This is a genomic window from Bacillus sp. ISL-34, from assembly GCF_018613325.1.
Classification (GTDB): domain Bacteria; phylum Bacillota; class Bacilli; order Bacillales; family DSM-1321; genus Peribacillus.
The window spans coordinates 57,672-115,342 of the sequence record NZ_JAGGQJ010000023.1; the positions used below are offsets into that span (position 1 = coordinate 57,672).

Sequence of the window (57,671 nt, forward strand, 5' to 3'; positions counted from 1 at the left end):
TTCTTTGAAAGCATGGCGTCCTGAATGCTTTCCTAAAACGAGTGAATTGGACGAAACCCCGACGAGTTCAGGTGATATGATTTCGTATGTCGTTTTTTCTTTTAACATGCCATCCTGGTGAATGCCAGATTCATGTGCGTATGCATTGGCACCAATAATGGCTTTATTTGCAGGAACTTGCATTCCCGTAAGGCGGCTGACCAAATCACTGGTCCTTTTAATTTCATTCAATACAAGATCCGTTCCCGCTTGATAGAAATCTTTACGGATATAGAGTGCCATGGCCACTTCTTCAAGCGCCACATTTCCGGCACGTTCACCAATACCGTTGATTGTGCCTTCGACTTGCGTAGCCCCGCCTTCGATGGCAGCCAATGAATTGGCCGTCGCCATACCAAGATCGTCATGGCAGTGTGCAGATAAACTAACTTTATCAATAGAAGGAACATGTTCACGAAGGTATCTGAAAATGTTTCCGTATTCGATCGGAGCTGCATATCCTACAGTATCCGGAATATTAATGACCTTGGCACCAGCTTGAATGACCGCTTCAACGATTTCAGCCAAGTAGTCAAGTTCTGTACGGCTTGCATCTTCTGCAGACCATTGTACGATCGGAAAACGCGCTGCTCCGTACTTGACCATTTCCACCGACTTTTCAATCACTTGCTGCTTCGACATTTTCAACTTGTATTCACGATGAATGGGCGAAGTGGCGATGAACGTATGCAATCTTGGTTCTGCGCCGCCCCTTAATGAATCCCAAGCTGCATCAATATCTCCTTTTACAGCACGCGCCAGCCCTGTGACAGAGCTGTTTTTGATTTTGCGCGCGATTTCCTGTACGGAGTTGAAATCCCCTTTGGATGCTGCCGGAAAACCGGCTTCGATAATATCAACACCCAATCTTTCAAGCTGATAAGCAATTTCAAGTTTTTCGGTAAAATTTAAATTTACACCGGCTGATTGCTCTCCATCTCGAAGTGTAGTTTCAAATATATTAATTTTTCGCAACGGCTACCACTTCTTTCTCTTTTTGTTGAGGTTTTACGAATGGCATCATTTTTCTTAATTCACGGCCAACCACTTCGATTTGATGTTGGTTTTCACGATTATTGATAGCATTGAAGACTGGACGATTCGCTTGGTTCTCCAAGATCCATCCTTTAGCGAACTCACCGTCCTGGATGTCTTTCAAGATCGCTTTCATGGCCTCTTTCGTAGTTTCCGTCACAACGCGTGGTCCAGAAACGAAATCTCCCCATTGAGCTGTGTCAGAAATTGAATAGCGCATGTTTTCCATACCGCCTTCATACATAAGGTCGATGATTAATTTAAGTTCATGTAAACACTCGAAATATGCTACTTCCGGTTGGTATCCAGCTTCTGTCAAAGTTTCGAATCCTGCTTTCACAAGGGCAGTCAATCCGCCGCAAAGTACGGCCTGCTCTCCAAATAGATCCGTTTCCGTTTCTTCCTGGAAAGTAGTTTCCAAACCGCCAGCTCTTAAAGAACCGATTCCCCGAGCGTATGCAAGGGCCAATTCTTTTGCTTCACCCGTAACATTTTGATAGATGGCGAACAATGCCGGCACCCCTGCACCTTGTTCATATGTACGGCGAACAAGATGTCCCGGACCTTTTGGAGCGACTAATAATACATCTACGTCTGCCGGAGGAACGATTTGATTGAAATGGACGTTGAATCCGTGTGCGAACATTAACGCTTGACCTGCACGCAATACCGGTTTGATTTCTTCTTGGTATACTTTCGGCTGAGTTTCATCCGGTAATAGGTTCATGATTACGTCTGCCTGTTCAGCAGCTTCTTTCACTGTGTAAACATTAAAGCCGTCTTCAACCGCTTTATCGAAGGATTTACCTTTCCTGATTCCGATGATTACATCTACACCGCTGTCACGTAGGTTTTGTGCGTGTGCGTGTCCTTGTGAACCATATCCGATTACCGCTACCTTTTTATTGTTGAAAAAATTCTCGTTTGCTTCTGCGTTATAATATACTTTTGCCATAATAATTACATCTCCCTTTTCATCATTGTTTTTTGTTTTTGTTTTTGTTTTTTGTTTTGGTTTTATACGATTGTCGCACTCTTGGCGTGTGCAATTTGCATTCCACGCGGGATGGCGGCTGTCCCTGTCCTTGCCAATTCCTTGATGCCATATGGCTTGATCAGTTCAATGAAGGCTTCGATTTTATCCGATTCCCCAGTGATTTGAACTGTCAGGCTATCTTTACTGACATCGATGACTGACGCTCGGAAGGGTTCGATGACTGAATAAATCTCGGCTCGGGTCTGTGTGGTCACCAATATTTTAATGAGTGCAAGTTCCCTGGCCACAATCGATTGATTCGTAATATCATATACTTTCAAAACATCGATCTGCTTATTCAATTGCTTGGTGATCTGTTCAACGACAGCCTCGTCATCAACATCGACCACGAAGGTCATCCTTGAAATGCCATCCTGTTCGGAGGGCCCGACAGTCATGCTTTCAATGTTATAATTTCTTTTCGTGAACAGGTTCGTAATCCGATTCAGGACGCCTGGCCTGTTGTTCACGGTAAGGCTAAGAATTCCCTTCATTGATTAAACTCCTTCCATTTCATCAAGCCCTTTTCCTTGTGCTACCATCGGAAAGACATTTTCTTTTTGTTTTACGCGGAAATCAATCAAAACTGGACCATCAGTCTTTAACGCTATATCCAGGCAGTGGCTTGCTTCTTCCTCCGTCGTCACTTTGTATCCCGGAATACCATAAGCATCGGCCAATTTCACGAAATCCGGATGCGATTGAAAAATACTGTGTGAGAAACGGTTATCATGAAAGAGTTCCTGCCACTGTCTTACCATCCCGAGTGCCCCGTTGTTGACGATGATGATTTTGATTGGCAGATTCAATTCGGCAATGACTGAAAGTTCCTGCAGGCACATCTGGAATCCACCATCCCCCGATATGGAAAGCACCGTCGCTTTCGGATTCGCCAGTTGCGCTCCGAGAGCCGAAGGTAAGCCAAAGCCCATCGTCCCCAATCCACCGGAAGTGACCCATGAATTCGGTTTGTTAAACGGATAGTATTGTGCTGCCCACATTTGATGCTGTCCAACATCCGTCGTAACAATGGCCTCCCCATTCGTTTTTTCATGAAGCATCTGGATGACACGCTGAGGTTTCAGGACGCCTTCTTCATGGGTATAACGCAATGGGAACTCTTCATTCCATGCAGTCAGCTGTGTTGTCCATTCATCAATTCCCGGTTTCTTGCCATTTTGCGCAATCAACTCTGCCAGGGCTTCATTGGCACTTCCGACGACCGGAATTTTTGTCGGCACGTTTTTACCGATTTCCGCTGGATCAATATCGATATGGGCCACCGTTGCATGCTGTGCGAATTTCGCTAGATTCCCAGTCAATCGATCATCGAACCTGGCACCGATATTGATTAATAAATCACATTTCGATAACGCCATGTTTGCTGCATAGCAGCCATGCATACCACCCATTCCGATAAAGAGAGGATGTTCCGCCGGAAAGCCCCCAAGACCCAATAAAGTGTGGACGACGGGAATGCCTTGCTGCTCGACATATTCCTTTAATAGATGGGAGGCCTTTGCATGCAGGACTCCTGCCCCTGCTAGAATGACCGGTCTTTTCGCTCCGCTTACGGCTTCAACAAGCTTTCTGATCTGTAAGTAATTCGGCTTGGTCGTCGGCTGATAGCCAGGGAGATCCATTTCTGGCTCCTTATCCGTCGATACACCTTCTATAATGGCCATATCCTTAGGGATATCGATTAATACTGGACCGGGCCGTCCGCTGGAAGCGATATAAAAAGCTTCTTTTATAATGCGCGGAAGGTCTTCCGGCTTCCTTACCTGATAGTTATGTTTTGTAATCGGGGTAGTGATCCCCAGTACATCAGCTTCCTGGAAAGCGTCCGTACCAATTACACTGGTAGCTACCTGACCCGAAATTACCACGAGCGGTAAAGAGTCGATCATTGCATCGGCCAAACCGGTGACGATGTTCGTTGCCCCTGGACCGGATGTGACTATGACCACCCCCGGCTTGCCGGTAATCCTGGCATATCCTTCCGCTGCATGGATCGCACCTTGTTCGTGCCTTGTCAAAATATGAAAAAGTTCTGAACTGTAAAGCTTGTCATAAATCGGCAATACGGAACCTCCCGGATAACCAAAGATGACTTCAACATTTTCCTTTTTCAATGCATTCAGCAGAAATTCGGCACCACTATAATGTGTCTTTCCACTTTTCCGATCAGCAACAACTGACTTTTGAGTCATTTCGTAAAAACCTCCTTCGCTTTTTCATCATTTTTTCTAAGATTCAGAATTTTCAGCTTTTTAAGCATACAAAAAAGCCTTTTCACCCCAAATGTACTTGCACTCGGCAAGTTAAAGGGGTGAAAAGGCTTTATGAGCCACTCCACGGTACCACCCTTTTTCGCATGAAACTCCATGCGCACTTTGAATAGCCTACACTATTCTCTGTTTTGGTAACGGGTACTGGTACGCACCCGTTCAGCCCTACTAGTCTGACGTTCAAGCTGAAACTCCAAGGTGAGTTCATCTTTCGGGACAATACCGGCTCTCAGCTACCCGGCTCTCTGTGACTGCCTTTTTAAAAGACTACTTATCCTCTTCAATGCTTTTCGCATTATTCATATTTTTTGAAACGCTTATGTTTGATGTCTTGTATTTGTGATTATCTTACGTGTATTTCAGGTAGTAGTCAACAGGTTTTTAGAAATTTTTTGATAATTCTAAATTGCAAGATTTGTTGTATACGCTTACATACCTATCATGACCACATTCTATAAAAAAAAGTTTTTTCAATTTTTAATTTTTAAAACCGTCAGATATCCCATAAAAATTATTAAAATGATGAACTTCTCCACTGAAATATCCTCGCACTACTCACATGATGCCAGTCACTAGTTATGGTTTTCTCAAATAGCGGATCATCCACTTTCCCTTTCAGCTTCATTTTCACTGTTCGCTGACGCCACTCTTGAAACAAGATTCGGCCTCAATCCCTTTTGAAGATCTCTCGTGGATAAACCGCCTGACATTCCAAGATGCGGATAATCCCGGAACAATTCAAAATCCCCTCCCCATACAAATCCCAGGGATTTTGCTATGGCCGCCACCCTTGTCCACTTTTCGCCCTCTGTCCACAATGTCCGCTTGCCGTCATCACTAACAATGACAAAATCTACAGCAAGTCCATAGTTATGCAAGGATTGGCCCGCTCTGGCATAAGTCACGATTGGCTTTGATTTATTCGTTCTGCCTCGTTCATACAATTCATTTTGTTCTTGGAAACTTCGATAACCTGCCGTTATTTGAACAAATATCCCCGCTTCATAAGCTAATTTAACCACTTCGAGTATCGTCTCGTTCACGACCGGGTTCATACCGCCTCCCATATTTTCCTTTGCAGAATTCAATAGGGTTTGTAATTTGATGGCCATCCGAGCACCTCCCCTATATTAAATGCGAACAACACTGTAGGCGGAAAGGCGTTTTATCTTATTTCACTTGAAGAATTTAAAAGGGGGTGATGAATAGACAAAGGGCTGAACACAGGGAGAAATATATCATCCCCTGGTCCAGCCCTCTGGTTCATTTAGCCAATACATCCTCGTATTCTTCACTTTTTTCAAATTGTTTTTGAACGAACGAACATACCGGAACGATTTTCAGTTTTTCCTCCCTTGCGAATCCTATTACCTTTTCAACAAGGGCATTTCCTACCTTTTTCCCGCGAAGCTTGTCAGAAACAACGGTATGATCGACCGTGATTTCATCATCACCTGATTTAAAGAATGTGATCTCCGCTAGTTTCTCACCAGATTCTTCGACAAAAAAAGAACTATCACCTTTTTTGATATCAACCATGTTAATGACCTCCTTTTAGTTCCTCTTTATCATATCTCACAAAATGGAAATTTAAACAAATATTAAAAACGGACCGAAATTGATTGGAATAACGCACTTGCAAGAGTTTTACAACTAGCATAGCCCATGTGAAGTTTACTTACAAACTGAAGATGGCTGATGAATAATTTTTCAAGGAAGGCAAAAGGCAAAACTTGATCGATCTCTTCCTAGCCCCGGATATAACCTTTCGGTAAAACCTAAGCTTTATCATGGCTGACGTGTACAATACTGAATGAAATATTTTTAAAAGGCTTAATTACTCTTTCATAACCTAAATGAAATACACTGTTTTTCGAGCTTTCACTTTTTGATTGAATTTATTTAATGGAAGAAAACTTTCCGTAATGATGTAAGATTGAGTATATAATAGTAGAAACTGAAAAAAACTGCCCTTTATATGCTAGGACAGTTTTAAACCTTTATGAAAACAAATTATAAAATGATAATTGATAACAATATAACCATAAAAACAGCGATTAGAATTACGTGCGCACCCGAGGGCTGGAACGTCCCTTCATTGATCTGCCGCTTCTTCTGAAGATATCCGGACGTCGCCAGCACTGTAATCACAAGGCCCAATGCACATGCAAACATCCCCACTACGATACTGATCAAGTCAATCCGGGCATCCCGATGCACACCAATCGTAAAATGCAGGCTTGTCGCAAGAAAACCAACCCCCACTATCGCAATCACCGTTCTTAGCCACGCTAAAAAGGTGCGTTCATTAGCCAGGTGCTGCTGGGCATATTTCAATTGGTTTTTCTCCATGTCATCACCTTAATCGATTAAAATCGGTCATCTTTTCAGGAGCGAAAAGGCCCTGAACATAGACCCGACAAACATTAGCCCTGCACCGCCAAGCAATAAATATAAACATAGTGTTTTATCAATAACATTCAAAGGATAAAGCAAGGCCCCCAGTGCAATGATTGCTCCTATCCCCGTTATGGTCCATCCTATTTTTTTCATTGGCAACTCCTAAAATTAATTATTTAGTGAAGGTCCTTGACGGGTTTCCCCCTATTTTACAAACAGGTCCCTCATTACTAGCTTAAACGATTTAAAAATTAACAACAAGCGAGATCCCCTAATTATCTTCTCACAAAAAAAGAGCCATAAATGACTCCCTGTTTTGGACACGTCCAAATTCAGCGGTTCTTTTTATCCTTTTCCATGTACTCTTTTATTTTTCTTTCTTCCCACTCAGACCCGAAGTTTCCTTGTGCAAGGGTAGTGATTCCGTGTATCAGAACACCAATCCCCCACCCTCCAAGGGGATAAAGAAACCACCAATAACCAGGATCCGTTAATAGGTTAATGGCAAACAGCATCACATTCACCAATACATACACCGTTATATGAATGTAGAATGCCTTAAGGTTTTCGACCCTTTTTTTCGCCCGTAGATATCGATCTCCATTTTCCATCCCAGCACCTCCTATCCGTAAACACTTATATATATTACCATTCCCTTCCACAATACCTTATTTATCATTAAGAATTAAGAATGAATTGCATGAAAGGTAAATCGAGAGCTGGGAATCACGGAGAAGCTCTAAAGGCTACGTACAAGTCAGTCGGATTTCATTTTATTGTATCCCCGTTCTTCATATGGCTGTATCTTTTCCATCCACTCTTCTTCAAGCTTTTTCAATTCCCGTTTAGCATCAAAAAATCCTGTTTCTTTCGGCTTCAATACCTCCAGTACCTCAAAAGAAAAGGCATCTTTCCCATATTCGTTCCATTCATCTTGCAGTACTTTATTGGTGTTCGTTCCCACTTCCAATTCAAATTGTTTCCCCTTTAACGTCTTTAAATTCCTGGTGCTTCCGATAAAGACTTTATTATTTACCGTATTTCTGATTTGGTAAACACCCGCTTCAACTTTCGTTTCTTTATATAATTGCTTCAATTCTTTTTTACGATCCATCTTTCCTGCCTCCAGTCATCATTTCTTAAGCCAATATTGACTCCCATCAGGTTTTCTATCCAAGAATCCATATTCTATTAAATATCTTCTTAAAAGAACATGATCTTGATAAACAGCACCCAATATTTGATTGATTTCTTTTTCTTCGTATTTCCGCTCATTTTCAAAACGGTTCATAATTTCTTGGAGAATGATCAGCCTTTGTTTTTCCTTTGGCGGGAAAGACTTTAATGCCCCCTGACTGCCTTTAGGAAAGTATTTTTTCAGTACATTCACTTTTTCATCCTCGGTAACGTTATAACGATCATCGACCATCGTTGCCTTTTGATGAAGCGGGATAAATGCCGGCGCATGTTCATCTTTATCTTTCAAAAGTTCCATCATGGCTAAAAACAACTTAGCCTGACGCTCTTTCTCCTTCAACACAAAGCGATGGTTCCGGATGGTGGAAGGACTGCCAATCCCCATTTCCTCCTGAACCTCAGCATCATTCTTCCCTTGGTAAAAAAGGCGAAGAAGGCGATTTTGATGGTCCGTGAGACCTGTAAGTTTTTTATCAAGATCAATCAAGTATTCAAAAACGGAGCTGTGTGCATATTCAATATGAATTCGCATATACCTCTTTGCTTCATAAAGAACCCCATCTTTCGGGTATACTATCCCCTTTTCAATTGCATTTCCGCACAGCAAACAAACATATTGATTCTCGCCTTCGATATATCCTTGTTTAAGCTCATCCGGAGATGCGCCCCAAAACATTTCAGCGTCCTTCATAAAACAAACACTTCCCTATAAAGTTTATAATATACTAAACATAATATTAATTTGTTTGTTCTATGTCAACATTTTTTCTGGTTTATTCATAATTCCAGCATTCAACCGATGACCTTGATAGCTAAAGGGGCTTCATATCATACAGCTATGCCGATATAGTTATTGAATAATAAGCTTTAATTTTTCCATGTCGAAATAGCGCCCTCTTTGTATAATTATCATCTCTCAATAATATGCTAAATAAGCGTGAATAGGCTTTAGAGGAGGATATAGAATTGAAAGATGAAAACGATGAGATTGTTCCATCAATCCATAACACCGATTTACACACGGCATTACATCATTTATCTGAACAATCAAAGTATCACTGCCAGAATTACGCGATACGATTGAATTACTTATACAAAATGCGATGCAGCTTAGTGAGAAGATGATAAAAGTTCACCCGTCGAAGATTTGAAGACGGCAATAATCAAAAACCGTGAAATCATTAAAAAAAATCTCCAAACATTAAATAGAATTTGATATAGAAAAAAGGCATCCGATCACGGATGCCTTTTTTCTATGGAGCATTAGTATTTGTCCTTCGTCAGAGCTCATTAAGTATTAGCTAGGCACAAACTTAAGTATTCCCTCCAGATAAACACCCTGCTCTTTTCGGGTGCATTCCCTCAATTTGATTCTTCCTTCTTTTTCCAACTCTTTGGCTAATTGGACCACTTCAGTTCCATCTTCGGATATTTCGACTGAGAAGAAATTGCCCCGAGTGGAAGTTTGAATGAACTTGAATAATTTATCTTTATTCATTTAAACATCTCCTTATTTATAACAAGTTCGACAAAAAAGATCATCCACCTGCGATAAATATGAAATAAACTTCTAATCGTTAAACAAATATTAACGGTTAGAAGGAGCGCAAATCGAAATTCACCTCGTTGACTTAAGCTCAAAAAGTAAAAAAGCCAAAACCTTAGAAGGTTTTGGCTTTTTTTAGTTAGTGTCCCAGGAGAGATTCGAACTCCCGACCGACGCCTTAGAAGGGCGTTGCTCTATCCAGCTGAGCTACTGAGACGTTTATGATATAAGTTGCGGTAAAACTTATGTATTACCTTAACTGTTCCCTTAGGACACTTCTTATTATAGTAGGATATCAAAAGAAAGTCAACGGTTTTTCAAAAAAAGTTTTTTTCTTTTTTATGACCCAGGAAGCGGGGAAAACGCTTCCTGTTCATTATACATGAAGTCATTCCATTTGATAAGCATTTCTTAGTTCCTCAATGATTTTTCCTTCAAGGTCATAATAGATGATTTCAAGTCGGTCATTTCCGATTTCCAAAATGGCATAGGTTTTCTCTTTTCGTCCGCGCGGCTGACGTATGCTTCCCGGATTGATGAAGAGTTTTCCGTCAATCAATTCCGAACCTGCAGCGTGGGAGTGACCAAAGCAAATAATCTCCGCCCCTGTCTCTTCACTTTTATAGGATAGGTTCATCAAGGTCATATTTATGTTATAGAGATGTCCATGTGTAACGAAGAAACGCTTGCCTGCGATGTTCTCCACAATGTCATTCGGATATGCCGAATCATAGTCACAATTCCCGCGTACGGCTAAGAACCCCGACATGTAAGGGTCATTTCTTTCCAACTCTGAATCACCGCAATGGATCATGGCAGCCACCTCTTGTTTATGACGATCGGTTATCATGCTGACTTCATGAGTTAAGCCATGACTGTCACTCATTATTAGCACTTTCATCGTCACATTCCTTCTTCCCTTTTTAGAAATTGATCAAGTTTTTCATCTAGAGCCATCAATGCGTTGGCACGGTGGCTGATTTTGTTTTTTTCCTCTTTTGTCAATTCGGCGTTTGTTTTGCCCTGTTCTTTAACAAAAAAGATGGGATCATAACCAAATCCATTCGTTCCTGAAGGCTGTTCTGTAATCAAGCCTTCCATCGTTCCCGATACCGTAATCGTTTCCTGGTTAGGTGACGCTAGTGCCAAGGCACAATAAAATCTCGCAGTTCTATCCTCTTTTGGCACGCCTTTCAGTTCCCGGAGGACTTTTTCCGTGTTCGCTTCATCACTCTTGGACTCTCCAGCATAGCGTGCAGAATATACGCCCGGACGGCCCTCCAATGCATCTACAATCAAGCCGGAATCATCAGCAATGACAAAGCGGCCTAGCTGATGGGCGATTGCCTCTGCCTTCAGGATCGCATTTTCTTCAAAAGTCGTGCCTGTTTCCTCAACATCCGGAGCATCCGGAACATCGAGAAGTGTTTTGACTTCATATCCTTTAGCAGAGAACAAGCTTTCGAACTCCTTGGCTTTCCCTTTATTTTTCGTCGCTATGATTACTGTCTTCATTTTTCATTTCACCCTTTTTTATTTTATCGGCATGAGAGCTCTTTTTGGGCTAAGATAAATTTTGCTGTAACTCGTTATATGTAAAGCCGCTTCTTCTCCAGTGCCAAATCGGGACGAATTCACTGCTGCCTATCATGATCAACAGCAGCCGTTGAATTTTCCAGATAAGTTAAGTCTAACACAACTAACTCATCTGCAATATCCCGAAACTTGTAATCTAACGTTTGTAATTTTCACTATGTTCAATATGGATATTAACTTTTATGTTATCTATTGAAGTCTCATCAAAGGAATTAATAATTTTATTATCCCACTTATTAACATGGTATCTGTATGCCTTTTCACTGATGTTAAAAAGGTCTGTATTGATTTTTTCCCCTGTCTCCAATGTCTTCAAAATATCTTGCTTAACTTTTATTTCTACCTTTTTTTCGATTTCTTCCATATCCAGGTTATCCAAATTTTGCTTCAATATTCCATTCGCTTTAACTTCTAGATCATACAAAGGTTTCTTTTGCTGTTCCAACACTATGATGTTTGTTTTGGGGTCCATGATTTCAACACTTACATTTTGTTCGTTCAGGGAAAAAAACATCACTGTCGCCTTGTTTTCAACCCATTTTAAACCTATCAAATCTTGTTTATTAACGAATCCTTTGTATTGTCGTTTTGATAAAACATAGACGCCATTCAGCGTTGGTATCTTCTTTTCCTTCCCGCCCTCTAAGTAATGATGCTCATTTATGACCAATGAGGGAATTAAAATGGAACCAACCGGTTGATAAAATTTCGAAACCAGTTCACTGAAATTTAATGGGGAAATGAAATAGTTCTCATTAATAACGGTCTCTGGCCTTTGAATGATTGTGAATAAGTTAGGAAGATTAAAGAAACTATCACTGTCAAACACCTTTTCAATATCCTCGTTCGTAACGAACAGCCATGAATTGTATCGCAATAAGGGCTCTTTCCCTACATATTCGATGAAATCCTTCATTTTATTCTTGATTACACTCTCACTTAAAATGAAGGAGTTAATATGCCCGATATAAAGCGGTAATGCTGCATTTTGTTCTAATTCACTATATGCTTCTTCGATACTTTCCCCTTTGCCTTTCCCAATGACTACAGTAGATTTTCCTTGTAATGCAGCGGCCCCTTCTTGTTTAGCAATATCAGCAAAATTCAACGCTTGAAAGTATAAGATGAATTTACCCTCTTTATAATCGATCCCTAGAGCGGATCCATATGTTTGAGCTTGAATTTCCTTTATTCCCCAGCATCCTGTCGTCAGTAAAAGTTGACAGCCAATAACCAAGACTGCAATTAGCTTTCTCATTTGTTTGACTCCTTTTGCGATTCATTATCACTGGACTGTAAGGCTTGATTTCGCTGTCTTAACAACCCATACGGAAGCCTAAATAAGACTTTAAGAATATCCGATTTATTTGGTTTGGAAACTGGATTCACGAAAGGCTGTCCGAAACTTTCCAAGGAAACCAGAATAACCAAAATGAGAAATATTCCCATGAAGAATCCAAATAACCCCAAAAACGCTGAACACACAAATATGAATAGCCTTATAAGGACGATATTCCCGGCAATATTCTGATTGATTAAGGTATAGCTTGAGAGAACCGTAACAGCTATTATTACAAGCATGGAGGGTGAAGTCAGCCCTGCCCGAATCGCTGCATCTCCTATGATCAACCCACCCAATACAGAAACCGTCGGACCTACAGCTTTCGGCAGGCGAAGACCAGCTTCTTTAAATAGTTCAAACAATATGATCATCATGAAAGCCTCCAACGAAGCGGGTATCGGTAATCCCTGTCTCGTGATTGAAATCGTCGCAAGAAGCGAAAAGGGAATTTGGTCGAATTGATAGGAAACTAACGCTATAAAAAAACCAGGTAACGTAACCGTTACAAATAAGGCCACTATACGAATGATGCGCATAAAACTAATGTAAAAAAAGCTTGCATGTGCGTCATCGGCAGAATAAAGTAACTGATTAATGCTGGTTGGTCCGATCAAGCAAGTGGGATTCCCGTCCACCAAGACGGCAAAGCGGCCTTGATTCAAGGATTCAACAACATAGTCCGGTCGACCGATATAATCCATTAATGGGAAGATGGAAAATTGATTATCATATAGGAGTTCTTCAACTTGGTAACTGCTGACTATGATATCGGCCTTTAATGAATCCAATCGTTTTTTAATATCCAAAAGAATCGAGGGATTAATGATGTCATCTATATAAAGCAGCAATATTTTGGTTTTACTTCTTTTCCCGACTGTATATTCAATGCATTTAAGTGATGCCGTTTTTAATCTTTGGCGAATTAAAGACATGTTATCCGATATATTCTCGACAAATCCATCTCTAGGTCCGCGAATGGAAGATTCTATATTGGATTCTTCCGGACTGCGCTTAGGGGAATTAGCTAATGGGGTATAGTAAATTTCATTAGAAGATTCATTAATAATGATTAGGTCTCCTGAAAAAAGAATGCTTTCTACTCCCTCTTTTAAATCGGAGTCTTTTTTTAGCGTACTCACCTCCATGATATTGCTTAATTGATCAATTGTTAATTCCCCATTTTCTTGAACCGCTTTTGATATTGTAGGCAGTATCACTTCATTGATAAATTGCATATCCACTAAGTTTGGCGCATATAAAAACCCCAACAAATACTGACCTTCAGCATCAAAAGTTTTTGTTCTTAAAACAACATCAGAGGAATGTTCGAACCATTTTTGAATTTGGTTAATGCAAGAAGGAGTCCCATTCAATTTTCCCTTCTTCATAATGTTTCACCTTTTCCTTTTCCCTTTTTTATAATGAGGAATAACAGAATAATTGCAGCACTTAAAAGAAACAGACCACTGATTGGGAAGAAATATTTGTATATAAAGTAGAAAAACGAAGTAGCGTCCCAATGGATTAGCGTTCCAATAACAACTAATAAATACAGGGAAAGCAGTATCCACTTCTGATGTTTTGAATTTGAGATCAATTTATATCCTATAAATAAACATAGACTCGTTCGAATCATGGCACCTGAAAGCCATTGGAAAATGGAAAGGAAATCGAGTCGGGTAATATAATAGCCAAACCTTAACAACTTCCACTGTTCATAAGCTGGATTCCTCATTTTCACTGCTTCCACAGAACCAAATTCTGCAATCGCTCCCATGAGGGGACCTAACGTCAGCATGATCAAAATTATACCAACTAGTAAAAGCCACTTGGCTTTCAGCTTATTTTTCAGGTAAGGAGTTAAAAATAAAAAAACGATGATTTCTAAATATCCTGTACTCGTATACAAAATCCCATTTAGCGTATTGCGATACCCGCTTTCAAATACCGGGAATAATAGTTCGTAATTCTTATTAGTTGTATTCCCCAGCCCCACAAATATCCCGAAAAAAGTGACGAACGGAAGAAACAGGAGAGCCAAAGTGCTTATGGTGCGTATTCCTTTATAACTTGCGAAGATACAAATAAAAGTGAATAGGCTGACGACCATGATGTTTGGTATGTCATGAGTATAATTAGCTTTTGCCCAAATCACTGTAAATTTGACGGTAATGAAGGCGTTAATTATAAAGTACACTCCAAATGCAATAGTGAAAATATTTGTAACAAAAGGTGTAGACCATTTTTTTAGAAAAGCGATTATATCTTCTTTATCTAGTTTTTTATAAATATAAAAAATAAATAGGGTCCAAACGATACAAGGAACGACACTTATTATGACACTTATCCAGGCGTCACGTTGAGCTGCGGTCAAGATATTGGGAAGGAGAAGAACATGTACCATGAATCCTGTATTCATAATGATTAAAACATAGATATGTAAAGCCTGAATTACCTTTTGATCCATAAAACCCCCCCAAGAATTACATGATTAAAAGTAATTTCCCCTATTAAAAATTTATTTATGTAAAAACTTTCTCTTGATACGAGAAATGCTTGGCGGGGGTATTAGTTTTCAACTAAAACAATAATTAAGATGGATACGACAGAGGATCTAGCGGCGTGGTAATTCAATGGTGGAGTAAAAAAATAAGAGGCAGCTGCAGGCTGCCTCATTGTGCTATATCCAGATATATACTGCTCTTTAGAAACTACCTGTGTTGACTTTCTCTGGACGGACCACTGGTTCGGATAATTTCTTACCTTCTTCATTAAGAACATCGGCGCTGCCCTGCACTTGTACTTCGACGCTTTCAATTCCTTTCTGTTCCGTTAAAGAAAGGACCAGGGCATCAAGGACTTCCTGTGATACCTTTTTCTCCTTAAAGCTTCCGAGGATATTCTCGTTAAAATTGAGGCTGACCTTACCTTCTGCCACTTTAGGCTCGTCAAGTAAAGCTACATCACTCATGAACCCTGTTTGCAGACTTGAACCCGAAGGACTCTTCGTTAATTCCTGAATGACCGCTGTTACATTATCAGACACCGTTTCGCTGATCCTGCGTGTCACCGGAACATAATAGGTGTACTCCTCGTCACCGCCTACATAATAAACGGTCAGTGCTTTGGTATTGGAAATGTCGACTACGTCACTCGTATCGATATTGATTCCTGACGACCTTGAAATATTCTCATCTATCGGTGTGCCATTGACCGGCATTTCGGATATATCTTCCCCATTAATTCTCATTTGGATTTTATCGACCGAGTCGAATTGTGTCAGGGTCCATGTAATGGCTTGAAGGATTTTAAGTTCATCCTCTTTCTGATAATTTTTGAACTCCGGAGAAAAGTCCGCCACAGCCACTCCGTCTTTAATGTTCACGCTTATTTGGGTATCGGCAGGAATGACGGCCCTGAACCCATTCGGAAGTTTATCCGTGACTGGTCCGTTAGTGACAAGGTAATCAAGGGCCTGTTTGGCGACAGCTTCCGATTTAGGAAGTTCCAATGTCTGTGGAACGACATACCCGCTTTTATCAATTAAATATAACTCCGTCTTCACCGTTTTTGATTCAACAGCACCTTCTTCTCCATCAGTCGCTGGCTTTTCCTCACCATTCGTTTCTGTTTCTTTTAATGAAGATTCATCCTCGACTAATGAAACATCCTTTGGCGGATCTATTTCCTTTTTCTCTTCACCGCCAAATAATCCGCAGCCTGAAAGCCAAATAGAAGATGCCAGAATGGTCACAGCCATTGTTACTTTTGATTTATTGGACATAAAATCACTCCTAGGACAGTTTGTACTCCTATTTATACGAGCCCTAGGGGAAAATAGACCAATTATTTTTCTCTTTGATAATGGAGCTTGGCAATTTGCCCGTACTGCTGCATCTTTGTCAGCTTCATTCGGATTTCGGGACTTCCTGATTGGAACAATCGAATCCCGTCTTCATCAACCTGCGTTTCCCTCTTGAAATCACCCACATCTTCGTTCACAAACTCCACGAATTCTTCTTTCCCTTTCGTACTTCTTGAAAGAACATAGCAGGCTTTATCATGATAGGGAAATTCTTCTGCCAAAGTATGAATCTGTTAATATGTCTTAACTCCCATAATTACCGTATCGATACTATTATAAAAAACGCCGTTTCCATTGTCCCTTCCCCTTCTGTCTCTTCAAGCCAAACTATGCTTCCATCTTCCCTAGCATATATCCATCAAGGCTCGTAGCTATATGCATAACAATATGCTTTTTCATTTTTTCCTCCCGAAAAAAAAGACTTCCAAATGGAAGCCTTATAAGTGATCAATTTTAATTGTTTCAATGGTATTGACATGAATACCGAGCCAGCTCGACGCGATGGAACCAAACATATCTCTTGAACCGGTTGTATAAAAGCGATGAACTGGACGGAGCTTGCTTTTATTGATTAATTTATAGTAATCCAAAATGACACTTGCCTCACGGGCCGTTTCTTCCCCAGAGGAAATGACTTGCACTTCATCCCCCATATAGGAAGAGATTACAGGCCCCAGCAGTGGATAATGGGTACAGCCAAGGATCAATGTATCGATCTTCGTTTTCTTCAACGGGTTCAAGGTTTGTGCCACGACCCTATTGACGATACCCCCTTCAAACTCCCCGCTTTCCACGATAGGGACAAATTTCGGGCATGCTAAACTATCTACTTTCACATCGGAATTGATGGAGGCAAGCGCGTCGTCATAAGCTTTGCTTTTCACCGTGCCTACCGTACCAATAACGCCAATATGCAAGGAATCAGAAACTTTCAATGCCGCCCTTGCCCCTGGATGGATGACACCCAACACCGGAATCGGAAGTGTTGCCCTTATTTCATCCAGTACAGCTGCAGTCGCCGTATTGCAGGCGATGATCAGCATTTTTATATCCTTTTTCATCAAAAACCTCGTCATTTGCCATGTGAAGGTTTGGACATCTTTTTTGGTCCTCGGCCCATAAGGGCACCTTGCTGTATCACCTAGGTAAATTATATTTTCATTTGGAAGCTGACGCATGACTTCTTTAGCTACTGTCAAGCCGCCTACCCCTGAATCAATGATGCCTATCGGTTGTTTCAAAAAACTCGCCTCATTTTTCTTTCATTTCTTGATGTAGTTTTGCTAGAATCCCTCTGAGGGACATGATGTCAGATTCATTGAAATTGACTAACACGCCACTCAAGTACTGCTGCCGTTTATTAATCACTTCTTCGATTATCCGTTCACCTTCTTCAAGAAGGTGAATACGAACCACACGCCGGTCCTTTTCATCCCTGACACGCTGGACAAGCTGATGTTTCTCCATGCGGTCAATCAGATCCGTCGTTGTACTGAAGGCGAGAAACATCTTCGTGGACAATTCGCCAATCGTCATGTCACCTGATTCAAAAAGCCATTGCAATGCCACGAATTGAGGAATGGTAATTTTATAATCATGGAGAATTTCTCTTCCCCTTTGCTTAAGCCATGTCGATACATAGCGCAATTCCCTCTCGATATCGGCTACATATGCCGCCTGCTTCTCTTCCTCCATACACACAGCTCCCCACTTCATGAAACTTATCATACTACCATTTTGGATGAAAGTGAAATGATTTTCAAGATTGATTGTCTGGAATCATAATGAAACCCCATTCATAAAAATAAGCAGCATCCAAAGAAGTCAAAACAACCAGATTGTTTTGCCCTTCCTTATATGCTGCCAATGAACGGGAGAGAAAATATTTATAAGGCTTACGTATTAAACGTTAACTCATTAAAGCTTAAGTTCTCCCATACGAAGGAGTTCTATGACTGCCTGCGAACGTCCTTTAACTCCAAGCTTCTGCATCGCATTCGAAATATGGTTTCGAACTGTTTTTTCGCTAATAAACAATTCACCTGCGATTTCTTTTGTTGTTTTGTCTTGTACTAGTAACTCAAATACTTCTTTTTCTCTTTTGGTGAGTAGTGGCTTATGAGTGAATTCGTTCTCCTTCAAGTAATGTTACCCTCCTTGCCTTCACCAGCATAAAACCCGGAGTGGGTGTCTATTTAGTCAAGATATAGTATGTCGGCTGGGGCAATGGAGTGACTCTTTTACTTGTCTAAATGGAAATATTTTCAGGAATGCTCCAGCTCGGTATCCCACATCGATTGCTTCATCTCTTCCGTCCAAGGTATCGGCTTTCCGGTGGCCTTGGAGACTTGTACAATCGTCCCCCTGCCCGTTAAACAAATTGAACCATCTTGCTTGGTCCCCATATAATGTATGTCCACTGAAGAATTTCCGATATGGTCAGCTTTCACATGGATCGTCAATCGATCATTGAAAAACACCTGCTTCAGGTAATCACACTGTAAGTTGGCAACAACCGGCATCTCACCGCATTCAGCAGATGTCCAATCCTTCATAAATCCCATGCTATTGAAATACTCAATCCGAGCTTCCTCAAAATAAGTAAAAGGAATCGTGTTATTCAAGTGCCCAAACATATCAGTTTCTGAAAAGCGGACCTTAATCTCATGTTTAAAAGAAAAATCATTGATCCACTCCGTTATATTATCGATATATGATATTCTGCCCAACTTGTGCACACCCTTTCTGTAATGAATGACTATTCACTCATTTTATAAGAAAACAGCGATAATGAAAAGTATTTTCTACTGAAAGCTATTTAATTTGATTTATAATCACTACTCTGCATTTACTGGGTGCTGCAAATCATTTTAGACTTCAATCCCAGTTATCAATCGAGAAAAAAGAACCCATATCATAAGATACAGGTTCTTTCATGTTCATTATTAAACTTCATCGCTGCCGAAGAAGTTACGGAATTGTTGGATCGTAGTATCACGGTTCAACGCTGCAATCGAAGTCGTTAATGGAATGCCTTTAGGGCAAGACTGCACACAGTTTTGTGAGTTACCGCAGTTTGCAAGTCCTCCATCACCCATGATTGTATTTAAACGTTCAGCTTTGTTCATTGCACCTGTTGGATGTGCGTTGAACAAACGAACTTGTGATAATGGTTGTGGCCCCATGAAGTCTGAATTGCTGTTTACGTTCGGACAAGCTTCCAAACAAACACCGCAAGTCATACATTTAGATAACTCGTAAGCCCATTGACGTTTCTTTTCTGGCATACGCGGTCCTGGTCCAAGATTGTACGTTCCATCGATTGGAATCCATGCTTTTACCTTTTTCAATGAGTCGAACATACGGCTGCGATCGACTTGCAGGTCACGAACAACAGGGAATGTACGCATTGGAGCTAGACGAACGGGCTGCTCCAATTGATCGATAAGAGCTGTACATGATTGTCTTGGTTTACCATTGATAACCATGGAACAAGCACCACATACCTCTTCAAGACAGTTCATGTCCCATGCGATTGCCGTAGTGTGCTTGCCTTGTACAGTTACCGGATTACGACGAATTTCCATTAGAGCGGAAATTACGTTCATATTCGGGCGGTACGCTAATTCGAATTCCTCATCATAAGGAGCTGAATCCGGTGTATCTTGACGAGTGATTATAAAACGGACTGTTTTAGTCTCAGATTTAGTTTCAACCATTTTTTTGCTCCCCCTCTTTAGTGTTTCGTAGTGTAGTCACGTTTACGCGGTGCGATCAGTGATACATCAATATCTTCATAATGGAATTCAGGTGCTTGATCCAAGCCTTTGAATGTTGCCATAGTAGTTTTCATGAATTCCTCATCATTACGTTCTGGGAAATCAGGTTTGTAATGCGCTCCGCGGCTTTCGTCACGGTTTAACGCACCAATTGTGATGACACGAGCCAATTGCATCATGTTTTGAAGCTGTCTAGTGAATGCAGCTCCTTGGTTACTCCATTTTGCCGTGTCATTGATGTTAATTTTCTTGTAACGTTCCATCAGCTCAAGAATCTTGTTATCCGTTTCTTTCAGCTTGTCATTGTAACGAACTACAGTAACATGCTGTGTCATCCACTCACCAAGTTCTTTGTGAAGGACGTACGCATTTTCGTTACCATCAAGAGACATGACATCATTCCATTTCTCCTGTTCTTGTTTTTCGTAGCCTTCATACAATGAAGAAGGAATGGATTCTGAAGTTTTATCAAGACCTTCAATATATTTAACGGCATTCGGTCCAGCGACTGAACCACCATAGATTGCAGAAAGAAGTGAGTTCGCACCAAGACGGTTACCGCCATGTTGAGAGTAGTCACACTCACCAGCAGCGAATAAACCTTTGATGTTAGTCATTTGGTCATAATCCACCCAAAGTCCGCCCATGGAATAGTGAACGGCAGGGAAAATTTTCATTGGAACTTTACGAGGATCTTCACCCATGAATTTCTCGTAGATTTCAATGATTCCGCCAAGTTTTATATCAAGTAATTTCGGATCTTTATGTGATAGATCCAGGTAAACCATGTTTTCTCCGTTAATGCCAAGCTTCATGTTCATGCATACGTCGAAGATTTCACGAGTCGCGATATCACGAGGTACTAGATTACCATAAGCAGGGTATTTTTCTTCAAGGAAATACCAAGGTTTTCCGTCTTTATATGTCCAGATGCGTCCACCTTCACCACGAGCGGATTCACTCATAAGACGAAGTTTGTCATCGCCAGGGATTGCTGTCGGGTGAATTTGAATGAACTCACCATTTGCATAATTTACACCTTGTTGATAAACGATGGAAGCTGCTGAACCTGTATTGATCATTGAGTTAGTTGATTTACCGAAAATGATTCCAGGGCCGCCGCTCGCCATGATGACTGCGTCTCCAGGGAAAGATTTGATTTCCATCGAAGTCAGGTTTTGAGCTACGATACCGCGTGCTGTTTGCTCATCATCGATAACAGCTCCAAGGAATTCCCAGCCTTCATATTTCGTTACAAGGCCTTCAACTTCATAACGGCGAACCTGCTCGTCCAATGCGTAAAGTAATTGCTGACCAGTTGTTGCACCAGCGAATGCTGTACGGCTATGTTGAGTACCACCGAAACGACGGAAATCAAGAAGACCTTCCGGAGTACGGTTGAACATAACACCCATACGGTCAAACATATGAATGATCGATGGTGCTGCTTCGCACATCGCTTTAACCGGCGGTTGGTTAGCCAAGAAATCTCCGCCATAAACTGTATCGTCGAAGTGGATATATGGAGAATCCCCTTCACCTTTTGTATTTACTGCCCCGTTGATTCCGCCTTGGGCACAAACTGAGTGAGAGCGTTTAACAGGCACTAAAGAAAATAAATCAACCTGTTGTCCCAGCTCTGCTGCTTTGATCGTAGCCATTAATCCAGCTAGACCTCCACCAACGATAACTATTTTACCTTTACCCAATTCTGTCACTCCCTTATTTCCATTAGCCAAGCTATGTTTTTCCTAATTCTTATAAATGAACTCTATCTTCTTATACGAAAGCGAAAATTGCGCTAATTCCGATATAAGAAAGAAGAACGAAAACGATCAATGTAAAGTATGTCATGATTCTTTGCGATCTTGGTGAAACTGTTAGCCCCCAGCTCACTGCAAATGACCATAATCCATTAGCAAAGTGGAAGATTGCCGAGATAATACCAACAATATAGAACACAATCATAAATGGACTAGAGAAAATATCTGCCATCATGTCAAAGTTAACTTCAGCACCCATAGCAGCTTGAATTCTAGTTGCCCATATATGCCAAACAAGGAAAATCAACGTTATGATTCCAGTTAGGCGTTGCAGCATGAACATCCAGTTACGGAAGAAACTAAATCTGCCTAAATTGTTTTTTGCTGTAAAGGCAATATAAATTCCGTACACAGCATGGAAAATGAGCGGTAGATAGATGACGACCCATTCTACCAAAATCTTCACGGGCGTATACTCAATTAAATGAACTGCCCCATTAAAAGTTTCTTCTCCTTTTGTTGCCATAAAGTTTACCGATAAATGAAAAATTAGGAATAGACCAATTGGAATTACTCCTAGAAGTGAATGAAGCCTGCGATTCCCAAACTCACGATTTTTTGCCACTAAGTGCCCCCCCTTAATTTGTGAAAAATCATGCAAAGATAAACTGGTGGCTACCTTTTATCCCCGCGTGAAAATAAAGTATAGAGTTAGAAAAACTTCCCTATACCTTCTTTACAATTATGTGACATGTCCATTTTACTCCTGACTTCTATATGCGTCAAGAAAACGGATACAAGAAATCTCTTTTTCAGAATAGATTTTATTGGATTAAATTGGCTATTTTTTGTTTGTCAAGATGAGATTTTGGAGAAATTACTCATTTACCTATTAATATCTCGGTATAATTTCTCATTTTTTTCCAATTGTTATTTAAATAAATAAAAAACAGTATAATTTGCAAAAGAAATACGTTTATAATAGATTTACAGAAAGAGGCGATAAATTATGAAAAAAAATATTGCTGCTGCGATAGAAGAAGAGATTCAAACTGAAGAAATTCAAACTGAAGAATTCCAAGTTCCAGCTTTCGGATACGAATTAATCAGAGAAGTTCTATTGAACGATATTCTCGGAAATGACTCTAACCAAATCCTCTATTGGGCAGGTAAACAACTAGCAAGAAAATTCCCATTGAATGGCGATCAGGAAGTCATTGAATTTTTCCAGAGCGCTGGATGGGGCAATCTTGAAATCTTGAAGTATACGAAACACGAGATGGAATTATCCCTGACGGGTGAAATAATCAGCCGCCGCCTGGATTTACACCCTGATTGTCACTTCCAACTTGAAGCCGGTTTCCTTGCCGAGCAGTTCACACTGCAAAAAAAATTCCTCAGCGAATCAACGGAAGAAATCAAACGCCGCGCAAAAAAAGTGATATTCACCATTCAATGGGATCCCAGAGATCCAATCTAATGAGCCCTTAAAACAGACTTACCCTTTTTACCGGAAGTCTGTTTTTTATTGGACTCATGACACTCAAGCTAGCACATTTGCATGCTGACCAAGTTTAAATGCTTCATGAAGCGATTCGACCGCCTTCACCATTTCCTTTTCATTGACGACAGTCGAAACTTTAATTTCCGATGTGCTGACCATTTTCACTTGGATGCCAGTATTGGCCATTACTTCAAACATCTCGGCAGCCACTCCTGGATTGGATACCATACCGGAACCGACAATGGACACCTTGGCCAAGCCGCTCTCCGTTTCGACTCGGTCGAAGCCCAATTGTTCTTTATTATTTTCAAGCACGATCAAGGCCGCTTCCGTATCTTCACTTTTTGTGGAAAAAGATAGATTGGTCGTATCCTCGGCAGTCATGCTTTGAATGATGATGTCCACATTAATCCGGTTTTTCGCAAGTGTCGTGAAAATTGTGGATAATGCACCAAGTGATTGGGGCAAACCATATATTGTAACCCTCGTAATACTATCTTCAAAAGCAATGCCGCGTACAATTAAGTTTTCTTCCATAGTAGCTTCCTCCTCAATGATCGTTCCTGATTCTCTCTCCATGCTTGAACGGACTTCAAGCGGAATTTGATAATTTTTTGCATATTCGACAGCCCTTGGGTGAAGGACGCCCGCCCCCAGGTTAGCAAGTTCCAGCATTTCATCATAAGAAATGGATTGGAGTTTTCGTGCGCCTTTTATGTAGCGTGGGTCCGTTGTGAAAACGCCCGTTACATCCGTATAAATATCGCATCTATCCGCATTCAGCGCTGCAGCGATGGCAACCGCCGTCGTATCGGAACCGCCTCGCCCTAAGGTAGTGATTTCCCCATTTGCATCGTTCCCCTGGAAACCGGCCACGACCACTATTTTCTTCTCCTGAAGCTGGGCTTGGATCCTTGAAGCATCGATGTTTAAAATCCGGGCATTCCCATGAACGGATTCCGTTTGCATGCCAGCCTGCCAGCCAGTATACGAAATGGCTTCATGTCCTTTTTCAATCAATGCCATCGTTAACAGGGATATCGTTACCTGTTCCCCCGTAGTCAATAGCATATCCATTTCCCTCTTGCTCGGGGTTCCGGAAATATCCCGGGCCATGGAAACCAATTGGTCCGTCGTTTTCCCCATAGCCGAAACAACGACGACTACCTCATTTCCATTCTCCGATTCCTCGATTACCCGATTGGCAACATTTTTAATTTTTTCTACGCTTCCGACGGATGTTCCGCCGAATTTTTGAACGATTAATGCCATCCTAATACACCCTCTCTACCTTTTTAGGCAATAAAAAAAGCAATGAGAAATATCTCATTGCTGTGATCACATATCTAATACTGTAAACACAGTGAGATAGCTCTCCAGGGTATAAACCCTGACAATCCGCCATTTATTAAATGTCAGACCAGGAAAACAAGGTATGAGTCTTGTCTTCCTTCGGCGTCATCCCCTTTCAAAACCTTTCATGGAAGCTCATACTTCTCCAGGTTTTTACTCTTGAATTCCGCACCTCTATCAGCACTTTTAAGTTGTCTAGTTAAAAATTCCTTTTAATCATAGCATAGAGATTTATCGGTAGCAAGATTATTCTTGTAATTTTCTAACGATACCCTCGGCTACCCCTTTTGGCATGCCAGCTTCCATTATTTCCTCGGCCGTTGCCTCTTTGATTTTCTTCAATGATCCAAAATGCCTTAATAATTGCTTCCTTCGCTTTTCCCCAACTCCTGGAATATCATCAAGCTGGGAGTGAACCGCATTTTTCCCGCGTAGCTGGCGATGGAACGTAATAGCAAACCGATGCACTTCATCCTGAATTCTTTGCAATAGGTAAAATTCCTGGCTCCGAGAATCAAGAGGTACGAGTTCAAGTGGGTTTCCGATCATCAATTGCGAGGTCCTATGCTTTTCATCCTTAATGAGGCCTGAAAGTGGAATATCAAGGCCCAATTCATTTTCCAAAATATCCCGAACGGCTTCCACATGTCCCTTTCCGCCATCAATGATGATTAAGTCCGGAAGCGGCAGCCCTTCTTTCAATACTCTTGAATACCTTCTTCTGACCACTTCACGCATCGATTCATAATCATCAGGACCTTGGACCGTCTTGATCTTATATTTACGGTACTCCCTTTTTTCCGGTTTTCCATCAATGAACACGACTAAAGCGGAAACAGGGTCACTTCCCTGGATATTGGAGTTATCGAAAGCTTCAATTCGATGCGGGGTGTAGATACCCAGTTGCTTCCCGAGGTTTTCGACCGCATTGATCGTTCTTTCTTCATCCCTTTCAATCAAAGAGAATTTTTCCTGAAGCGCGATGGAGGCATTTTTATTCGCCAATTTAAGCATGTCTTTTTTGGCTCCCCGTTTCGGGTGAATCGTTTTGACACCAAGCAGCCCTTCGGCCATTTCGGCATCCACTGATTCAGGCAGCAAGATTTCCTTTGGTTTAAAGTGGTTCGTAATCTCGTAAAACTGACCGAGGAATGTAAGAAGTTCCTGTTCGGGTTCATCGTAGACCGGAAAAAGTGAAACATCCCTTTCTATTAATTTACCCTGCCGGACAAAAAATACCTGAACGCACATCCAGCCTTTATCATAGGCAAAACCAAATACATCCCTATCGATGAAATCGGTCGTCATCATTTTCTGCTTCTCCATCGTAATATCGATGTGGGCAATTTTGTCACGGAACTCCTTGGCCCTCTCGAAATCGAGATTTTCTGATGCCTCAAGCATTTTTTCAGTCAGTTCTTTTTTTATTTCAGTATGTCCGCCGTTCAAGAACCGGTTGATATCATCCACCATTATTTTATATTCCTGTTCCTCTACATCATATACACATGGGGCCAGGCACTGGCCAAGGTGATAATAGAGACAAACGCGATCCGGTAAAGTATTGCATTTTCTTAGGGGATAGATGCGGTCGAGCAATTTTTTCGTTTCGTTAGCTGCAAATGCATTCGGATAAGGGCCGAAATATTTCCCTTTGTCTTTTTTGACTTTTCGCGTAATGATTAGGCGTGGGTGGCGTTCCGCAGTCAGCTTGATGAAAGGATACGTCTTATCATCCTTTAGCATGACATTATATTTTGGGTCATGTTTTTTGATTAGATTCAACTCTAAAATAAGAGCCTCGATATTGGAAGAGGTGACGATGTATTCGAAATCCTCAATCTCATTCACGAGGCGAAATGTTTTTCCATCATGAGATCCCGTGAAATAAGAACGGACACGATTTTTTAACACTTTCGCTTTGCCTACATATATGATGGTTCCCTGACGATCTTTCATTAAATAACAACCAGGTTGATCGGGAAGAAGGGCAAGTTTATTCTTTATTTGTTGATTCATGCATTCAGCCTCCTGTTCTCCCTTTTTTACAATCATTATATATCAAGATAGCGAAAAAAGCTTCAAGTCCGCAGACTTGAAGCTTTTTTTAGCTAACCTACTATTACGCGTGTTTTGCAATAAGTTCAGCAAGTGCTTCTTTCGGTTGGAAACCAACAACCTTATCGACCACTTCACCGTCTTTAAGGACGATTAATGTCGGGATGCTCATCACACCGAATTTTCCAGCTGTTTCTTGGTTTTCATCTACATCCACTTTTACGATTTTTGCTGTATCGCCAATTTCAGTATCAAGCTCTTGAAGGACAGGAGCGATCATTTTACAAGGTCCACACCATGGAGCCCAAAAATCTACAAGAACGACACCTTCGCTAGTATCTGTTGTGAAAGTTTGGTCAGTTGCATTTACAATAGCCATATATATTTCCTCCTCAAATTTACTCAATTAACTAAAGACAGTATACCATTGTTGCTCGAATCGATGCTAATATTTTGCTTCAGTGGTAGGATGTCCAAAAAAAGAGTAAATATGCAGGCCAAAATCCATGCCTATCAGCCCAAATAAAGGGGCAAGACATGTATCGGCTTATGCCAAATGTCTTGCCCCTCATCTTTATTATTTCACTTAAGCGTTAACTTTAAGTTTTTTGAATTCTTCCGTAAGTAATGGAACGACTTCGAAAAGATCTCCGACAATTCCATAATCAGCCACATTGAATATGTTAGCTTCCGGATCTTTATTGATGGCAACGATAACCTTGGAGTTGGACATCCCCGCCAAATGCTGGATCGCACCGGAAATTCCGCAGGCGATATAAAGGTCAGGTGTTACGACTTTACCCGTTTGCCCGATTTGCAAAGAGTAATCGCAATACTCCGCATCACATGCTCCGCGGGAAGCCCCTACCGCTCCGCCAAGAACTTGTGCCAGTTCCTTTAATGGTTCAAAGCCATCTTCACTTTTCACGCCGCGGCCACCTGCGATGATTACTTTCGCCTCCGAAAGGTCGACCCCTTCACTTGCTTTTCTGACTACATCTTTAATGATTGTGCGTAAATCCTTGATATCCACACTTAATGTAGAAACATCACCAGAGCGGGACTCATCTTTCGCTAATGGTTCGATATTGTTCGGACGGATTGTCGCGAATATCACGCCATCTGTAACAATTTTCTTTTCAAATGCCTTACCGGAATAGATCGGGCGGGTGAAAACGATATTTCCGCCTTCTTCTTCAATGGAAGTAACGTCTGAGATCAATCCTGATTCAAGCTTTCCAGCCAATTTAGGTGCAAGGTCTTTTCCCAGGGCCGTATGTCCAAAGAAAATCCCTTCTGGCTTTTCCTGATCGATGACGGCAAGCAAGCTTTGAGCATACCCATCTGAAGTATATTGTTTCAATTGATCATTTTCGACTGCAACAACCCGGTCTGCCCCATACTGGATCAATTCATTTCCAAAATTTTGAACACTGTCACCAACTAAGACACCTACGATTTCCCCGCCATCTGCAGCAAGTTTAGCCGCACCGATAGCTTCAAATGATACATTTCTCAGTGAACCGTCACGAACTTCGCCCAATACAAGAAACTTTCTAGCCATTTATAAAAACCTCCTGTGCTCTATTTTATCTTTTTGTCGTGTGTCGTTATTTTGAAAAAGTATCGTTTCGATTAAATCACTTTTGCTTCGCTGCGTAATAATTGAACAAGTTCGCTAACTTGATCACCGATTTCGCCGTCCAATACTTTTCCAGCTTCTTTTTTAGCAGGAAGGTAAATTTCAATCGTTTTTGTTTTTGCCTCAACATCTTCCTCTTCCAAACCCAGGTCATCCAATTCCAATTCTTCAAGCGGTTTTTTCTTCGCTTTCATGATTCCCGGCAATGATGGATAACGTGGCTCATTTAGCCCTTGTTGAGCTGTCACCAACAATGGAAGGGATGCTTCGATCGTTTCAGAGTCCCCTTCGACATCACGGATAACGCTTACATTTCCATTTGCGATGTCCAGCTTAGTAATGGTAGTAATATAAGGAATTTCTAAAATTTCGGCAACGCGTGGTCCCACTTGACCAGAACCGCCATCGATTGCAACGTTCCCTGCAATGATTAAATCGGCTTTTTTATCTTTTAAGTATTCGCCTATAATTTTGGCAGTCGTGAATTGGTCGCCATTTTCTATGTCGTCTTCTATATTTATCAATACGGCTTTGTCAGCACCCATTGCCAGCGCCGTGCGTAATTGCTTTTCAGCCTCTTCGGTTCCGACGGAAATAACCGTTACTTCGCCGCCTTGTGCATCACGCACCTGGATTGCTTCTTCAACTGCATACTCATCGTATGGATTAATGATGAATTCTGCTCCATCCTCGTTAATTTTCCCGTTGGATAGTGTAATTTTTTCTTCTGTATCAAATGTTCTTTTCAGCAGTACATAAATGTTCACAATAATACCTCCCGAATGATTTGAGTTTTGAAGATTATGAATTTTATTGATATATAGTAATGTATTCTACAGATTTCATCAAAACCCTGCATGATATATAAAAATAGTTATTTATACCGAATCATCATTTCCCTTTGAATACAGCTTCCCTTTTTTCAATGAAAGCGCCGATTCCTTCTTGTGCATCAGCAGTATCGAAAGCTTGGCCAAAGAGGGCGGCTTCCCTTTCCACACCTTTATGGTAGGAATCATGCTTAGAATAATTTAATAACTCTATCGCCGACTTTAAAGCCAGCGGGCTTTTCTTGGCAATTTTATTGGCCAGTTCCTTAGCTTTCGGAATCAGTTCTTCATCCGTGAAGGCATGATTCGCCAATCCGCATTGCACAGCTTGGGTACCTGAAATCGGTTCACTTGTAAACAGCATTTCAGCTGCCTTTGCCATGCCCACATAACGAGGAAGACGTTGGGTCCCAGCAAATCCAGGGATTAAGCCCAATTGCAGCTCAGGCAGACCCAGTTTTGCCCTTTCGGTTACCAAACGGATGTGACAGGCCATGGCCAGCTCCAACCCTCCGCCAAGCGCCGCTCCATGGATGGCTGCAATGACCGGTTTTGGAAAAGATTCGATTTTTTCAAATACAGATTGACCATTCTTGGTCAGCTTCTCGAAAGCTTTACCGTTTTCCACTTCTGTAAACTCTTTAATGTCTGCTCCAGCAGAGAAGAATCTTCCTTCACCATGAAGAAGGACAACCCGTACAGTTTCGTCTTTCTCAATTTGATCGAAGGCCTGCGACAGCTCTCCGATGATAGCCGAAGAAAGTGCATTTGCAGGTGCATGATCAATCGTTATAAAAGCCACATGATTTTCGACAGAAAGCTTAAGGTATTTCATATCAATCCCTCCAGGCATGCTAGTCAAACTTTTTAGAAAATTCAATATGTATCACTTCCCGATAAAGCTGGAAGCAGAATTAACCGATTCTTTCGAGGATGGCTAGCCATCCTCTATTTAAATCGTTAACTTTTAAGGCCACAGCCGCCAATTAGAAGGCGGTGAACGTCTGATGCAAGGTCAGGGAGCGAATACTTTTGCTCATTCATGACCCAAGTCGTCACTGTTTCGTCAATCGTTCCAAAAATCATCTGCCTGGCAAGTAAATTATTTAAATCAGGCAGGAATTCGCCGTTCTCTTTTCCTTCTATAATGATCTGATCGATTAAATTTAAATACCCTCTTAACACATCATTAATTCTTAGGCGCAATTCTTTATTCGACTGTCTTAATTCCAACTGAGTGACAATTGCTAAATTCACGTCTTCTGAAAGGTTATGAAAATGTTTTCGGATGAGCACATGCAGTTTATCCGAAGCAGTGGTCTTTCCTTTTATCTCTTCTTTGATCTGTTCCACAAAAGAGCCCATCTTTTCATGGAATAATGATATTAAGATATCTTCTTTATTTTTAAAATATAGATATATGGTTCCATCGGCTACGCCTGCCTGCTTGGCGATTTTGGATACTTGGGCTTGATAGTAACCGTTTTGGGCAATGACGATAACGGCCGCTTCAATAATTTGATTATACTTTGGTCTGTTGCTTTTCACTGGATGTCCCCTTTCAGAAAATGAATGAATCATCATTCATATTTCTATCATAAAATGACGACCCTTTACTGTCAAGCAAAAACTTCAAGAGTCCTGACATTCCACTTATGTTCATTGTACAGCCCCCATCCATAGGTTGTCCAGCCGTTCTGCAAAACACGGAGCACTCTTCCGCTGCTCCGTTAAAAGGGGTGCTTGTTTAAGCTTCTTTTCTTTCCTCGGATATTTTTTTCTTTTCTTCCTCGATAAGGACTCTCCTCAGGATCTTTCCAATCGTCGTTTTAGGAAGTTCATCCCTGAATTCATAGCTGCGCGGCACCTTATAGGAAGCCAGGTTCTTTCTGGCAAATTCATTCAATTCCTCTTCAGTGGCCCTGGCATTTTTTTTCAGTACGACATAGGCCTTGACGGTCTCACCGCGATATGGGTCAGGGATGCCTGCCACAACCACTTCCTGTATGGCCTCATGCTCATATAGCACCTCTTCCACCTCACGTGGATATATATTGAAACCGCCTGCAATGATTGTATCCTTTTTCCTCTCGACGACATAAAAGAACCCCTGCTCATCCATGTAACCCAGATCGCCTGTAAGCAGCCATCCATTTTTAAAGGTTTTTTCCGTTTCATCCGGACGGTTCCAATATCCTTTCATTACCTGTGGTCCTTTTATGGCAATCTCGCCTATTTCATTCGGAGGAAGCTCTTCAAAGGTTTCCAGGGACAGAATTACCGAGTCGGTATCTGGCCATGGCAGTCCAATGCTTCCTTTTACTCGCGGCTGATCCCAAATGAAATTAGCATGTGTGACCGGTGAGGTTTCAGAGAGACCATAGCCTTCAACAAGCTTCCCGCCGGTAATTTTCTCAAATTGCTCCTGGACCTCCAATGGCAATGATGCAGAACCGCTTATACAGGCATTGATGGAAGAAAGGTCATATTTAGCGATATCCGGATGGTTCAAGAGACCGATATACATCGTTGGCGCTCCTGGAAACATGGTCGGTTTCTGTTTTTGGATGGTTTTAAGCGTCGCTTCGACATCAAATTTCGGCATGATGATCATGGTGTTTCCTTCCATGACGGATAGAACCAAAACTGTAGTCATACCGTACACATGGAAGAAAGGCAGAATCGCAAGGATCCTTTCCTCACCTCGCTTATTTTTATAAAGCCATGCATTGCACATCTTCGTATTTGCCAGCAAATTCTTATGGGTAAGCATGACCCCTTTTGGAAAGCCTGTTGTCCCACCTGTATATTGCAAAAGAGCAAGGTCATTATCCACATCGATCGGCATAGTGACTTCTTCAGTGATCTTTTGTTTCATGATTTCGGAAAATAAATGATGATTCCCTTCATGCTCCACATTGATGACAATGCCGTATTGCTTTTTTTGTATAAAAGGATAGATAAGATTTTTCGGGAAAGGCAAATATTCCTTGATAGCGGTTACAATTATATGTTCTATATCCGTTCTTGATGCGACAGCTGTGACACGGGGGAATAAAATATCCATCACTAAGATTATTTTCGCTCCGGAATCTTTCATTTGATATTCTAATTCACGTTCAGTATAGGTTGGGTTCGTTTGAACGACGACGCCGCCGGCCATCAATATCCCAAAAAAGCTTATGACACCCTGAGGGCAGTTAGGAAGCATGACGGCAACGCGTTCACCTTTTTGAAGACCGATACTTTTTAAATAGGCTGCAAACTTTAAAGCAGATTCATGCACTTCCCGGAAAGTCAGTTCTTTTCCCTGGAAATGAATCGATACTTTATCAGGGAATTCTTCGGCAGATTCCTTCAAAAAAGAATAAAGAGGTTTATCTTCGTACGACAAAACAGCTGGTATCTGTTCAGGATAAAATGCTTGCCAAGGCTTATTGCTCATTTTCCCCCTCCTTCTGAATATTCTCAATACTCTTTATCATTATAATACAATCGGGATTTTCTTACAATTGCCGAATTCAAGAGTATGATGAATGAAGAATGTCCTATATCAACCACAGGGAATATAGGATGAAACACTTAAAAAGGGAAACAAACCAGTTCACCTTCAATTTTTTCTTTAAAAAAAGTTCCAACTGATTTCAGAAATCCGATCCTTTTCCGCCGACTGTCTGCCAAGCTCCTCACCGCAAGCGTAAGCTAGCCAGATATTCGGCAGGAGTATCGCAAATTTCTTCACATCCCGTGAAGGTTTCATTTGTATGATCTAGTAAAAAACATAAAGGATAATCAAGTTTTCCTTTAATTTCGTCATATAAAGGAGTGGTCCTACTCCTTAGTTTTAATTCTATACCAATACTTATATTTTTCTTCAAACCCCATTATCCTGTACAAGTTTAGAGCAGGCGCGTTCGTTTCTATCACCTGAAGATAAGCATTTTTTGCTCCATTTTCTTTACCCCAATGCAATAGATTACTAATGAGTATTGCTCCATTACCTTGGTTCCGAAAGTTTTCATGGGTAATGATATTGTACAGGCCTATGTATTTGTCTTCCAAAACACCCAGTCCAATTGCTGTCACGTCTCCACCCTCATCAGTCAGCAACATAAAGCATGTTTTTGGAATGATGTTCCTTAACATCTTTTTCAGGATGGTTTGATCATGGAGGCAGAAATCGTGAAACCAGCCATCCTGTAAATGATCATATTTTATGACATTGGTTTCTTTCGGTGATTTGTTTCAGCCAAATTCAATACTTGGACACTTGTTGTTCCTTCTAGGACATACCCCGACTCTTCCAGTACACTATCCAAGTTGTTAGGCTTTGCCTGTGGAGTCATTTTGTACACTGCCTTATACTTCCTTGAAAAATATAATTGTTCACAATTCCATATTTTCTTTTTCACATTTTCATTCGATGTATAGATGGGGGTGATAGAATTCGCCAGTTTCGTATATCCACCCGCAAATCGGATAACCCATCCGTCATAGATTTGGATTTATATGGCCGGTAAAGCATTCAGCGATAATTCTTCAATCTTTTGTATCATTCTTCAATCTTTTGTATCAATGTGGAGTTATCCATATTCCGCCTCCTCTTCAGTCTATTTGACCATTATTATTATAATATCTTTTAATAGAGTTCAAATAAAAGAAGCGGCACAATGGCCGCTTCAGTTGAAGAATGTCATATAAATGATTCCAAACAGAAAAAAGATTCCGCAACAAACAATTAAGACTTTTGCAAGTTTCTCCACAGCTTACTCCCTCTCATGAAGGGCTTTAAGAAATTCCGGCCCCGATGACAAAAGATAATGCGATTGATATGATCATCGATAGGAATCCAACTGCCCGATTATCTTTTTGTATCTCTTCATCTATTTTAAATCCAGGAGTCATAAATTCAAAAATGAAATAACCGATCAACAGCAGGACAAATCCGTATACGCCCCAGCCAATCATGGTAAGAAGCGAATTCTGATGGAGAATGGACTGTTGGAATACATAGGCGATCCCAAATATTTTACCACCTGTTGCCAACGCGACAGAAAGGTTGCCCTGTTTGATTTCCTCCCAGTTCTTGTACTTTGTGACAAGTTCAAAAATGGCTAAAAAAACAATCATGCACAGAATGACGACACTGTAGCGAGCAGCTATATATACATATTCATTTTCCCACATGTTCTCCATGGTCCAACTCCCGATTGGTAACTAGCCACCCGGCTAGGCTAATAGCCGGAGTGACAGCTTGCCTTTTATTTAAATTCCACCACCGTAACACCTGTTCCGCCTTCACCGGCTTCACCGAAGCGAATCCTTTTGACAGAGCGGTGATTTTTCAAGTATTCCTGGACCCCGGACCGAAGAGCGCCCGTTCCTTTACCATGAATGATGGAAACACTCGAATAACCGGCCAAAAGAGCATCATCAATGTACTTTTCCACTCTTGATATTGCATTTTCAAAGCGTTCTCCACGGAGGTCAAGTTCCACGCTAACATGATAATCGCGGCCTTTGATCGTGGTAAGCGGCTTTGTTTCTTTTACTTTTGTGCTCTTGATGAATTCCAGGTCAGACTCCTTCACCTTCATCTTCATGATGCCGATCTGTACCTGCCATTCATTATTTGAGACCTTCTCAATCAAGTGACCTTTTTGGCCAAAGCTTACTACCTTTACTTCATCTCCAGGTTTCAAGCTTTTATCCAGCGGCCTAGCAGCTTTATTTGACGTTTTTTTCACTTTGGGCGCTGCTTCTTCAAGCCGCTTTTTGGCATCGATCAGTTCATGCTCTTTAACATCGGCATGCTTTTCCAGTCGCAGTTTACGTAAGTCGGCAATGATTGCTTCCGCTTCCTTTTGTGCTTTTTCAACGATTGAGGCTGCCTCTTTTGCTGCCTTTTCGACCATCGCATCCCGTTCTTCATGGTATTCATCAATTTGCCTTTGAAGGTCTTTATGAAGAATTTCCGCCTGTTTCAGGTGATTCTTGGCTTCCAGTTCTTCTTCTTCTGCCTTCTTGCGGCTGTCTTCTAATGACGCTATCATATTCTCAACTTTATTCGTATCCTCACCAATATGACTGCGGGCGCTGCTTATCACGCTTTCTTCCAAACCAAGGCGCTTGGAAATTTCAAACGCATTACTCCGCCCTGGTACACCGATCAAAAGTTTATAGGTGGGACTCAAGGTTTCCACATTAAATTCGACGCTTGCATTAATGACGCCTTCCCGATCATATCCATACGCTTTTAATTCCGGGTAATGTGTCGTTGCAATAACACGTGCTCCGCGCTTATACACTTCATCCAAAATGGAAATGGCCAAGGCGGCACCTTCCTGTGGGTCAGTTCCCGCTCCAAGCTCATCGAATAAAACAAGGCTGTCATAATCGACATGCTTAAGGATATCGACAATATTGACCATATGCGAAGAGAATGTACTTAAGCTTTGTTCAATTGACTGTTCATCGCCAATATCGGCATAAACAGAGGAAAACACAGCCGTTTCGGAACCATCCAGCGCAGGGATTTGCAGACCGGACTGGGCCATTAACGTACAGAGGCCAATCGTTTTCAGGGTAACCGTCTTCCCTCCTGTATTCGGACCGGTGATGACGATTGTCGTAAATTCATCACCAAGAAAAATATCATTTGCCACGACAACATCACTCGGAATGAGGGGGTGTTTCGCTTTGAATAATTTAACGCGTCCCTCATTATTCAGAATCGGCTTGGATCCTTTTATCGCTTTTGCATACTTTGCCTTGGCGACAAGGAAATCGATTTGTGCGAGCACTTTGACATTATGAAGCAATTCAGGGGTGAACGCACCGACTTTTTCCGATAGCTCAACCAATATCCGTTCTATTTCCTGTGTTTCCTTCACTCGGGTTTCCTGCAAGACATTATTCAGTTGAACGATTGCTTGCGGTTCAATGAACAACGTCTGCCCTGATGAGGATTGATCATGAATGATCCCGCCATACACACTGCGGTATTCCTGTTTTACCGGGATGACGAATCTGTCATTCCGGATGGTGATGATGGCATCGGATAACATTGTTGATGCATTGGAAGAACGAATCATGCTTTCTAGTTTTTCCCTGACACGACTTTCGTTCGTTCGAATTTGGTTCCTTAGGGTACGAAGCTTGTCGCTGGCAGAATCCATCACTTCGCCATGTTCGCTCACTGCATACGTAATTTCTTGTTGCAAATCAATCAATGGATGAAGGGAATCGATATATTCGGCTAAAAGCGGAACATCAATTTCCTGCTCTGCGAGTTCTTCGAAGAAACGGCTGAGGATCCTGCCGGCACGAATCGTACTCGCAAGTTCCATCAGTTCCATCGGTGATAGCATTCCGCCAATCTGTGCCCTTTTTGCATGTGGACGGATATCGAAAATTCCGCCCAATGGCAAGTTACCTTTCAACCGGACGATTTTGGCTGACTCATCAGTTTCTTCCTGCCATCTCGACACTTCTTCAAAATCCGTGGAAGGCATCAATTGCTCTGCCTTCTCTTTTCCTATGGATGAGGATGCGTGTGAGATTAATTGTTCTTTTATTTTATGAAATTCCAATGTCTTTAAAGCTTTATTATGCATGGAGTTAAAGCTCCTCCTTATTTATGGGCAAATAGTTAATCATTTCTCTTTAAAAACGCCAATAATCCATCCGTATCCCTTGCATTAAGGACCGTTGATTCTTTAATCCAGCCCTTTTTGGCTGACGAGACCCCAACAGGCATATGTTCAAGCATGTCGATGCTGTGGGCATCCGTATTGATTACGATCGGAACGCCTGCTTCCTGCGCCTTGCGCAAATGGGGAGGTGCCAAATCCAATCGGTTCGGATTCGCATTCAATTCCAAGGCAGTATTCGTTTCACGGGCCAGTTCAATCAGCATCTCTATATCCACATCATATCCGGCGCGTCTGCCGATGATCCTTCCCGTTGGATGGGCGATGATATCGACATGCGGATTATTCAGAGCCGTCTTTAAGCGCTCCATGATCGTTTCCCGAGGCTGTGAAAAGCTTGAGTGAATCGATGCGATCACCAAATCCATCTCTGCAAGCAGCTCATCCTCATAATCAAGTGTCCCATCAGGAAGTATATCCATTTCAATTCCTGAAAGAACGGTAAAGTCAGCGTATTTTTCATTTAGTTCATGGATGATCCGTTTTTGTTCACGTAAACGTTCCGCGGTCAAGCCGTTCGCCACTTTCAGATATTGTGAATGATCGGTGATGGCCATATATCGATACCCTTTTGCACGGCATGCTTCAATCATTTCTTCAATCGTATGAGCCCCATCACTCCATGTGGTATGCATATGCAGATCACCTTTAATGGCCTCTAAAGAGATGAGAGGTTCACTAGCATCATAATGCTCCACTTCCGTTCCGTCTTCACGTATTTCTGGCGGAATGAAAGGAAGGCCAAAATGATCATAAAATTGTTCTTCCGTTTCAAACGTCAATACATCACCGGTTTCAGTCACTTCCACCCCATATTCGCTGATCTTCTCTCCGCGATCTTTAGCAAGCTGGCGCATCCGCACATTGTGATCCTTCGAACCTGTAAAATGATGGAGTGTCGTGATGAATTCCTTATCCTTCACGATTCGGAAATCAACAGAAATATCATATTCATAATCAAGCACGACCGATACTTTTGTATCACCGGCCGCAATCACCTGCTTTATCCCCTTTAATGCAAGCAGTTGATTCTTAACCTCTTCGGGATGATCTGTCGAAATGATGAAATCGAGGTCCTTGATGGTTTCCCTCATACGCCGGATGCTGCCTGCCCTGGAAGAACGGATGATGTATTCCATGTTAGCAAGGGCCGTTTCGATATCAGCCGCAATCGGCCTCATGAAGGCAAGGGGCAGCCGATCGGGCCTTGAACCAGCCTCGGCAATTGCAGACAGGATCTTCTCTTCCGTTTTTTTGCCGAAACCGGCAAGCGCCGCGACCCTGCCTTCTTCACAGGCGATTTTAAGATCATTCACATCATTGACATGCAGCTCTTTATGAAGCTTGGCAATTTTCTTCCCGCCCAATCCTTGAAGCTGCAGGAGCGGAATCAATCCTTTTGGCACCTGCTCCTGAAGCTCTTCAAGTACAGTCGATTTCCCCTCATTTATATACTCTTCGATGACGGATGCCGTTCCTTTCCCGATTCCATTTAAAGCCGTAAAATCTTCGATCTCCGACAGGCTCCGGTCATCCGTTTCCAAGGCGCCTGCTGCCTTTCGGAAAGCTGAAACCTTGAATGGGTTCTCTCCTTTTAATTCCATATATATTGCAATTTTTTCTAATAATTTAATGATATCTTTTTTATTAATTGTCATCTAATTCACCGCCGAAAAAATTAGTAGGGTGTCCCATGTTCACTTTCTTAAAGATACCTTTCTTGGAGGTAAAGTACAAGCAGTCCGATTCTTGACTCAGGAGGAAGTTACATATTGCTGCATAAAAAGGGGCCTCCCCCGTTCAAAGTATAGGAATCCAGGACTTTGAGAAAGGGAGGCAGGCCCTATTATAGTGACATTAAGATTGTTTTAGGTCATGAAACCAAAGTTCCTTCACTTGCTCGGAAAGGAACGGCGTATGCTTCACGATCGATTCTGCCATAAATGAGCCCGTTAATGGTTTCTGGATGGAATCCATTGGCAGCATGGCAGCTATATATAATATAATAAACATGATAAGATAGACTTCGAGAAAACCCAATATCCCTCCACCCCAGCGATTCAGCTGCTTTAATATCGGAAGATGGGTAATGAAGTTGAGCATGGATCCTATCATTTGCCAAAGAATCTTGGCAGCAAAGAAAATGATTGCAAAGGCAATTGCATTGTAATACGCCGTATCAAGCCCGACTGTATCGAAAAACATATTAAGGGTCGAGGAATCACCCATCGTCGGAAACGGAATCCACAATTTCAAATTGGGAGCAAGATCACCGTAAAATACATAGGCGACGATGAAGGCTACTATGAACCCTGTCATATGAACCGTTTGTAAAATGAAGCCACGCTTTAAACCGATTAATAAACCGATTAAAAGAATGGCCAGAATTGCTAAATCAAGCATGTACTCAGTCCTTCTCTCTCTTTAATTCCAGTTGAAGCTGGTCTAGTTCATCTTTTAATTTAATATATTCGTGGATGGTATTCACGGCCGTTAGCACCGCTAGCTTACTTGTATCCAAGTATGGATTTTTCATCCTGATCTCTCTCATTTTTTCGTCAACCATCGAAGCGACCAGGCGCATATGGCTTGCGCTTTCTGTGCCGACGATTGTATATGGTTGACCGTATATATCAACTGTTGTTTTATTTCGTTTATCGTCTGACAAAATGATGCCCCCAATCTAAACAATCCTAATTCTATCATATCACGAAGTTTTTCGTCATGAAAGAGAGTACATCGTCATTTCTCGCATAAAAATTTGAATAATTTGTCAAACGAAAACGAATTTAGGAAGATTACCTAATAAACAAAATGAAGTTAGGAGCTTACCCATTATGTCCCATGTTGTTTTACTTATCAGTCCCGAACAAATAAAGGCAATGAAGTCCCACTATTCTTCATCCCTGGCCGCCAAGCTGCCGCCTGGGAGCATCTTTTCCGCCAAACCGCCGCTATGTACGGTGACCGCCTATAAATCTGGAAAGGTGCTTTTCCAGGGTAAAAATGCCGAACTTGAAGCGGCAAAATGGCAAAATGGTACCACTGCTGCAGCTCCAAAGAAAAAAACGGCATCCTCTGCGTCAGTGAATGTCCATCGTTATTCGCCGCCTGCAAATATCGGGACCATGTCAGTGATTGGTTCCGATGAGGTCGGAACAGGAGACTATTTCGGCCCGATCACCGTCGTAGCCGTATATGCAAAAAAGGAGCAACTTGCCCTATTGAAAGAACTTGGTGTCCAGGATTCCAAAAATCTGAAAGATCCACAGATCATCGAAATTGCCAAACAGATTAAGGATGTAGTGCCATTCAGCCTGCTCACATGCGACAACCCGAAATATAATGCGCTCCAGGCAAAGGGAATGTCACAAGGAAAAATGAAGGCACTCCTCCATAACCAAGCAATCAAGAATCTCATGCAAAAAATCGACCCGGAACAAGCGGAAGCGGTCCTTATTGATCAATTCGCTCAACCAGAGGTATTTTTCAATTACCTAAAAGGCCAAGAACTATTTCAAGCTAATGCCACCTATCTATGCACAAAAGCGGAAGGCATACACCTTGGAGTAGCAGCCGCATCCATCCTGGCCCGGTATGCATTCGTCAAACGCTTTGACTTGCTGAGTGAAAAAGCTCGATTCAAAATCCCTAAAGGAGCCGGATTTGCAGTCGATGAAGCGGCCGCAAGATTGATTCATGAAAAAGGAATCGATTCATTAAACGAATTCACGAAAACCCACTTCGCCAATACAGAAAAAGCGAAGCGACTATATCAACAGAAATATCATAAATGAAAGAAAGCGGCTGATCTTTTGGAACAGCCGCCTTTTTCTCGTGAGTTTGCACTATTTACTCGTGAGTTTGCGCGGTTTACTCGCGAGTTCGTGCGGTTTACTCGTAAGTTTGTTCCATTTACTCGTAAACTCCAAAAAGACAGCTCCCAAGATTCAGGGAGCTGTCTTTTGGGTTTTATCCTCTTAGTTCCGCGCCAGCTTTTTCTTTAACGGCTTCAAGCACTTTATCATGTGCTTTTGTAATGTCCTCGTCCGTCAGTGTACGTTCCGGGTCAAAGTATTTTAGTGAGTAGGCAATGGATTTCTTGCCTTCCTCCATTCTTTCACCTTCGTATAAGTCGAAGATGCTTACTTCTTTCAGAAGTTTGCCACCGGCTTCTTCAATAATATCCTGAATGTCCCCGGCTTTCGTAGCTTGATCCACAACGAGCGCGATATCGCGTGTGGTTGATGGATAGCGCGGAATGGTTTGGTAGGCAATCGGCGCGACTTCGGCTTCGGCCAATGCTTTTAGGGAAAGTTCAAAAATGTATGTTTCTTTAATATCCAAGTCTTTTTGGACAGTTGGGTGCACTTGGCCGATAAAGCCAATCACATCACCATTCAACAGTACTTCGGCTGTCCGTCCTGGATGCATGTCGTTAATTTCCGCTTGGCGATAACTGATTTGATCAGCTAATCCAAGTGTATCGAATAATGCTTCGATTACACCTTTGGCTACAAAGAAATCCACTGGTTTTTTTTCACCTTGCCATGGATGTGACTCCCATAGGCCGGTTATTGCTCCAGCAATATGTTCTTTTTCTTCTGGCAGTTCTTGTTCGTCACGCTTAAAGAATACCGAACCGATTTCATACAGTGCCAGTGAATCAATTTGGCGGGCATTGTTATATTTCACGACTTCCAGCAATTGTGGCACGATGCTTAAACGCAGCTGGCTCCGTTCTTCACTCATTGGCATTGCTAATCGTATGGATTCTCTTGCTTCCAATGCGAATTGGGACGCTTTTTCCTGGCTTGTCAGTGAATAGGTCACCGCTTGATAAAGCCCTGCGCCTTCAAGTGTACGGCGTGCCTTCCGCCGTTTAATTTGATAGTCAGTCAAATGGCCTGGGGTAGCAGAACCGATCGGCAGTGTAGCGGGAATGTTATCATATCCATATAAACGTGCAGCCTCTTCGACTAAATCAGCTTCAATCGTAATATCACCACGGCGCGTCGGGACTGTGATTGTGAATGTTTCATTGTCAAGTTCAACGCCGAATTGCAGACGTTTGAAGATCGATTCCACAACTGATACGGTCATGCTTGTTCCAAGAAGTGTGTTGATTTTTTCAAGAGTGATGCTAATGACTGCAGGTTCCATTGTCAATTCGTCAACTTCTGCTGCTCCTTGTAAGACTGTTCCGCCTGCATATTGTGCAATCAATTGTGCAGCACGTTCTCCAGCTTCACGTACACGGGCCGGGTCGACGCCTTTTTCAAAGCGGGCACTGGCTTCACTGCGTAATCCATGGTCCTTTGAAGCTTTACGAACTACTGTACCAGCAAAATATGCACTCTCAATAATGATGTTCGTCGTATCATTTTTCACTTCGGAATCCGCTCCGCCCATCACACCAGCTATCGCTACAGGCTCGCTGCCATTTGTGATCACTAAATGGTCAGGTGTCAAAGTGCGTTCAGCTTCATCCAATGTTACGATTTTTTCAGCATCCTTCGCTCTGCGGATGACGATTTCCTTTGAACCAAAGCGGTCATAGTCAAAGGCATGGAGCGGTTGGCCGTATTCAAGTAAAATGTAGTTCGTGATATCCACCACATTATTATGAGGCCTGATACCTGCAGACATCAGCCTAGTCTGCATCCAAAGCGGTGAGGGTCCGACCTTAACATCCTTGATGATTTTAGCAATGTATATCGGGTTATCCTCTTTCGCTTCCACTTTGACACTGATATAATCAGTTGCTTTTTCCTCTGCCTCTTCTTTCTCGACAACCGGCCATTTCACTTCCCGGCCTAGAATGGCTCCCACTTCGTATGCAACACCAAGCATGCTCAATGCGTCGGAACGGTTAGGAGTAAGCCCAAGTTCCAGCACTTCATCACTTAAACCAAGTTCCTCCAATGCATCTTTCCCCACTTCCACATCATTAGGGAAGACGAAGATACCTGTAGCATAATCCTTGGAAACGAGCTTGGATTCGAAGCCCAATTCCTGAAGCGAGCAAATCATCCCGTGCGATTCCTCTCCGCGAAGTTTCGCTTTCTTGATTTTGAAATTACCTGGAAGGACTGCGCCAACAGTAGCGACTGCGACTTTTTGGCCTTTATCGACATTCGGTGCGCCACAGATAATCTGAACGGGATTTTCGGCCCCGATATCAACTTGGCATTTATTCAATTTATCAGCATTTGGATGCTGTTCACGTTCAAGGACATGCCCGATGACGACTCCTTTTAGCCCTTCACTTTTCTTTTCCACCCCTTCAACCTCAATGCCGCTTTTCGTGATTTTGTCAGCTAGCTCCGTCGCATTGATGCCTGAAAGGTCAACATAATCTTGTAACCATTTATATGACACAAACATGGTAGGTCCTCCTTTTTAAAATAAAAATTTATGCTTCGTGATGGTTGAATTGTTTTAAGAATCGAACATCATTCGTATAGAAATGACGGATATCGTCCACACCGTACTTCAACATGGCAATCCGTTCCACGCCGATTCCAAATGCGAATCCAGAGTATTTCTTGGAATCGAAGCCAGCCATTTCAAGGACGTTCGGATGAACGATCCCGCCGCCAAGCACTTCGATCCAGCCTGTTTGTTTACATACACTGCAGCCTTTACCACCGCAGATTTTACAAGAAATATCCACTTCGACGGAAGGCTCCGTAAATGGGAAGAAACTTGGACGAAGACGGATTTCACGATCTTGCCCGAATACTTTTTTCGCAAATACGTCAAGCGTTCCTTTCAGATCGCTCATGCTGATGTTCTCATCGATGACCAAGCCCTCAATTTGCTGGAATTGATGGGAGTGTGTCGCATCATCGTTATCACGGCGATATACTTTTCCCGGGCAAATGATTTTAACAGGACCTTGACCTTTATGTTTTTCCATCGTTCTGGCTTGAACAGGTGACGTGTGCGTACGCATCAGGATTTCATCCGTGATGTAGAAGGAATCCTGCATATCACGTGCCGGATGGCTTTTTGGCAAGTTAAGTGCCTCGAAGTTGTAGTAGTCGCTTTCAACTTCAGGGCCTTCCGCAACGGTATAACCCATACCGATGAATAAGTCTTCGATTTCTTCCACGACACGTGTTAATGGGTGAAGGTTCCCCTTGTTTACCGGACGTCCTGGAAGTGTGACGTCAATCGTTTCAGTTGCTAGCTTTGCATTGACTGCCGCAGTTTCAAGTGCTTTTTGTTTCTCCTCGATCTTTGTTGCGATCGCTTCCCGTACATCATTGGCTAGTGCCCCGATTTTCGGGCGTTCTTCGGCAGATAATTTACCCATGCCGCGCAATACCTCAGTGATTGGCCCTTTTTTCCCTAAATAAGCAACACGGACTTCATTCAGTTCTTTTAATTCGGAAGCGGCGGCAACTTTTTGCAACGCTTCTTCCTGCAGTTCTAGTAATCGTTCCTGCATCATGTCTTCCTCCTTTATTTTCCTTTTGTAAAAATGAACACAAAAAAACCCCAATCCCTAAAGGGACGAGGTTTATGTATCGCGGTACCACCCTTATTAGTGCACAAACAAATAAACTTCTGCACTCACTTCATTAAAAATAACGGCTCTTCACCGGAACATTTTTCGGACATCCTGTCTTCCCAATGCCAACTCGAAAGGTGAATTCCCTTAAGCGGTGCCATAAAAATGCTTTCAGTCAAGGCATTTTTTCCCTGGATATGGTTAACTTAAGCTACTACTCTTTGTCATCGTCGTTTTCATTATAAAATTCTGTTTTATTATATTATAATTCTTCGGCCGTTTCAAATCGATTTTCGTAAATGGTACATTAAAATCCCGGCAGCGATCCCCACATTCAGTGATTCGCTTTTTCCGTAGATGGGAATATAAAGGTTTTTTGTCGTTTTCTCCAGTAATTCCTTCGATACTCCCTGGCCTTCATTACCGACCAGCAGGGCAAATCGGGAAGACTTTTCCACTTCTTCAAATGGCGATGCGCCTTCTAATGCCGTGCCATAAACCGGTGTGCCGCTTTGCTTCAGCTCATCGATGATTTCGGAAAGGTTCCCTTTAATGACAGGCATATGGAAGAGGCTCCCTTGCGTCGAACGGACCACTTTAGGATTATACAAGTCAGCACACCCTTCGCCAAGTATGACCGCATCGATTCCAGCTGCATCTGCTGTCCTGATCATCGTTCCTATATTCCCTGGATCTTGGACGGCATCAATCAACAATAGTTTATCCGGATTGATGGACGCCATGCTTGTCAATTTCTGTTCACAAACCGCGGCAATTCCCTGCGGGGCTTCGGTATCACAAATCGCCTTCATTATATCATTTTTCACATAAATGAGTTCTGTGTCTTCCACCTTAAAATGGGCAGGCATTTCAGTTTCTTCATTGATGATCACTTCCAAGACGATTTCTTCTTTTAAGGCTTCTTCAACAAGGTGAAAACCCTCGACTAAATATTTACCTGTTTTATCGCGTTCTTTTTTCGTCAAAAGTTTTTTCCATTGCTTAACTTGCGGGTTTTTTACGGATTCTATATATTTCAAGGGTAAACGCTCCTTTAACTTCACACTGATTTTCCTATTATAACGCAATTCACATACATATTGCATGCGAGTTTGTGAAATGCTATTAATGTCAGTCATTATGTGTTAGAGGAGGAATAATTATGAATTTGAACTTACGTAATGCGATTATCCAAAATGTATCTGGAAATTCGCAAGAACAACTGGAAGACACGATTGTCGATGCCATACAAAATGGTGAGGAAAAAATGCTTCCTGGTTTGGGAGTATTATTCGAGGTCATCTGGCAAAATTCATCTGAGCAGGAAAAACAGGAAATGATCACTGCCCTCGAAGAAGGATTAAAAAAATAACAGCCTTCAAAGGCTGTTATTTTTTTGATTTCGCTTCGCCAGCCTTCAGTTCTTCGATGGAGACTTCTTCATCAAGCAGCAAGATGAACTTTTTTGCTTTCACTTCTTCAAGCATCGCTTTTGTTTCAGCAAAAGAGTAGCCGTATTTCGTGAAAAAGCTGCGTAAATCTCCAGATCCTTCATCTGTAAAGTAGTGGAAGATTTTTAAAAAAAGAGAGTCCTCCTTATCCTGATTGGCGATGATCAGTATATCCGTATTTTCATTTCCAAGCTGCACATAATTTTTTATATCAGCTGCCACTGTCATTTGGGTGCCAGATACGCCTTTAGCTTTTAAGTCTTGAATTGCAGCAAGTAGTTCCGGGTTAGAGTCAAAAACACCATACACGTTTTTTTCCATGTTTCTCCCTCTCCTTGTTACTCTACTAAAAATAAAATTCCTTTGTCATTATACCTTGCGGCTTTAACAATAAACAAGCAAATAGTATAGCGGAGATCCCTAACTAACGAACGGGGGAACGCTTTGCCTAAAGGGTTTTTTCATTCCTAAAAAATAACAGCCTTGTGAAGGCTGTTATCTCAGTTTGTAGACAAAAGGGGTTCCATCTAAATTTTAAAACAAAGTTGATTAGTGCGGGTGTTCGAGACTCCTGCAGGAAAAGCGCGTCCAGGGGAGACATTGCAGGCGCATAGGCGCCGAGGGCGGACCGCCCGCGAAAAAGCGAGTGCCTGGAGGCATCGTTCAAGTTATACAAACCCGGTTTGTCTACTGTCTGAACAGCATTGTTCAGGCTGTTATTTTTGCGTATTACAGATTGTCGGTATTGATTCGATTTTTGATGTATTCATCCTGCAAGCCTTCCTCTTGCTGCCCGTCAGCATTCGGGCTCACGGTCCGATCCAGGGATCCTTGTGCATCAAGGACTTTATCAGTATCAGCAGAAAACGGGTCTGCATGAGGGTCGCTTGCTAATGTTCCTTCATAATTCCCTGGTTTTTGCTTCTTAAATTTTTCTGTGGAGTTCCCCCAGATTTCCCTTTCTTGAGCTCGCTTCGTATCCAGCTCTTCATTTTCAAAGATGTTGGCAGAATTCCCATGAAGTTCTTCGCTTCTTCCTGGCTGTGCTTCCACTTCCCCTGTTTGATAGGCATTTGCTGTTGTTTCAGGAAAAAGGTTCGGGTCCGGATTGTTCACCACCCCTGTTTTAAGCGGATTCTCTGTAGATTCGTCCGTATTCTCCATGCGATTGGAAGTTATGCTCTCTTGTGCTGATACGGTTTCCGATTCATCTAAAAGAATTAGGAATTTCCCAGCCTCCACTTCATTTATATAAGCGGTGGCTTCATTATCGGCAAGCCCTAACCCACCTAATCGGTTCCTTATATCTTCAGAACCCTCGTTTAGGAAAAAGTGTTTCATCTTATCAATGTAGGAATCCTCGTTAGAGTTAGTAACGACGTCGACATCCGGATCACGCTTTTGATTGACGAAATCCAAATCTTCTTTCTTATCAGCTATTACCGTTATTCCTCCTTCATGGACCCCCTTTTCCTTGAGGGATTGAATAGCCTGGATTATTTCTCTTTCCGTATTAAAAACACCATATAATGTTTTTCCCATGCATCTTCCTCCTCCTATCATTCCGATATTTCTTCTTATGTGTATTTATACCCTGATGGGTGCTAATTAAACACTCCCCTAGGTTCGAACCTTTGACCAAGCTTTGAAATCAAAAAAAACCTGCAGTTTTAAAAACTGCAGGTCATTTCCTTCACTCTTAGAAGCGGTCGGTTCTACGTTCAGTTGCATTTTTCTCATTCACGATCGATTCATCTGTACTATCAAGCTGGATATCTTCCTTTTTAAGAGTATCCCGAACTTGTTCCGTTTCTTGTACAGCATGTTTCTTGATGACAATTTCATCTGTGACGACCGGTTTTTTCGAAACTTCCAATTTTTCTTCAACAACGGGGATCCGTATTGTTTCCCCATCTTCAATGCTTCCAGTTTCCAGATCCGATTCACGTCCTGAAACTGATCTATGCTCGACTGTCACTTCTTCGTGTTCAACAGGGACATTAATCGTTTTATGTTGTTCATTGACTTCTTTGTTAATGACGACTTCACCTGTCTGTACTCTTTCTTTATCAATTTTCAGCTGTTCTTCCCGAAGTTTAAGCGTCCTTTCATCCTCTGGCAATTCACGGCCTTGTCCGTTGACTCCATAAACATCTTCTTTATTTAATGTATCGGTTTTTTCAGTGCCATTATACAGTTGGTTAGTGGAATTTGTATCAAGCCTTGTACCTGCAGTGTCCATTGTACCAGTTGTGAATTTATCTCTTGCCGTTCCAAGATGGCCTTCACCTTCTTCAACCAAAACCAGGACTTTTCCATTTTCTACATCAAAGACATGTTCAGCCGCTTCACTATTCGAAAGGCCTGCATTCGCCAGTCTTGTTGAAAGGTCTGCCGTATCTTCCGGCATGAAGAAACGTGCCACCTTGTCCATAAATGATTCGTCGTTAGGAACATTCGTCATTGTATGAACATCCGTTTCGCGTTGAGTGTTCGTGAAATCCAATGTTTCTTCCTTGTCTGCAACGACCGTTATATCGTCCCCTTCAAAGCCCTTTGCTTTAAGTGCATTAATTGCTTGGATCACTTCTGCATTTGATTCATATACTCCATATACTGTTTTATTCATTTTACATTCCTCCTTAGGTTTTGTTGTTTCGTTTAGTGGGTGCTATGTATAAACTCTACCCGCTATGAACCTAAATAAACGAGGAATCAATATTTCATTTTTGTTATATCATTTACAAATCGTTCTCAGCACAGAACATTTTTTCAATTGATATCGAGGGTTTACAAGGGTTTCCCTATTTATAAAAATGTAATGTTTAACCAATTAATCCCATTTTATGATTTCATATTTTTGCTGGCATTCTTTTTCCTTCTATTATAAAGCCACAGCATTTATTAGCAGGTCTGCAATATGCACCGCTTTCGTACATTCCCCCAAGTTTTCCCTCTCGATCCCCAATTGCATTTGCAGAAGACAGCCAGGGTTCGCCGTGACAACAATATCGGCCTGTGTCGATTTCGTGTGCTCCATTTTGGAGTCGAGAATATTCATGGACATCTCAGATTCTACAATATTATAAATACCAGCGGAGCCGCAGCATCGATCGGCATCCTTCATTTCCCTGAAGTCGATTCCTTCTATTGATTGAAGGAGAATTCGCGGTGCCAAGGAGGTGTTCATCACATTCCGTAAATGACAGGAATCCTGAAAAGTTACTGATTGAGCTGGCAGTTTCAAGCGAACTCTTTCCTGAAAACGCAAATCAACAAGAATCTCGCTGATATCTTTCAACTTATTTTTAAATGCGATTGCACGTTCGTGCCATTCCGGTTCAGCTTGGAGCAGATGGTCATAATCTATGAGAAAACCTCCACAGCCGCCGGCATTCGTAATAATATAATCAACTTCTTCCGCTTCAAAAGCTTCTATATTCCGCTTGGCCAGTTGCTTTGCACCTGCTTTTTCGCCACTGTGCCCATGCAGCGCCCCGCAACATGCCTGGGATTTCGGAATGCCGATTTCACATCCGGCAAGCTGAAGAAGCTTTAGTGTTGCCTTGTTCGTTTCCAAAAACATCGTATCCATCAAGCAGCCGGAAAAAAAAGCCACCTTTTTGAGCGGCGTTCCGATTGCAGGCAGCTCGGTTGGCCTATTTTTCATTTCTGATTTTTTCGGGACTTTCGGCAGCACTTTTTCCATGGTTGCCAAATGATCCGGAAGCATGTTGAGGACTCCCGTTTTACGGGTCATGTATTGCAGGCCTGATCTCTGATAAAAGCCAAGCAAACTCGTCATGGCCTGCATTCGCTCCTGGTGCGGGAATAATCCACTAAAAGCGGCCTTGCGGATCGTTTTTACAGGGTAACTGTGCTTTTTATTCTGATGGATGATATCCCTTGCGTCTTCAAGTAGATGTCCATATTTCACACCTGAAGGACACACAGGTTCACAAGCCCTGCAGCCGAGGCAAAGACTCAACGAACGTTCTACATCCTCATCGGGCTCAATCACACCATCGGCCACCGCTTTCATAAGTGCAATCCGGCCCCTTGGTGAATAAGATTCCTTCAGCCCCGATTCTATGTATGTCGGGCAATGGGGCAAGCAAAAGCCGCAGCGCATGCAATTCAACAATTCATCTTCATTCATTTTTTCCGCGAATTGAATGGAAATGGTTTCCCTTTCCTGAACTGTCGTCATGAAGAAACCACCACCCTTTTCCTTGTTTCCTTGGCAAATACTTTGCCGGGATTCATAATGTTATTGGGATCGAATGCTTGCTTTATCGCTCTCATGGCATCAATCCCTTCTTTCTTCAGCTTCCATTCAAGATAAGGAGCTTTCATCGCTCCTACACCATGTTCACCGGTAATCGTCCCGCCAAGGTCGATAGCCGCGGCAAAAATGTCGGCAAAAGCGAGCTCCACCCTCTCCATTTCCTCCTGATCACGAGCGTCGGTAATGCACGTTGGATGCAGGTTCCCATCCCCAGCATGACCGAAAGTGCAAATGTCCACATTATGCTTGCCAGCGATTTCATTAATCGCTCTAACCATTTTGGCAATTTCCGAGCGGGGAACGGTTGCATCTTCCAAAATGGTCGTCGGCTTGAGGCGTGCCAGTGCGGAAAGGGCTGTCCGTCTTGCTGTTTTCAAGGCGACAGCATCAGATTCCGTTTCAGCAATTTCCACGGAAACCGCCTTTTCCTCAAGACAGATATCGGCCATCCTTTTCATATCACGTTCCACCACTTCAGGCGGACCATCCTGTTCAATCAGCAGGACGGCTTCCACATTGGTGGGCAAACCGATTTTCGCGAAATCCTCAACAACGATCAACGTAGGCCGATCCAGAAATTCCAATGTAACAGGAATGATTTTATGTGAAATGATCTTGGCCACTGACTGGGCTGCAGCATCCAGATCTTGATATAAGGCAAGCATCGTCTTTGTAGTTTCCGGCATTGGGATCAGCTTTAAGATTGCTTCCGTAACGATGCCTAAGGTTCCTTCCGAGCCGACAAAAAGTTTCGTTAAATCGTATCCGGCTACATCTTTGGCAAGCTTGCCCCCTGTTCGAATGATGTCCCCATTCGGAAGGACCACTTCAAGCCCGATGACATAATCACGGGTGACTCCGTACTTTAATCCTCGCAGTCCACCAGAGTTCTCATTAATGTTGCCGCCAATCGTTGAGATTTTCATCGAACTTGGATCAGGCGGATAAAACAAGCCCTTCTCTTCAACCGATGAAATCAAGTCCAACGTGATGAGCCCAGGCTGTACGGTCGCCGTTAAGTTTTCCTCATCTATTTCAAGCAATGAATTCATTCGATTGAATAAAAGGACAAGCCCCCCCTCTGTCGGGCAGGTGCCTCCGCTCAAATTCGTCCCAGAACCGCGTGGAACGATCGAAACATTGTATTCGTTGCAAACTTTGACGATGGCTGCGACTTCTGCTGTGCAGCCCGGTTTAATAACAGCATCCGGCATCGCTTGAAACCCTGGCGTTGCATCATATGAATAGACTAGACATTCCACTTTCGAGTCATCATAATTCTCTTGACCGACGATGGTAATAAGTAGCTGCTTGACCTGCTTTGTTAACATGTACATCCTCCTCATATAAACATAGGAAATTCAAGATTTTTTATATGATGTAAGTATAAGAAAAAAAACACTCAACCTTCTATGTATGAACATATAGAATTTTGAGCTTTCCAGAGAATTAATTTGTATGTTTATCCAATACACTTAATGCTAGATACATAGTGACTAAATCGGCCAGCTTCCTAGGATTCAGTCGGGTCAAATCTTCTATGCGCTTGAGTCTGTAATGGAGGGTATTGATATGGATATGCAGGGCTGCGGCGGTCTCTTTCAGAGATAGATCACATGCAAAATACATGGTAAGGGTTTTAAGCAGCTCCTCATTAGGAAGCAGCTCCTGAATTGTCCGGGATAAATATTCCTGTCTTGTTTCAGCGGTAACTTCATCAAGCAGGACTTCAAGCTTCAAGTCTTCGTCAAATATGATCCCCGATGAAGGAAACGCGATTTTCAAGGAACGTTCCGATTTAAAAAACGCTGACCTGAAAGCGGATCCTGTTGCCCGCGAACTAACTCCTGCACACACTTTATAACCCGAACTCTCTTCCAGCTTATTTTTCAGTTTACTTAATTTCTTTAATTGCTGGTTTTTTGAACCGATGAAATCGGCTATTGAAAGAATGACGAATTGGTTCCTCCCCCAACGGACTGCGATGTCATTGGGATGCTGCTGTCTTATGTATATCTGAAGCGTTCTCCACACATGAGGTTCGATGATTTCCTCAGTCTTAAATTCACCAAGGGTGATGATCCGGTCTGCATGAACATCAATCCCAAGCAACTTGGCCTTCTGCAGGAAGAGCTCATTGAACGTCTGCAGCTGATGCCATTCAAATACGAAGAATTCCATCAGACGTGATTGGGATTCTGCTTGTTCGATATAATAGCTTTCCTGAATGAACATCTCCGTCATCTTTTTTAAAAGTTCCGCATAGGGGGAAACATGTTTGGGGTCGCCTGTAATTCCAATGACACAAACGGCTTCCTGGTTGAAGAAAATAGGTAGGTTTATACCCGCCTTCACTCCTTTCCAACTTCGTTCATCCTGTTTATTGATGATCAATTTCTCACGATTGTTGAAAGCGTGGATGGCTCCTTCATGATAAGATCCAATACGGCTGCTATCGGTGCTCGCGATAATTGTGCCAGCATGATCAATAATGATGATTTCCTCTTCAACCAGTTTTCGAACCTCATGAACCAATTTTCCTGCCACAGCTGCCAATTGCATTATATGACCTCCTTTTTTGACTGGACTTGAAAATATTTCGAGGCTCCCTATGAAAAGGGAGCCTCATTCTACTTATGGAATCATCCAGGAAAGGACGCCATTTTGCAAGAAGGTAATCACACAAACAAGCAGCAATAAGAAAAGACTATGTTTGAGCGTGAATCTCAATAATTCCGATTCCCTGCCCGCCAATCCAACGGCGGCACAGGCAATCGCTATCGATTGCGGTGAAATCATCTTTCCGGTGACCCCTCCGGAAGAGTTGGCCCCAAGTGCCAGGACCGGTTCCATCCCCACTTTAAGAGCGGTCACTTTCTGCAGACTGCCAAATAAGAGGTTGGCCGATGTATCCGATCCGGTAATGAATACACCCAGCCAGCCGAGAACCGGTGCGAAGAACGGAAATAAATCACCCGATTTTGCAAGGGTCATCCCTAATGTTGTCGACATGCCTGAAGCATTCGTTACATAGGCAAAAGCCACCACGGCAGAAATCATCAAGATTGGTTTCGCCAACTCTTTCATCGCTTCAACATAGGTGCCAAAAAAGTCTTTTGCAGACATGTGTGCGATGAACTTCGTTACGATGGCAGCCAGTAAAATGGCAGTCCCGGCTGCTCCAAGCAGTTCTATTTTATAGAAAGCCGCTATCGGCAATCCATTGCTTCCGATTATCTCATTATGCAGACCTGGGACTTCTATTTGGAAGGTTAATAATTTCCCGAGTTCATTGATTACGCCAAGCAGCGCATTGTTGCCTTCATAATGTCCTGAGAGTGCCGGCTTTATTGGGTTCATTCCCCATATGGTTATGAAAAGCGTTAACAGAAGGAATGGTGACCAAGCATGGAATACTTGCCATTTCGTGTACTTTGTTTCCGCTTCTGCTGTATATGAAGGTTCGATTGCTGCTGCCGTTTCCTCGGATGCAAAGCGAAAGATCGTCTTAGGTTTCCAGAATTTAAGGAAGATCGCCAATGCAAATAGTGACACTAACGCAGAAAGGATGTCCGGTAATTCGGGCCCAAGAAAATTTGAACTTAAGTACTGTGTGATGGCAAAGGAAAATCCAGAAACCAAAATTGCCGGCAAGACTTCAAGCGACCTTTTCCACCCAGTCATTATCAAAATGAGATAAAGCGGAATGAAAGCCGAAAGGAATGGCAATTGGCGGCCGACCATTTTTGAAATCTCCATGGCGGCTATGCCAGTAGGTCCTTCCATGGCGATGATCGGTATTCCAACCGCCCCGAATGCTACCGGAGCGGTATTCGCGATCAAACAAATCCCGGCTGCATATAGCGGGTTAAATCCGAGACCAACCAAAAGCGCGGCTGAAATGGCGACAGGTGCTCCAAATCCCGCGGCACCTTCTAAAAATGCCCCAAAAGAAAATGCCACCAATAATGCCTGAAGGCGGCGGTCTTCCGTAAGCGATAGCACCGAAGAACGAATGATATTGAATTGTCCGCTTTTAACAGTCATTTTGTACAAAAATACGGAAGTGATGATTATCCATCCGATTGGGAGCAGCCCATATACCGCTCCTTGTGAAGCAGACATCACCGCTTTTCCTGCCGGCATTCCATATATCAATACAGCCACTGCAAGAGCTACAAGCAACGTGGTTATACCTGCAATATAACCTTTCATACGTTTGATGGTAAGAGCCCAGAAAAAGTAAAGAATTGGAATGAGTGCGGCAAGAGATGATAAAACTAAATTATCGGTGATCGGCGTAAAGTTTTGTGTCCATGTCATTCATTTCGACTCCATTTCCTATATTTTTTTTAAAAAATTCAGAAATCAACAACGAATTGAAACCCCTTACATATCCAAATATTCAAAGTCATCAGATGACTTGATGATTATTCATTAAAATTAAAGTATTAAAAATATAAAATCAAGATATTTTTTATTTTTTGTCGATTTTTTACCCTTCAGGAAGTGTCAAAGATCATTTGTGTTATATAATATTAACCAGAGAAACTCATAGAAAATAGAGGTGCTACTACTTGGTATATAAAAAAATAAAGCCGAAAAAAATTTATGAAGAAGTCAGCGATGAACTTTATGAAATGATTCGGTCAGGCAGCCTGAAACCAGGTGAACAATTGGATTCGATTCAGCAGCTTGCGGAAAATTTCCAAGTCGGACGCCCGGCCATCCGCGAAGCATTAAGTGCATTAAGTTCAATGGGTCTCATTGAAATAAAACAAGGTGAAGGAACATTCGTTAAAACCTTCGACCCCACCATCATGAACCATCCATTGTCTGCCGCCCTTTTGATGGACCAAGACAATATCAAGCATTTACTGGAAGTCCGGAAAATCCTTGAATCCGGTACGGCAGAAGTGGCAGCGAAGATGAGAACGGAAGAAAACCTTATCGAACTCAAGGAAAGCCTTTTTAATATGGAAAAGGTATCCGACGATGAAGAGCTAAGTGATAAAGCGGATATCGCCTTCCATGTTGCAGTGGCAAATGCATCACAAAATGAACTCCTGATTACATTGATGAACCATGTTTCAGAATTAATGACGGAAAAAATGGGTGATATCCGCCGGATTGCGCTTTATTCCGAAGAGATGACACTTAAGCAGCTTTACCAGCAGCATGTCCGGATTTATGATGCAATCGTGGCACAGGATGAAGACGGAGCGCGCAGTGCCATGCTGTTTCACCTTCAAAGCGTCGAGGAATCACTGGACCGGGTCATCCAAAAAAATCAGCAAAAGTATAGTTGATCTTCCTTTAAATTTTAAAAATACTCTATACAAAAAAGGATTAAATTGATATATTATTTTGAAAACGATTAAAAAATCTTGGAAATTGGTATATTCTCTTAAACCATTTCCTTTTTCCATTTTCTAGTCATCAGATGACCTGTTAACTTACTTGAAAAAGGAGGAATTCAATTGAAAGTTACTCTCTTTGCAACATGTTTAGTGGATTTGTTTCAATCCAATGTCGGCAAAGCGACAGTGGAGCTGCTCGAGAGATTAGGCTGTGAGATCGATTTCCCGGAGTCCCAGATATGCTGCGGACAGCCTGCATATAATAGCGGGTATACGAAGGAATCGAAGGAAGCCATGAAAAAGATGATTAAAACGTTCGCGGATGCACAATACATCGTAACCCCCTCCGGTTCCTGTGCAGCGATGTTCAAAGAATATCCGGTCCTTTTCAAAGGCGATCCCAAATGGGAAAAGAAAGCGGCATCATTAGCGGCTAAAACATATGAGTTGACCCAATTCATCGTCGATGTGTTAAAAGTGACCGACGTCGGGGCGACCCTTAAGGGAAAGGCCACTTATCATACTTCATGCCATATGACACGGCTGCTTAAGGTGAAGGAAGCACCTGCCATCTTGTTAAGACATGTCAGGGGGCTGAAAATGACACCGCTTCCGGATGCCCAAAACTGCTGCGGGTTCGGAGGGACCTTTTCGGTCAAGATGGGTGACATTTCCGGGCAGATGGTCGAGGAGAAAGTCTGCAAAATCGAAGATACCGGGGCCGATTTTTTAATCGGCGGGGATGCAGGATGTTTGATGAATATCGGCGGACGGATCCAAAGGAAGGGGCAACCGGTGAAAGTGCTTCATATTGCGGAAGTCCTGAATAGTATTTAAAGAAAGCGAGGAGGGGAAAAACTTATGGCTATGAAAACCAGCTCTGCCAAGTTTAAAGACCGGGTGGATGAAGGAATACATAATGATTTTATGCGATTGGCCGTATCGAGTGCCCAAGAACGATTACACGGACGGCGGCTGACTGCCGTTGATGAATTGGGAAGCTGGGAGGATTGGCGTTCCCTTGGGGAAGAGATCCGGCAGCATGTGCTTAGTAACCTTGATTTCTATTTGCACCAGCTCGCAGAAAATGTTTCGAAAAGGGGCGGCCATGTCTTCTTCGCTGAAACGGCTGAAGAAGCGAGCGGATACATCAAGGATGTCATTGTAAAAAAGAATGCCAAAAAGGTCGTGAAATCCAAATCGATGGTCACGGAAGAGATCAATTTGAATGCCACTCTTGAAGCAGTTGGCCTCGATGTCGTTGAAACGGACCTTGGTGAATACATTTTACAAGTGGATGATCATGATCCCCCTTCCCATATCGTCGCACCTGCTCTCCATAAAAATAAAGAGCAGATTAGGGATGTTTTTAAAGAAAAGCTTGCATATACACAAACCGAAAAACCGGAAGAGCTTACCGCCCATGTCCGGGGCATTCTGCGGAAAGATTTCTTAAGCGCAGATGTAGGTATTACCGGCTGTAATTTTGCGATTGCGGAAACGGGCTCGATCGGTTTGGTGACGAATGAAGGTAATGCCGATTTGGTCACTTCCCTCCCAAAAACGCAAATCACCGTGATGGGAATGGAACGGCTTGTGCCTACATTCGATGAATTCGAAGTCCTTGTCAGCTTATTGACAAGAAGCGCTGTCGGCCAAAGGTTGACCAGTTACATCACCGCACTTACCGGTCCGCGTGATGAAGGCGATGTAGACGGACCCGAGGAATTTCATCTTGTGATCGTAGATAATGGACGCTCCTCCATTTTAGGAACTGAGTTTCAATCCGTCCTTCAATGCATTCGCTGTGCTGCCTGTATAAATGTCTGCCCGGTCTATCGCCAGGTTGGCGGTCATTCATATGGTTCAATATATCCGGGACCAATCGGTGCTGTGCTTTCTCCCTTACTCGGAGGATATGATGATTTCAAGGAGCTGCCATATGCCTCCACTCTATGTGCAGCCTGTACAGATGCCTGTCCGGTAAAGATTCCTCTCCATGATTTACTGAGGAAGCATCGTGAAGTCATCGTTGAAAAGGAAAAAATGGCGCCATTTTCAGAAA

57 protein-coding genes, 1 tRNA gene, 1 riboswitch and 2 other annotated features (2 of these 61 cut by a window edge) are annotated in these 57,671 nt (G+C 42.3%); of the genes, 6 read left to right on the forward strand and 52 right to left on the reverse strand.

Translation table 11 applies throughout. From position 1 onward, the window contains the following. From J7E52_RS15780 to J7E52_RS15910, 27 genes are all read right to left on the reverse strand, one after another. A protein-coding gene (locus tag J7E52_RS15780) for a 2-isopropylmalate synthase (RefSeq protein ID WP_214748317.1) crosses the window boundary here: on the reverse strand, positions 1-1,014 show its 5' portion. Its footprint begins 522 nt before the window's first position; only the first 1,014 of its 1,536 coding nucleotides appear in the window; the start codon lies at positions 1,012-1,014; the stop codon falls past the left edge of the window. Beyond that, positions 1,001-2,029, reverse strand: coding sequence for a ketol-acid reductoisomerase (ilvC, locus tag J7E52_RS15785; protein ID WP_191928833.1), 1,029 nt, complete (start codon positions 2,027-2,029; stop codon positions 1,001-1,003). Before ilvC ends, J7E52_RS15780 begins: the two co-directional genes overlap by 14 nt. Positions 2,030-2,091: 62 nt before the next feature. After that, positions 2,092-2,604: an acetolactate synthase small subunit gene (gene ilvN, locus J7E52_RS15790; RefSeq protein ID WP_207436952.1), complete on the reverse strand. Its 513-nt coding sequence runs from the start codon at positions 2,602-2,604 to the stop codon at positions 2,092-2,094. A 3-nt stretch (positions 2,605-2,607) separates the two neighbouring features. Then, positions 2,608-4,323 carry an acetolactate synthase large subunit gene (gene ilvB, locus J7E52_RS15795; protein WP_214748320.1) on the reverse strand — a complete coding sequence of 572 codons (1,716 nt, stop codon included), beginning with the start codon at positions 4,321-4,323 and terminating at the stop codon, positions 2,608-2,610. Between the two features lie 112 nt (positions 4,324-4,435). Further along, positions 4,436-4,694, reverse strand: a binding site (T-box leader). Between the two features lie 306 nt (positions 4,695-5,000). Beyond that, positions 5,001-5,513, reverse strand: a complete 513-nt coding sequence (locus J7E52_RS15800; protein WP_214748321.1) for a M15 family metallopeptidase — start codon at positions 5,511-5,513, stop codon at positions 5,001-5,003. A gap of 151 nt (positions 5,514-5,664) precedes the next feature. Continuing rightward, positions 5,665-5,940 (reverse strand): GNAT family N-acetyltransferase, encoded by a 276-nt coding sequence (locus J7E52_RS15805; protein WP_214748323.1) that lies wholly within the window; start codon positions 5,938-5,940, stop codon positions 5,665-5,667. Positions 5,941-6,414: 474 nt separating this feature from the next. Further along, entirely contained in the window at positions 6,415-6,678 is a 264-nt protein-coding gene (locus J7E52_RS15810; RefSeq protein ID WP_396020285.1) for a YidH family protein, read from the reverse strand. A 102-nt stretch (positions 6,679-6,780) separates the two neighbouring features. Continuing rightward, the gene (locus J7E52_RS15815; protein WP_214748327.1) at positions 6,781-6,954 is read right to left on the reverse strand and encodes a hypothetical protein; all 174 of its coding nucleotides are present in this window, start codon (positions 6,952-6,954) and stop codon (positions 6,781-6,783) included. 179 nt (positions 6,955-7,133) lie between these two features. Then, entirely contained in the window at positions 7,134-7,412 is a 279-nt protein-coding gene (locus tag J7E52_RS15820) for a 2TM domain-containing protein (RefSeq protein WP_214748330.1), read from the reverse strand. A gap of 146 nt (positions 7,413-7,558) precedes the next feature. Then, a complete protein-coding gene (locus J7E52_RS15825; RefSeq protein ID WP_214748332.1) occupies positions 7,559-7,915 on the reverse strand; it encodes a GIY-YIG nuclease family protein in 357 nt (118 codons plus the stop codon). An 18-nt stretch (positions 7,916-7,933) separates the two neighbouring features. Then, positions 7,934-8,689, reverse strand: a complete 756-nt coding sequence (locus tag J7E52_RS15830; protein WP_214748335.1) for a DUF2087 domain-containing protein — start codon at positions 8,687-8,689, stop codon at positions 7,934-7,936. 606 nt (positions 8,690-9,295) lie between these two features. Further along, entirely contained in the window at positions 9,296-9,496 is a 201-nt protein-coding gene (locus J7E52_RS15835) for a hypothetical protein (protein ID WP_214748338.1), read from the reverse strand. Between the two features lie 191 nt (positions 9,497-9,687). Further along, positions 9,688-9,761 (reverse strand) — tRNA-Arg (locus J7E52_RS15840). A gap of 171 nt (positions 9,762-9,932) precedes the next feature. Beyond that, the gene (locus J7E52_RS15845) at positions 9,933-10,445 is read right to left on the reverse strand and encodes a metallophosphoesterase family protein (protein WP_214748340.1); all 513 of its coding nucleotides are present in this window, start codon (positions 10,443-10,445) and stop codon (positions 9,933-9,935) included. Between the two features lie 2 nt (positions 10,446-10,447). Continuing rightward, positions 10,448-11,059, reverse strand: a complete 612-nt coding sequence (locus tag J7E52_RS15850; RefSeq protein WP_214748343.1) for an XTP/dITP diphosphatase — start codon at positions 11,057-11,059, stop codon at positions 10,448-10,450. A 217-nt stretch (positions 11,060-11,276) separates the two neighbouring features. Next, positions 11,277-12,398, reverse strand: coding sequence for a Ger(x)C family spore germination protein (locus J7E52_RS15855; RefSeq protein ID WP_214748347.1), 1,122 nt, complete (start codon positions 12,396-12,398; stop codon positions 11,277-11,279). Continuing rightward, the gene (locus J7E52_RS15860) at positions 12,395-13,870 is read right to left on the reverse strand and encodes a spore germination protein (protein ID WP_214748350.1); all 1,476 of its coding nucleotides are present in this window, start codon (positions 13,868-13,870) and stop codon (positions 12,395-12,397) included. Before J7E52_RS15860 ends, J7E52_RS15855 begins: the two co-directional genes overlap by 4 nt. Continuing rightward, positions 13,867-14,949 carry a GerAB/ArcD/ProY family transporter gene (locus J7E52_RS15865; protein WP_214748353.1) on the reverse strand — a complete coding sequence of 361 codons (1,083 nt, stop codon included), beginning with the start codon at positions 14,947-14,949 and terminating at the stop codon, positions 13,867-13,869. The genes J7E52_RS15860 and J7E52_RS15865 overlap by 4 nt, the downstream gene beginning before the upstream one ends. A gap of 237 nt (positions 14,950-15,186) precedes the next feature. Continuing rightward, positions 15,187-16,266, reverse strand: coding sequence for a GerMN domain-containing protein (locus J7E52_RS15870; RefSeq protein ID WP_214748356.1), 1,080 nt, complete (start codon positions 16,264-16,266; stop codon positions 15,187-15,189). Between the two features lie 62 nt (positions 16,267-16,328). Then, positions 16,329-16,568: a hypothetical protein gene (locus J7E52_RS27455; protein WP_286197802.1), complete on the reverse strand. Its 240-nt coding sequence runs from the start codon at positions 16,566-16,568 to the stop codon at positions 16,329-16,331. A gap of 216 nt (positions 16,569-16,784) precedes the next feature. Further along, the gene (racE, locus tag J7E52_RS15880; protein ID WP_214748359.1) at positions 16,785-17,588 is read right to left on the reverse strand and encodes a glutamate racemase; all 804 of its coding nucleotides are present in this window, start codon (positions 17,586-17,588) and stop codon (positions 16,785-16,787) included. Positions 17,589-17,598: 10 nt separating this feature from the next. Further along, complete coding sequence (locus tag J7E52_RS15885; RefSeq protein ID WP_214748361.1) at positions 17,599-18,042, reverse strand: MarR family winged helix-turn-helix transcriptional regulator; 444 nt, start codon at positions 18,040-18,042, stop codon at positions 17,599-17,601. A gap of 222 nt (positions 18,043-18,264) precedes the next feature. Next, a complete protein-coding gene (locus tag J7E52_RS15890; RefSeq protein WP_028392149.1) occupies positions 18,265-18,489 on the reverse strand; it encodes a helix-turn-helix domain-containing protein in 225 nt (74 codons plus the stop codon). 122 nt (positions 18,490-18,611) lie between these two features. Beyond that, positions 18,612-19,076, reverse strand: coding sequence for an acyl-CoA thioesterase (locus J7E52_RS15895; RefSeq protein WP_214748365.1), 465 nt, complete (start codon positions 19,074-19,076; stop codon positions 18,612-18,614). A 216-nt stretch (positions 19,077-19,292) separates the two neighbouring features. Further along, positions 19,293-20,066 carry a succinate dehydrogenase iron-sulfur subunit gene (gene sdhB / locus J7E52_RS15900; protein WP_048689018.1) on the reverse strand — a complete coding sequence of 258 codons (774 nt, stop codon included), beginning with the start codon at positions 20,064-20,066 and terminating at the stop codon, positions 19,293-19,295. Positions 20,067-20,083: 17 nt separating this feature from the next. After that, positions 20,084-21,835 (reverse strand): succinate dehydrogenase flavoprotein subunit, encoded by a 1,752-nt coding sequence (gene sdhA / locus J7E52_RS15905; RefSeq protein ID WP_214748367.1) that lies wholly within the window; start codon positions 21,833-21,835, stop codon positions 20,084-20,086. Positions 21,836-21,905: 70 nt separating this feature from the next. After that, positions 21,906-22,514: a succinate dehydrogenase cytochrome b558 subunit gene (locus J7E52_RS15910; protein WP_214748370.1), complete on the reverse strand. Its 609-nt coding sequence runs from the start codon at positions 22,512-22,514 to the stop codon at positions 21,906-21,908. Positions 22,515-22,898: 384 nt separating this feature from the next. Here J7E52_RS15910 and J7E52_RS15915 point away from each other — a divergent pair, with 384 nt between their 5' ends. Beyond that, a complete protein-coding gene (locus J7E52_RS15915; protein WP_214748373.1) occupies positions 22,899-23,369 on the forward strand; it encodes a YslB family protein in 471 nt (156 codons plus the stop codon). Positions 23,370-23,432: 63 nt separating this feature from the next. Here the strand turns inward: J7E52_RS15915 and J7E52_RS15920 are convergent, their stop codons facing one another. The 15 genes from J7E52_RS15920 to zapA all read right to left on the reverse strand — a co-directional run bounded on the left by J7E52_RS15920 (position 23,433) and on the right by zapA (position 39,656). After that, entirely contained in the window at positions 23,433-24,665 is a 1,233-nt protein-coding gene (locus J7E52_RS15920; RefSeq protein ID WP_214748376.1) for an aspartate kinase, read from the reverse strand. A gap of 89 nt (positions 24,666-24,754) precedes the next feature. Further along, positions 24,755-24,931: riboswitch (Lysine riboswitch) on the reverse strand. A gap of 61 nt (positions 24,932-24,992) precedes the next feature. Further along, positions 24,993-26,765 carry an excinuclease ABC subunit UvrC gene (gene uvrC / locus J7E52_RS15925; RefSeq protein WP_214748379.1) on the reverse strand — a complete coding sequence of 591 codons (1,773 nt, stop codon included), beginning with the start codon at positions 26,763-26,765 and terminating at the stop codon, positions 24,993-24,995. 103 nt (positions 26,766-26,868) lie between these two features. After that, a complete protein-coding gene (gene trxA, locus J7E52_RS15930) occupies positions 26,869-27,183 on the reverse strand; it encodes a thioredoxin (RefSeq protein ID WP_034308995.1) in 315 nt (104 codons plus the stop codon). A gap of 207 nt (positions 27,184-27,390) precedes the next feature. After that, positions 27,391-28,368, reverse strand: coding sequence for an electron transfer flavoprotein subunit alpha/FixB family protein (locus J7E52_RS15935; protein ID WP_214748382.1), 978 nt, complete (start codon positions 28,366-28,368; stop codon positions 27,391-27,393). Positions 28,369-28,439: 71 nt separating this feature from the next. Next, positions 28,440-29,213 (reverse strand): electron transfer flavoprotein subunit beta/FixA family protein, encoded by a 774-nt coding sequence (locus tag J7E52_RS15940; protein WP_214748385.1) that lies wholly within the window; start codon positions 29,211-29,213, stop codon positions 28,440-28,442. 124 nt (positions 29,214-29,337) lie between these two features. Next, positions 29,338-30,111 (reverse strand): enoyl-CoA hydratase, encoded by a 774-nt coding sequence (locus tag J7E52_RS15945; protein WP_214748388.1) that lies wholly within the window; start codon positions 30,109-30,111, stop codon positions 29,338-29,340. Positions 30,112-30,236: 125 nt separating this feature from the next. Then, on the reverse strand, positions 30,237-30,824 hold the full coding sequence (locus tag J7E52_RS15950) for a fatty acid metabolism transcriptional regulator FadR (RefSeq protein ID WP_214748391.1): 588 nt from the start codon (positions 30,822-30,824) through the stop codon (positions 30,237-30,239). Between the two features lie 199 nt (positions 30,825-31,023). Continuing rightward, positions 31,024-32,721: a long-chain-fatty-acid--CoA ligase gene (locus tag J7E52_RS15955; protein WP_214748394.1), complete on the reverse strand. Its 1,698-nt coding sequence runs from the start codon at positions 32,719-32,721 to the stop codon at positions 31,024-31,026. A 386-nt stretch (positions 32,722-33,107) separates the two neighbouring features. Further along, the gene (locus J7E52_RS27035) at positions 33,108-33,422 is read right to left on the reverse strand and encodes a GNAT family N-acetyltransferase (protein WP_286197806.1); all 315 of its coding nucleotides are present in this window, start codon (positions 33,420-33,422) and stop codon (positions 33,108-33,110) included. Between the two features lie 68 nt (positions 33,423-33,490). Beyond that, a complete protein-coding gene (locus tag J7E52_RS27040) occupies positions 33,491-33,631 on the reverse strand; it encodes a hypothetical protein (protein ID WP_286197807.1) in 141 nt (46 codons plus the stop codon). Positions 33,632-34,064: 433 nt separating this feature from the next. Further along, a complete protein-coding gene (locus J7E52_RS15965; RefSeq protein ID WP_034309012.1) occupies positions 34,065-34,472 on the reverse strand; it encodes a DUF350 domain-containing protein in 408 nt (135 codons plus the stop codon). Positions 34,473-34,537: 65 nt separating this feature from the next. Further along, entirely contained in the window at positions 34,538-36,892 is a 2,355-nt protein-coding gene (locus J7E52_RS15970; RefSeq protein ID WP_214748397.1) for an endonuclease MutS2, read from the reverse strand. A 35-nt stretch (positions 36,893-36,927) separates the two neighbouring features. Beyond that, on the reverse strand, positions 36,928-38,646 hold the full coding sequence (gene polX / locus J7E52_RS15975; protein ID WP_214748400.1) for a DNA polymerase/3'-5' exonuclease PolX: 1,719 nt from the start codon (positions 38,644-38,646) through the stop codon (positions 36,928-36,930). 199 nt (positions 38,647-38,845) lie between these two features. After that, on the reverse strand, positions 38,846-39,391 hold the full coding sequence (locus tag J7E52_RS15980) for a CvpA family protein (RefSeq protein WP_214748403.1): 546 nt from the start codon (positions 39,389-39,391) through the stop codon (positions 38,846-38,848). A gap of 4 nt (positions 39,392-39,395) precedes the next feature. Next, on the reverse strand, positions 39,396-39,656 hold the full coding sequence (gene zapA, locus J7E52_RS15985; protein WP_048678967.1) for a cell division protein ZapA: 261 nt from the start codon (positions 39,654-39,656) through the stop codon (positions 39,396-39,398). A gap of 169 nt (positions 39,657-39,825) precedes the next feature. On the opposite strand from zapA, the gene rnhC reads away from it, so the two are divergent. Beyond that, positions 39,826-40,785, forward strand: coding sequence for a ribonuclease HIII (gene rnhC / locus J7E52_RS15990; protein ID WP_214748406.1), 960 nt, complete (start codon positions 39,826-39,828; stop codon positions 40,783-40,785). Between the two features lie 175 nt (positions 40,786-40,960). Here rnhC and pheT read toward each other — a convergent pair whose 3' ends face one another. From pheT to J7E52_RS16005, 3 genes are all read right to left on the reverse strand, one after another. Continuing rightward, complete coding sequence (pheT, locus tag J7E52_RS15995) at positions 40,961-43,375, reverse strand: phenylalanine--tRNA ligase subunit beta (protein WP_214748409.1); 2,415 nt, start codon at positions 43,373-43,375, stop codon at positions 40,961-40,963. A gap of 28 nt (positions 43,376-43,403) precedes the next feature. Then, positions 43,404-44,444, reverse strand: a complete 1,041-nt coding sequence (gene pheS / locus J7E52_RS16000; protein ID WP_098370018.1) for a phenylalanine--tRNA ligase subunit alpha — start codon at positions 44,442-44,444, stop codon at positions 43,404-43,406. A 58-nt stretch (positions 44,445-44,502) separates the two neighbouring features. Next, positions 44,503-44,744 (reverse strand) — a binding site (T-box leader). A gap of 44 nt (positions 44,745-44,788) precedes the next feature. After that, positions 44,789-45,547 (reverse strand): TrmH family RNA methyltransferase, encoded by a 759-nt coding sequence (locus J7E52_RS16005; protein ID WP_286197808.1) that lies wholly within the window; start codon positions 45,545-45,547, stop codon positions 44,789-44,791. 122 nt (positions 45,548-45,669) lie between these two features. Here J7E52_RS16005 and sspI point away from each other — a divergent pair, with 122 nt between their 5' ends. Continuing rightward, a complete protein-coding gene (gene sspI, locus J7E52_RS16010; RefSeq protein WP_214748415.1) occupies positions 45,670-45,879 on the forward strand; it encodes a small acid-soluble spore protein SspI in 210 nt (69 codons plus the stop codon). Positions 45,880-45,895: 16 nt separating this feature from the next. On the opposite strand, the gene J7E52_RS16015 is transcribed toward sspI, so the two are convergent. From J7E52_RS16015 to J7E52_RS16045, 7 genes are all read right to left on the reverse strand, one after another. Continuing rightward, positions 45,896-46,279 (reverse strand): general stress protein, encoded by a 384-nt coding sequence (locus J7E52_RS16015; protein WP_214748418.1) that lies wholly within the window; start codon positions 46,277-46,279, stop codon positions 45,896-45,898. A gap of 408 nt (positions 46,280-46,687) precedes the next feature. Then, complete coding sequence (locus J7E52_RS16020) at positions 46,688-47,500, reverse strand: YflT domain-containing protein (RefSeq protein ID WP_214748421.1); 813 nt, start codon at positions 47,498-47,500, stop codon at positions 46,688-46,690. Positions 47,501-47,657: 157 nt separating this feature from the next. Beyond that, positions 47,658-48,587 (reverse strand): YsnF/AvaK domain-containing protein, encoded by a 930-nt coding sequence (locus J7E52_RS16025; protein ID WP_214748424.1) that lies wholly within the window; start codon positions 48,585-48,587, stop codon positions 47,658-47,660. 255 nt (positions 48,588-48,842) lie between these two features. After that, positions 48,843-50,168 carry a (Fe-S)-binding protein gene (locus tag J7E52_RS16030; protein WP_214748426.1) on the reverse strand — a complete coding sequence of 442 codons (1,326 nt, stop codon included), beginning with the start codon at positions 50,166-50,168 and terminating at the stop codon, positions 48,843-48,845. Continuing rightward, positions 50,165-51,577 (reverse strand): glycolate oxidase subunit GlcD, encoded by a 1,413-nt coding sequence (gene glcD, locus J7E52_RS16035; RefSeq protein WP_214748428.1) that lies wholly within the window; start codon positions 51,575-51,577, stop codon positions 50,165-50,167. Before glcD ends, J7E52_RS16030 begins: the two co-directional genes overlap by 4 nt. Before the next feature lie 118 nt (positions 51,578-51,695). Next, positions 51,696-52,808 carry a CdaR family transcriptional regulator gene (locus tag J7E52_RS16040; RefSeq protein ID WP_214748431.1) on the reverse strand — a complete coding sequence of 371 codons (1,113 nt, stop codon included), beginning with the start codon at positions 52,806-52,808 and terminating at the stop codon, positions 51,696-51,698. Positions 52,809-52,880: 72 nt separating this feature from the next. After that, positions 52,881-54,569: an L-lactate permease gene (locus J7E52_RS16045; RefSeq protein WP_214748434.1), complete on the reverse strand. Its 1,689-nt coding sequence runs from the start codon at positions 54,567-54,569 to the stop codon at positions 52,881-52,883. Positions 54,570-54,823: 254 nt separating this feature from the next. Here J7E52_RS16045 and J7E52_RS16050 point away from each other — a divergent pair, with 254 nt between their 5' ends. The 3 genes from J7E52_RS16050 to J7E52_RS16060 all read left to right on the forward strand — a co-directional run. Beyond that, entirely contained in the window at positions 54,824-55,555 is a 732-nt protein-coding gene (locus J7E52_RS16050) for a FadR/GntR family transcriptional regulator (protein WP_214748437.1), read from the forward strand. A gap of 171 nt (positions 55,556-55,726) precedes the next feature. Next, a complete protein-coding gene (locus J7E52_RS16055) occupies positions 55,727-56,443 on the forward strand; it encodes a (Fe-S)-binding protein (RefSeq protein WP_214748440.1) in 717 nt (238 codons plus the stop codon). A gap of 24 nt (positions 56,444-56,467) precedes the next feature. Further along, positions 56,468-57,671: the 5' portion of a LutB/LldF family L-lactate oxidation iron-sulfur protein gene (locus tag J7E52_RS16060; protein WP_214748443.1), read on the forward strand. The gene runs 227 nt beyond the window's last position; only the first 1,204 of its 1,431 coding nucleotides appear in the window; it begins with the start codon at positions 56,468-56,470; its stop codon lies beyond the right edge, outside the window.

Excerpts from the sequence above, each read along its gene's own strand:
- J7E52_RS15820 (WP_214748330.1), bottom strand. The coding sequence starts at position 7,412 with ATGGAAAATGGAGATCGATATCTACGGGCGAAAAAAAGGGTCGAAAAC.
- ilvC (WP_191928833.1), bottom strand. The coding sequence starts at position 2,029 with ATGGCAAAAGTATATTATAACGCAGAAGCAAACGAGAATTTTTTCAAC.
- J7E52_RS15815 (WP_214748327.1), bottom strand. The coding sequence starts at position 6,954 with ATGAAAAAAATAGGATGGACCATAACGGGGATAGGAGCAATCATTGCA.
- J7E52_RS15935 (WP_214748382.1), bottom strand. The coding sequence starts at position 28,368 with ATGGCTAGAAAGTTTCTTGTATTGGGCGAAGTTCGTGACGGTTCACTG.
- J7E52_RS15965 (WP_034309012.1), bottom strand. The coding sequence starts at position 34,472 with ATGGAGAACATGTGGGAAAATGAATATGTATATATAGCTGCTCGCTAC.
- J7E52_RS15805 (WP_214748323.1), bottom strand. The coding sequence starts at position 5,940 with ATGGTTGATATCAAAAAAGGTGATAGTTCTTTTTTTGTCGAAGAATCT.
- glcD (WP_214748428.1), bottom strand. The coding sequence starts at position 51,577 with ATGTTAACAAAGCAGGTCAAGCAGCTACTTATTACCATCGTCGGTCAA.
- J7E52_RS16025 (WP_214748424.1), bottom strand. The coding sequence starts at position 48,587 with ATGAATAAAACAGTATATGGAGTATATGAATCAAATGCAGAAGTGATC.
- trxA (WP_034308995.1), bottom strand. The coding sequence starts at position 27,183 with ATGGCTATTGTAAATGCAACTGACCAAACTTTCACAACAGATACTAGC.
- J7E52_RS15915 (WP_214748373.1), top strand. The coding sequence starts at position 22,899 with ATGAAAAAAAATATTGCTGCTGCGATAGAAGAAGAGATTCAAACTGAA.
- sdhB (WP_048689018.1), bottom strand. The coding sequence starts at position 20,066 with ATGGTTGAAACTAAATCTGAGACTAAAACAGTCCGTTTTATAATCACT.
- ilvB (WP_214748320.1), bottom strand. The coding sequence starts at position 4,323 with ATGACTCAAAAGTCAGTTGTTGCTGATCGGAAAAGTGGAAAGACACAT.
- polX (WP_214748400.1), bottom strand. The coding sequence starts at position 38,646 with ATGACAATTAATAAAAAAGATATCATTAAATTATTAGAAAAAATTGCA.
- pheT (WP_214748409.1), bottom strand. The coding sequence starts at position 43,375 with ATGTTTGTGTCATATAAATGGTTACAAGATTATGTTGACCTTTCAGGC.
- ilvN (WP_207436952.1), bottom strand. The coding sequence starts at position 2,604 with ATGAAGGGAATTCTTAGCCTTACCGTGAACAACAGGCCAGGCGTCCTG.
- J7E52_RS15850 (WP_214748343.1), bottom strand. The coding sequence starts at position 11,059 with ATGAAGACAGTAATCATAGCGACGAAAAATAAAGGGAAAGCCAAGGAG.
- uvrC (WP_214748379.1), bottom strand. The coding sequence starts at position 26,765 with ATGAATCAACAAATAAAGAATAAACTTGCCCTTCTTCCCGATCAACCT.
- J7E52_RS15955 (WP_214748394.1), bottom strand. The coding sequence starts at position 32,721 with ATGAGCAATAAGCCTTGGCAAGCATTTTATCCTGAACAGATACCAGCT.
- J7E52_RS15870 (WP_214748356.1), bottom strand. The coding sequence starts at position 16,266 with ATGTCCAATAAATCAAAAGTAACAATGGCTGTGACCATTCTGGCATCT.
- J7E52_RS16045 (WP_214748434.1), bottom strand. The coding sequence starts at position 54,569 with ATGACATGGACACAAAACTTTACGCCGATCACCGATAATTTAGTTTTA.
- J7E52_RS15855 (WP_214748347.1), bottom strand. The coding sequence starts at position 12,398 with ATGAGAAAGCTAATTGCAGTCTTGGTTATTGGCTGTCAACTTTTACTG.
- J7E52_RS15885 (WP_214748361.1), bottom strand. The coding sequence starts at position 18,042 with ATGGAGGAAGAGAAGCAGGCGGCATATGTAGCCGATATCGAGAGGGAA.
- J7E52_RS15860 (WP_214748350.1), bottom strand. The coding sequence starts at position 13,870 with ATGAAGAAGGGAAAATTGAATGGGACTCCTTCTTGCATTAACCAAATT.
- sspI (WP_214748415.1), top strand. The coding sequence starts at position 45,670 with ATGAATTTGAACTTACGTAATGCGATTATCCAAAATGTATCTGGAAAT.
- J7E52_RS15945 (WP_214748388.1), bottom strand. The coding sequence starts at position 30,111 with ATGAAATACCTTAAGCTTTCTGTCGAAAATCATGTGGCTTTTATAACG.
- J7E52_RS15800 (WP_214748321.1), bottom strand. The coding sequence starts at position 5,513 with ATGGCCATCAAATTACAAACCCTATTGAATTCTGCAAAGGAAAATATG.
- rnhC (WP_214748406.1), top strand. The coding sequence starts at position 39,826 with ATGTCCCATGTTGTTTTACTTATCAGTCCCGAACAAATAAAGGCAATG.
- J7E52_RS15865 (WP_214748353.1), bottom strand. The coding sequence starts at position 14,949 with ATGGATCAAAAGGTAATTCAGGCTTTACATATCTATGTTTTAATCATT.
- J7E52_RS16020 (WP_214748421.1), bottom strand. The coding sequence starts at position 47,500 with ATGGGAAAAACATTATATGGTGTTTTTAATACGGAAAGAGAAATAATC.
- J7E52_RS27035 (WP_286197806.1), bottom strand. The coding sequence starts at position 33,422 with ATGTTAAGGAACATCATTCCAAAAACATGCTTTATGTTGCTGACTGAT.
- J7E52_RS15830 (WP_214748335.1), bottom strand. The coding sequence starts at position 8,689 with ATGAAGGACGCTGAAATGTTTTGGGGCGCATCTCCGGATGAGCTTAAA.
- J7E52_RS15970 (WP_214748397.1), bottom strand. The coding sequence starts at position 36,892 with ATGCATAATAAAGCTTTAAAGACATTGGAATTTCATAAAATAAAAGAA.
- J7E52_RS15920 (WP_214748376.1), bottom strand. The coding sequence starts at position 24,665 with ATGGCATTAATCGTTCAAAAATTCGGCGGAACATCCGTCGGAAGCGTA.
- J7E52_RS16030 (WP_214748426.1), bottom strand. The coding sequence starts at position 50,168 with ATGACGACAGTTCAGGAAAGGGAAACCATTTCCATTCAATTCGCGGAA.
- J7E52_RS15825 (WP_214748332.1), bottom strand. The coding sequence starts at position 7,915 with ATGGATCGTAAAAAAGAATTGAAGCAATTATATAAAGAAACGAAAGTT.
- J7E52_RS15845 (WP_214748340.1), bottom strand. The coding sequence starts at position 10,445 with ATGAAAGTGCTAATAATGAGTGACAGTCATGGCTTAACTCATGAAGTC.
- J7E52_RS16040 (WP_214748431.1), bottom strand. The coding sequence starts at position 52,808 with ATGCAATTGGCAGCTGTGGCAGGAAAATTGGTTCATGAGGTTCGAAAA.
- J7E52_RS15835 (WP_214748338.1), bottom strand. The coding sequence starts at position 9,496 with ATGAATAAAGATAAATTATTCAAGTTCATTCAAACTTCCACTCGGGGC.
- pheS (WP_098370018.1), bottom strand. The coding sequence starts at position 44,444 with ATGCAGGAACGATTACTAGAACTGCAGGAAGAAGCGTTGCAAAAAGTT.
- J7E52_RS15980 (WP_214748403.1), bottom strand. The coding sequence starts at position 39,391 with ATGCTTGATTTAGCAATTCTGGCCATTCTTTTAATCGGTTTATTAATC.
- J7E52_RS16015 (WP_214748418.1), bottom strand. The coding sequence starts at position 46,279 with ATGGAAAAAAACGTGTATGGTGTTTTTGACTCTAACCCGGAACTACTT.